This window comes from Brevibacillus sp. 7WMA2, from assembly GCF_010748895.1.
Classification (GTDB): Bacteria; Bacillota; Bacilli; order Brevibacillales; family Brevibacillaceae; genus Brevibacillus_B; species Brevibacillus_B halotolerans.
Map to the genome: position 1 here is coordinate 3,817,501 of NZ_CP048799.1, position 57,671 is coordinate 3,875,171.

General features: G+C 42.2%; 56 protein-coding genes, 1 rRNA gene, 1 other RNA gene and 2 other annotated features (2 of these 60 only partly in view). Of the genes, 53 read left to right on the forward strand and 5 right to left on the reverse strand.

The window, feature by feature from the left end; translation table 11 throughout:
• Positions 1 to 2,079 (forward strand): 23S ribosomal RNA (locus tag GOP56_RS16035) (it extends 851 nt beyond the left edge of the window).
• Between the two features lie 97 nt (positions 2,080 to 2,176).
• Here GOP56_RS16035 and GOP56_RS16040 read toward each other — a convergent pair.
• A complete protein-coding gene (locus GOP56_RS16040; protein WP_254068432.1) occupies positions 2,177 to 3,280 on the reverse strand; it encodes a YaaC family protein in 1,104 nt (367 codons plus the stop codon).
• A 107-nt stretch (positions 3,281 to 3,387) separates the two neighbouring features.
• Here GOP56_RS16040 and guaB point away from each other — a divergent pair, with 107 nt between their 5' ends.
• The 12 genes from guaB (at position 3,388) to tadA (ending at position 16,082) form a co-directional block, all read left to right on the forward strand.
• Entirely contained in the window at positions 3,388 to 4,848 is a 1,461-nt protein-coding gene (gene guaB, locus GOP56_RS16045) for an IMP dehydrogenase (RefSeq protein WP_003333958.1), read from the forward strand.
• 375 nt (positions 4,849 to 5,223) lie between these two features.
• Positions 5,224 to 6,519, forward strand: a complete 1,296-nt coding sequence (locus tag GOP56_RS16050; RefSeq protein ID WP_003333957.1) for a D-alanyl-D-alanine carboxypeptidase family protein — start codon at positions 5,224 to 5,226, stop codon at positions 6,517 to 6,519.
• Positions 6,520 to 6,675: 156 nt separating this feature from the next.
• Positions 6,676 to 7,560: a pyridoxal 5'-phosphate synthase lyase subunit PdxS gene (gene pdxS / locus GOP56_RS16055; RefSeq protein WP_003333956.1), complete on the forward strand. Its 885-nt coding sequence runs from the start codon at positions 6,676 to 6,678 to the stop codon at positions 7,558 to 7,560.
• A 1-nt stretch (position 7,561) separates the two neighbouring features.
• Complete coding sequence (pdxT, locus tag GOP56_RS16060) at positions 7,562 to 8,164, forward strand: pyridoxal 5'-phosphate synthase glutaminase subunit PdxT (RefSeq protein WP_163246054.1); 603 nt, start codon at positions 7,562 to 7,564, stop codon at positions 8,162 to 8,164.
• A gap of 109 nt (positions 8,165 to 8,273) precedes the next feature.
• Positions 8,274 to 8,514: a binding site (T-box leader), on the forward strand.
• 49 nt (positions 8,515 to 8,563) lie between these two features.
• Entirely contained in the window at positions 8,564 to 9,847 is a 1,284-nt protein-coding gene (gene serS / locus GOP56_RS16065; protein ID WP_096887856.1) for a serine--tRNA ligase, read from the forward strand.
• Positions 9,848 to 10,298: 451 nt separating this feature from the next.
• Positions 10,299 to 11,912, forward strand: coding sequence for a malate synthase A (aceB, locus tag GOP56_RS16070; protein WP_163246055.1), 1,614 nt, complete (start codon positions 10,299 to 10,301; stop codon positions 11,910 to 11,912).
• 23 nt (positions 11,913 to 11,935) lie between these two features.
• Positions 11,936 to 13,219, forward strand: coding sequence for an isocitrate lyase (gene aceA, locus GOP56_RS16075; RefSeq protein WP_163246056.1), 1,284 nt, complete (start codon positions 11,936 to 11,938; stop codon positions 13,217 to 13,219).
• Between the two features lie 318 nt (positions 13,220 to 13,537).
• Complete coding sequence (locus tag GOP56_RS16080; protein WP_003333949.1) at positions 13,538 to 13,894, forward strand: STAS domain-containing protein; 357 nt, start codon at positions 13,538 to 13,540, stop codon at positions 13,892 to 13,894.
• Entirely contained in the window at positions 13,891 to 14,391 is a 501-nt protein-coding gene (gene rsbW, locus GOP56_RS16085; protein WP_163246057.1) for an anti-sigma B factor RsbW, read from the forward strand. The genes GOP56_RS16080 and rsbW overlap by 4 nt, the downstream gene beginning before the upstream one ends.
• Positions 14,342 to 15,133, forward strand: a complete 792-nt coding sequence (locus tag GOP56_RS16090; protein WP_174250679.1) for a sigma-70 family RNA polymerase sigma factor — start codon at positions 14,342 to 14,344, stop codon at positions 15,131 to 15,133. Before rsbW ends, GOP56_RS16090 begins: the two co-directional genes overlap by 50 nt.
• Before the next feature lie 106 nt (positions 15,134 to 15,239).
• Positions 15,240 to 15,506, forward strand: coding sequence for a hypothetical protein (locus GOP56_RS16095; RefSeq protein ID WP_163246058.1), 267 nt, complete (start codon positions 15,240 to 15,242; stop codon positions 15,504 to 15,506).
• Between the two features lie 75 nt (positions 15,507 to 15,581).
• On the forward strand, positions 15,582 to 16,082 hold the full coding sequence (gene tadA / locus GOP56_RS16100; protein ID WP_031309807.1) for a tRNA adenosine(34) deaminase TadA: 501 nt from the start codon (positions 15,582 to 15,584) through the stop codon (positions 16,080 to 16,082).
• 14 nt (positions 16,083 to 16,096) lie between these two features.
• Here tadA and GOP56_RS16105 read toward each other — a convergent pair whose 3' ends face one another.
• Positions 16,097 to 16,825 carry a pseudouridine synthase gene (locus GOP56_RS16105; protein ID WP_101667140.1) on the reverse strand — a complete coding sequence of 243 codons (729 nt, stop codon included), beginning with the start codon at positions 16,823 to 16,825 and terminating at the stop codon, positions 16,097 to 16,099.
• 191 nt (positions 16,826 to 17,016) lie between these two features.
• On the opposite strand from GOP56_RS16105, the gene ffs reads away from it, so the two are divergent.
• From ffs to GOP56_RS16145, 8 genes are all read left to right on the forward strand, one after another.
• Positions 17,017 to 17,282: signal recognition particle sRNA large type (ffs, locus tag GOP56_RS16110), an RNA gene on the forward strand.
• A 199-nt stretch (positions 17,283 to 17,481) separates the two neighbouring features.
• Positions 17,482 to 18,915, forward strand: a complete 1,434-nt coding sequence (locus GOP56_RS16115) for a PAS domain-containing sensor histidine kinase (protein WP_022586620.1) — start codon at positions 17,482 to 17,484, stop codon at positions 18,913 to 18,915.
• 171 nt (positions 18,916 to 19,086) lie between these two features.
• On the forward strand, positions 19,087 to 20,868 hold the full coding sequence (gene dnaX, locus GOP56_RS16120) for a DNA polymerase III subunit gamma/tau (RefSeq protein ID WP_163246059.1): 1,782 nt from the start codon (positions 19,087 to 19,089) through the stop codon (positions 20,866 to 20,868).
• 35 nt (positions 20,869 to 20,903) lie between these two features.
• Positions 20,904 to 21,215 (forward strand): YbaB/EbfC family nucleoid-associated protein, encoded by a 312-nt coding sequence (locus GOP56_RS16125; protein ID WP_003333941.1) that lies wholly within the window; start codon positions 20,904 to 20,906, stop codon positions 21,213 to 21,215.
• A 37-nt stretch (positions 21,216 to 21,252) separates the two neighbouring features.
• Entirely contained in the window at positions 21,253 to 21,849 is a 597-nt protein-coding gene (gene recR / locus GOP56_RS16130) for a recombination mediator RecR (RefSeq protein ID WP_003333940.1), read from the forward strand.
• A gap of 231 nt (positions 21,850 to 22,080) precedes the next feature.
• Entirely contained in the window at positions 22,081 to 23,046 is a 966-nt protein-coding gene (locus GOP56_RS16135) for a CPBP family intramembrane glutamic endopeptidase (protein ID WP_163246060.1), read from the forward strand.
• A gap of 30 nt (positions 23,047 to 23,076) precedes the next feature.
• The gene (locus GOP56_RS16140) at positions 23,077 to 23,313 is read left to right on the forward strand and encodes a DUF2508 family protein (protein WP_163246061.1); all 237 of its coding nucleotides are present in this window, start codon (positions 23,077 to 23,079) and stop codon (positions 23,311 to 23,313) included.
• A gap of 17 nt (positions 23,314 to 23,330) precedes the next feature.
• The gene (locus GOP56_RS16145; RefSeq protein WP_003333937.1) at positions 23,331 to 23,600 is read left to right on the forward strand and encodes a pro-sigmaK processing inhibitor BofA family protein; all 270 of its coding nucleotides are present in this window, start codon (positions 23,331 to 23,333) and stop codon (positions 23,598 to 23,600) included.
• Positions 23,601 to 23,603: 3 nt separating this feature from the next.
• On the opposite strand, the gene GOP56_RS16150 is transcribed toward GOP56_RS16145, so the two are convergent.
• On the reverse strand, positions 23,604 to 24,128 hold the full coding sequence (locus tag GOP56_RS16150; RefSeq protein WP_003333936.1) for a hypothetical protein: 525 nt from the start codon (positions 24,126 to 24,128) through the stop codon (positions 23,604 to 23,606).
• 134 nt (positions 24,129 to 24,262) lie between these two features.
• On the opposite strand from GOP56_RS16150, the gene GOP56_RS16155 reads away from it, so the two are divergent.
• From GOP56_RS16155 to rsmI, 13 genes are all read left to right on the forward strand, one after another.
• A complete protein-coding gene (locus GOP56_RS16155) occupies positions 24,263 to 25,774 on the forward strand; it encodes an alkaline phosphatase family protein (protein ID WP_163246062.1) in 1,512 nt (503 codons plus the stop codon).
• 27 nt (positions 25,775 to 25,801) lie between these two features.
• Positions 25,802 to 26,905, forward strand: coding sequence for a hypothetical protein (locus GOP56_RS16160; RefSeq protein ID WP_163246063.1), 1,104 nt, complete (start codon positions 25,802 to 25,804; stop codon positions 26,903 to 26,905).
• A 36-nt stretch (positions 26,906 to 26,941) separates the two neighbouring features.
• A complete protein-coding gene (locus GOP56_RS16165; RefSeq protein ID WP_003343399.1) occupies positions 26,942 to 27,124 on the forward strand; it encodes a sigma factor G inhibitor Gin in 183 nt (60 codons plus the stop codon).
• Positions 27,125 to 27,232: 108 nt separating this feature from the next.
• A complete protein-coding gene (locus GOP56_RS16170) occupies positions 27,233 to 28,717 on the forward strand; it encodes an aminotransferase class I/II-fold pyridoxal phosphate-dependent enzyme (protein ID WP_163246064.1) in 1,485 nt (494 codons plus the stop codon).
• A 25-nt stretch (positions 28,718 to 28,742) separates the two neighbouring features.
• The gene (gene tmk, locus GOP56_RS16175; RefSeq protein ID WP_174250680.1) at positions 28,743 to 29,366 is read left to right on the forward strand and encodes a dTMP kinase; all 624 of its coding nucleotides are present in this window, start codon (positions 28,743 to 28,745) and stop codon (positions 29,364 to 29,366) included.
• Positions 29,367 to 29,774: 408 nt separating this feature from the next.
• Entirely contained in the window at positions 29,775 to 30,104 is a 330-nt protein-coding gene (locus GOP56_RS16180) for a cyclic-di-AMP receptor (RefSeq protein WP_003333929.1), read from the forward strand.
• Positions 30,105 to 30,137: 33 nt separating this feature from the next.
• Positions 30,138 to 30,581 carry a YaaR family protein gene (locus GOP56_RS16185; RefSeq protein WP_003343407.1) on the forward strand — a complete coding sequence of 148 codons (444 nt, stop codon included), beginning with the start codon at positions 30,138 to 30,140 and terminating at the stop codon, positions 30,579 to 30,581.
• A gap of 10 nt (positions 30,582 to 30,591) precedes the next feature.
• Positions 30,592 to 31,575: a DNA polymerase III subunit delta' gene (gene holB, locus GOP56_RS16190; protein ID WP_003333927.1), complete on the forward strand. Its 984-nt coding sequence runs from the start codon at positions 30,592 to 30,594 to the stop codon at positions 31,573 to 31,575.
• A 3-nt stretch (positions 31,576 to 31,578) separates the two neighbouring features.
• Positions 31,579 to 32,394: a PSP1 domain-containing protein gene (locus GOP56_RS16195; protein WP_003333926.1), complete on the forward strand. Its 816-nt coding sequence runs from the start codon at positions 31,579 to 31,581 to the stop codon at positions 32,392 to 32,394.
• A gap of 26 nt (positions 32,395 to 32,420) precedes the next feature.
• A complete protein-coding gene (yabA, locus tag GOP56_RS16200; protein WP_041751879.1) occupies positions 32,421 to 32,807 on the forward strand; it encodes a DNA replication initiation control protein YabA in 387 nt (128 codons plus the stop codon).
• Between the two features lie 104 nt (positions 32,808 to 32,911).
• Positions 32,912 to 33,679 (forward strand): tRNA1(Val) (adenine(37)-N6)-methyltransferase, encoded by a 768-nt coding sequence (locus GOP56_RS16205; protein ID WP_163246065.1) that lies wholly within the window; start codon positions 32,912 to 32,914, stop codon positions 33,677 to 33,679.
• Positions 33,633 to 33,953, forward strand: a complete 321-nt coding sequence (locus tag GOP56_RS16210) for a GIY-YIG nuclease family protein (RefSeq protein ID WP_003343412.1) — start codon at positions 33,633 to 33,635, stop codon at positions 33,951 to 33,953. Before GOP56_RS16205 ends, GOP56_RS16210 begins: the two co-directional genes overlap by 47 nt.
• A gap of 20 nt (positions 33,954 to 33,973) precedes the next feature.
• Entirely contained in the window at positions 33,974 to 34,852 is an 879-nt protein-coding gene (gene rsmI / locus GOP56_RS16215) for a 16S rRNA (cytidine(1402)-2'-O)-methyltransferase (protein WP_163246066.1), read from the forward strand.
• A gap of 68 nt (positions 34,853 to 34,920) precedes the next feature.
• Here rsmI and GOP56_RS16220 read toward each other — a convergent pair whose 3' ends face one another.
• On the reverse strand, positions 34,921 to 35,187 hold the full coding sequence (locus GOP56_RS16220; protein ID WP_003333920.1) for an AbrB/MazE/SpoVT family DNA-binding domain-containing protein: 267 nt from the start codon (positions 35,185 to 35,187) through the stop codon (positions 34,921 to 34,923).
• A 441-nt stretch (positions 35,188 to 35,628) separates the two neighbouring features.
• Positions 35,629 to 35,881, forward strand: a binding site (T-box leader).
• Between the two features lie 53 nt (positions 35,882 to 35,934).
• On the opposite strand from GOP56_RS16220, the gene metG reads away from it, so the two are divergent.
• From metG to spoVG, 10 genes are all read left to right on the forward strand, one after another.
• A complete protein-coding gene (metG, locus tag GOP56_RS16225) occupies positions 35,935 to 37,968 on the forward strand; it encodes a methionine--tRNA ligase (RefSeq protein ID WP_254068434.1) in 2,034 nt (677 codons plus the stop codon).
• Between the two features lie 147 nt (positions 37,969 to 38,115).
• Complete coding sequence (locus GOP56_RS16230; RefSeq protein ID WP_003333918.1) at positions 38,116 to 38,895, forward strand: TatD family hydrolase; 780 nt, start codon at positions 38,116 to 38,118, stop codon at positions 38,893 to 38,895.
• Positions 38,896 to 39,610: 715 nt separating this feature from the next.
• Positions 39,611 to 40,654 carry a resuscitation-promoting factor gene (locus GOP56_RS16235; RefSeq protein WP_163246068.1) on the forward strand — a complete coding sequence of 348 codons (1,044 nt, stop codon included), beginning with the start codon at positions 39,611 to 39,613 and terminating at the stop codon, positions 40,652 to 40,654.
• 181 nt (positions 40,655 to 40,835) lie between these two features.
• Entirely contained in the window at positions 40,836 to 41,393 is a 558-nt protein-coding gene (gene rnmV, locus GOP56_RS16240) for a ribonuclease M5 (RefSeq protein WP_003333915.1), read from the forward strand.
• Positions 41,394 to 41,396: 3 nt separating this feature from the next.
• Entirely contained in the window at positions 41,397 to 42,284 is an 888-nt protein-coding gene (rsmA, locus tag GOP56_RS16245; protein ID WP_163246069.1) for a 16S rRNA (adenine(1518)-N(6)/adenine(1519)-N(6))-dimethyltransferase RsmA, read from the forward strand.
• 192 nt (positions 42,285 to 42,476) lie between these two features.
• Complete coding sequence (gene veg, locus GOP56_RS16250) at positions 42,477 to 42,749, forward strand: biofilm formation stimulator Veg (protein WP_003333913.1); 273 nt, start codon at positions 42,477 to 42,479, stop codon at positions 42,747 to 42,749.
• Between the two features lie 78 nt (positions 42,750 to 42,827).
• Entirely contained in the window at positions 42,828 to 43,010 is a 183-nt protein-coding gene (locus GOP56_RS16255; protein ID WP_022586603.1) for a small, acid-soluble spore protein, alpha/beta type, read from the forward strand.
• 137 nt (positions 43,011 to 43,147) lie between these two features.
• A complete protein-coding gene (gene ispE, locus GOP56_RS16260) occupies positions 43,148 to 44,026 on the forward strand; it encodes a 4-(cytidine 5'-diphospho)-2-C-methyl-D-erythritol kinase (protein WP_003333911.1) in 879 nt (292 codons plus the stop codon).
• 62 nt (positions 44,027 to 44,088) lie between these two features.
• Positions 44,089 to 44,919, forward strand: a complete 831-nt coding sequence (gene purR / locus GOP56_RS16265; protein WP_003333910.1) for a pur operon repressor — start codon at positions 44,089 to 44,091, stop codon at positions 44,917 to 44,919.
• 177 nt (positions 44,920 to 45,096) lie between these two features.
• A complete protein-coding gene (spoVG, locus tag GOP56_RS16270; protein WP_003343428.1) occupies positions 45,097 to 45,384 on the forward strand; it encodes a septation regulator SpoVG in 288 nt (95 codons plus the stop codon).
• Positions 45,385 to 45,529: 145 nt separating this feature from the next.
• Here spoVG and GOP56_RS16275 read toward each other — a convergent pair whose 3' ends face one another.
• Positions 45,530 to 46,546, reverse strand: a complete 1,017-nt coding sequence (locus tag GOP56_RS16275; protein WP_163246070.1) for a CobW family GTP-binding protein — start codon at positions 46,544 to 46,546, stop codon at positions 45,530 to 45,532.
• Positions 46,547 to 46,704: 158 nt separating this feature from the next.
• Here GOP56_RS16275 and glmU point away from each other — a divergent pair, with 158 nt between their 5' ends.
• The 9 genes from glmU to GOP56_RS16320 form a co-directional block, all read left to right on the forward strand.
• Complete coding sequence (gene glmU, locus GOP56_RS16280) at positions 46,705 to 48,084, forward strand: bifunctional UDP-N-acetylglucosamine diphosphorylase/glucosamine-1-phosphate N-acetyltransferase GlmU (RefSeq protein ID WP_163246071.1); 1,380 nt, start codon at positions 46,705 to 46,707, stop codon at positions 48,082 to 48,084.
• 24 nt (positions 48,085 to 48,108) lie between these two features.
• On the forward strand, positions 48,109 to 49,059 hold the full coding sequence (locus tag GOP56_RS16285) for a ribose-phosphate diphosphokinase (protein ID WP_003343435.1): 951 nt from the start codon (positions 48,109 to 48,111) through the stop codon (positions 49,057 to 49,059).
• Positions 49,060 to 49,143: 84 nt separating this feature from the next.
• Entirely contained in the window at positions 49,144 to 49,767 is a 624-nt protein-coding gene (locus GOP56_RS16290) for a 50S ribosomal protein L25 (RefSeq protein ID WP_003343437.1), read from the forward strand.
• A gap of 148 nt (positions 49,768 to 49,915) precedes the next feature.
• Positions 49,916 to 50,488, forward strand: coding sequence for an aminoacyl-tRNA hydrolase (gene pth, locus GOP56_RS16295; RefSeq protein ID WP_163246072.1), 573 nt, complete (start codon positions 49,916 to 49,918; stop codon positions 50,486 to 50,488).
• 78 nt (positions 50,489 to 50,566) lie between these two features.
• On the forward strand, positions 50,567 to 50,797 hold the full coding sequence (locus GOP56_RS16300; protein WP_022586599.1) for an anti-sigma-F factor Fin family protein: 231 nt from the start codon (positions 50,567 to 50,569) through the stop codon (positions 50,795 to 50,797).
• Between the two features lie 210 nt (positions 50,798 to 51,007).
• Positions 51,008 to 54,574 (forward strand): transcription-repair coupling factor, encoded by a 3,567-nt coding sequence (gene mfd / locus GOP56_RS16305; protein WP_096887872.1) that lies wholly within the window; start codon positions 51,008 to 51,010, stop codon positions 54,572 to 54,574.
• A 43-nt stretch (positions 54,575 to 54,617) separates the two neighbouring features.
• A complete protein-coding gene (locus GOP56_RS16310; RefSeq protein WP_163246073.1) occupies positions 54,618 to 55,712 on the forward strand; it encodes a peptidylprolyl isomerase in 1,095 nt (364 codons plus the stop codon).
• A 349-nt stretch (positions 55,713 to 56,061) separates the two neighbouring features.
• Positions 56,062 to 56,601 (forward strand): stage V sporulation protein T, encoded by a 540-nt coding sequence (spoVT, locus tag GOP56_RS16315; RefSeq protein ID WP_003333899.1) that lies wholly within the window; start codon positions 56,062 to 56,064, stop codon positions 56,599 to 56,601.
• A gap of 192 nt (positions 56,602 to 56,793) precedes the next feature.
• On the forward strand, positions 56,794 to 57,671 hold the 5' portion of the coding sequence (locus GOP56_RS16320; protein ID WP_163246074.1) for a putative polysaccharide biosynthesis protein. Its footprint extends 772 nt past the window's final position; 878 of the gene's 1,650 nt are visible here — the first part of the coding sequence; the start codon lies at positions 56,794 to 56,796; the stop codon falls past the right edge of the window.

Below are 57,671 nucleotides of genomic sequence, written 5' to 3' on the forward strand. Positions count from 1 at the left end.
CTGGTTCTCCCCGAAATAGCTTTAGGGCTAGCCTCGGAATCAAGAGTCTTGGAGGTAGAGCACTGATTGGACTAGGGGCCCTCATCGGGTTACCGAATTCAGTCAAACTCCGAATGCCAAGTACTTATGTCCGGGAGTCAGACGGTGAGTGCTAAGATCCATCGTCAAAAGGGAAACAGCCCAGACCATCAGCTAAGGCCCCCAAGTGTATGTTAAGTGGGAAACGATGTGGAGTTGCCCAGACAACCAGGATGTTGGCTTAGAAGCAGCCACCATTTAAAGAGTGCGTAATAGCTCACTGGTCGAGTGACTCTGCGCGGAAAATGTAACGGGGCTAAACATACCGCCGAAGCTATGGCAGTCCTTATGGACTGGGTAGGGGAGCGTTCCAAGCAGCAGTGAAGCCGTATCGTGAGGAGCGGTGGAGCGCTTGGAAGTGAGAATGCCGGTGTAAGTAGCGAAAAGACAAGTGAGAATCTTGTCCACCGAAAGCCTAAGGTTTCCTGGGGAAGGCTCGTCCTCCCAGGGTTAGTCGGGACCTAAGCTGAGGCCGAAAGGCGTAGGCGATGGACAACTGGTTGATATTCCAGTACCACCTCTGTTCCGCTTGAGCAATGGCGTGACGCAGGAGGATAGGGTGAGCGGCCTATTGGATGGCCGTCTAAGCAGTAAGTGTGGTGTGTAGGCAAATCCGCACACCAATAAGCACAAGCTGTGATGGCGAGGGAAATATAAGTACCGAAGTCCCTGATTTCACACTGCCAAGAAAAGCGTCTAGCGAGGAACAAGGTGCCCGTACCGCAAACCGACACAGGTAGGCGAGGAGAGAATCCTAAGGTGCGCGGGATAACTCTTGCTAAGGAACTCGGCAAAATGGCCCCGTAACTTCGGGAGAAGGGGCGCCTCGGTAGGGTTTATAGCCCGAGGAGGCCGCAGTGAAAAGGCCCAAGCGACTGTTTAGCAAAAACACAGGTCTCTGCGAAGCCGCAAGGCGAAGTATAGGGGCTGACGCCTGCCCGGTGCTGGAAGGTTAAGGGGATGAGTTAGCGCAAGCGAAGCTTTGAACCGAAGCCCCAGTAAACGGCGGCCGTAACTATAACGGTCCTAAGGTAGCGAAATTCCTTGTCGGGTAAGTTCCGACCCGCACGAAAGGCGTAACGACTTGGGCGCTGTCTCGGCAAGAGACCCGGTGAAATCATAATACCTGTGAAGATGCAGGTTACCCGCGACAAGACGGAAAGACCCCATGGAGCTTTACTGTAGCCTGGTATTGAAACTTTGTGCATCATGTACAGAATAGGTGGGAAGCTGTGAAGCGAGGGCGCCAGCCTTCGTGGAGCTGTCGTTGGGATACCACCCTTGATGTACGGAGTTTCTAACTTGCCGCCCTTATCGGGTGGAAGGACCATGCCAGGTGGGCAGTTTGACTGGGGCGGTCGCCTCCTAAAGAGTAACGGAGGCGCCCAAAGGTTCCCTCAGAATGGTCGGAAATCATTCGTAGAGTGTAAAGGCACAAGGGAGCTTGACTGCGAGACCTACAAGTCGAGCAGGGACGAAAGTCGGGCTTAGTGATCCGGTGGTTCCGCATGGAAGGGCCATCGCTCAACGGATAAAAGCTACCCTGGGGATAACAGGCTTATCTCCCCCAAGAGTCCACATCGACGGGGAGGTTTGGCACCTCGATGTCGGCTCATCGCATCCTGGGGCTGAAGTAGGTCCCAAGGGTTGGGCTGTTCGCCCATTAAAGCGGTACGCGAGCTGGGTTCAGAACGTCGTGAGACAGTTCGGTCCCTATCTGTCGCGGGCGTAGGAAGTTTGAGGAGAGCTGTCCTTAGTACGAGAGGACCGGGATGGACGCACCTCTGGTGCACCAGTTGTCACGCCAGTGGCACAGCTGGGTAGCTATGTGCGGACGGGATAAGCGCTGAAAGCATCTAAGCGTGAAGCCCCCTTCAAGATGAGACTTCCCATAGCGCAAGCTAGTAAGACCCCTTATAGACGATGAGGTTGATAGGTTCGGTGTGGAAGTGCAGTAATGCATGGAGCTGACGAATACTAATCGGTCGAGGACTTATCCACATTGCCTTTATGCTGACTTCATTATCTAGTTTTCAGGGAATAAAGATAGAAGCTAGCTACCATTCATGGTAACTAGCTTTTTTGGTGTGTGAACAGATTATTTAAGGAGTTGTAATTGCTGTTCTACCATATAGGGGAAAATCCCCATATGATGCTTGCAGAACCTATCTATTAATAATTTTTCTGCATACTGATGTGACAACACTAGATCTCCCCATAATTCGCTTTCATAACGACAAAGCATGCTTAGACCATAGAGCAGTAAATAATGATTTGCAAATTGGGGAACAGGATGATTCTCGATATCATTCCAAAGATAAATATTTCTATTCTGATCTATTGAAAAGAGGGGATGCTCAAACAGAGACACTCGGTCATCACACTCAAAAAGTCGTCCCTGATTCGAAACAGATGAAGTTGAAGGAAGAGTGAACCTAGCTTTATCGGTGTTTTGTCTAAGGGTACAGAATAAAGGAAAGCTTCCGGAGGTTCCTTGATTATTAGTAGCAGGAAATAGACGATTTAAATAATGCTGTAAGGTTTCGTCTGAATAAGAAAGTGCCCCTTGGCTAGCATGAGGCAGAGCAAACACAAAGGGTCGCTCTGTCATGATTGACACAGCTACCCAAGGACTTGGTTTTTGAAAATGGTCCATTTCCTCACGAAGCTCAGGTATTGATAAGAAAAGATCACTTACTCGATAACGATCCGATATGGGATGGATCGAAAGGAGTCGACATAGATGTGGAAAGAAGCCTTCCTTTTGGGGTTTCATTTCATCATCTAATAAATGGTAGGGATTTTTCTTAACTTTTCGTGCTGTAACACCATGCTGTAGCATGCGACTGTTTTGGGGATAATCTGGATCTTTGGCAAGGATTAGACCCTTGAGTAGATGAACGCATCCGTAAAATAATAAGAGAGGCTTAATTAATAAAGAGCTTTTCGCAGCCATTTCATAATAATGTCTAGCCTGCATCCAGGTATATAAAAAACGAGTACTGTTTTGAAAGGCATGCTTTTCAGGATTTTGTAAGCCCATTCTATGATAAGAGGCTGTAAGAAAGGATCGTGAAGTAGGCTCTGTTTCCATAATAGAAAGCTGTTGCCAGACATCTTGAAGAGACATGGAAAAAACTACCCCTTTATTTTCCGAATATTCACTTTTATAAATGATATTCTTATGGAATCTAAGAAACATTTATATTTTCTCCTATAAAAGCGAACAATATAAGCATTCCTTGACATTAAATTGAGCCGTTTGCTACACTGATGAAAAGATTTTCGGCTGAAAGGGGTCCTTGAACCGTGTGGGAAAATAAGTTTGCTAAGGAAGGCTTAACTTTTGATGACGTATTATTGGTACCAGCTAAATCAGAAGTGCTTCCAAAAGACGTTAATGTATCCACAGTATTAAGCAAAAAGGTGAAACTCAACATACCATTAATCAGCGCCGGTATGGATACAGTAACCGAATCTGCACTTGCTATTGCAATGGCTCGTCAAGGCGGTCTAGGTATCATTCATAAAAATATGACCATTGAACAGCAAGCAAGTGAGGTAGATCGCGTAAAGCGCTCTGAAAGTGGTGTTATAACAAACCCATTTTCGTTAACTGAAAACCACACTGTTGCAGATGCAGATGCCCTCATGGGTAAATATCGTATTTCCGGTGTACCAATCGTTAACGATCAAAACCAATTGATTGGTATTTTAACAAATCGTGATCTACGTTTTGTACATGACTTCTCCATCATGGTGAAAGATGTAATGACTAAAGAAAATCTAGTTACAGCACCTGTAGGCACTACATTGCCAGAAGCTGAACAAATTTTACAGAAGCATAAAATCGAAAAGCTACCTTTGGTAGATGAAAATAATGTCTTAAAAGGGCTTATTACGATTAAGGATATCGAAAAGCTTATTCAATATCCGAATGCAGCGAAGGATGAGCAAGGACGATTGCTTTGCGGGGCAGCAGTAGGGGTATCCAATGATACATTTGAGCGTACAGAAGCTTTAGTACAAGCAGGAATTGATGTACTAGTTATTGATACAGCTCACGGCCATTCTAAAGGGGTTCTAGAGACCGTTAAGAAGGTCCGCAGTCTTTACCCTGATTTAACGATTATTGCTGGTAACGTCGCTACTGGACAAGCTACGAAGGACCTAATTGAAGCAGGAGCTTCTGTTATTAAAGTGGGAATTGGTCCTGGTTCCATTTGTACGACTCGTGTTGTTGCCGGTATTGGGGTTCCACAAATCACAGCGATTTATGAATGTGCGACCGCAGCACGTCAATATAATATTCCAGTTATCGCTGATGGTGGTATTAAATACTCTGGTGACCTAGCAAAAGCTATAGGTGCTGGTGCATCTGTTATCATGATTGGTAGTTTGTTTGCAGGTACAGATGAATCTCCAGGTGAATTTGAAATTTATCAAGGACGCCGTTTTAAAGTTTATCGCGGAATGGGCTCCATTGGCGCTATGAAAGCGGGAAGTAAAGATCGTTACTTCCAGGAGAATGCTCAGAAGCTTGTTCCTGAAGGTATTGAAGGACGCGTAGCTTATAAAGGGCCTTTGGCTGATGTTGTGTATCAGCTTGTTGGTGGTCTAAGAGCTGGTATGGGCTATTGTGGAGCGGCAACCATTGCTGATCTACGTGACAAGTCTACTTTCGTTCGTATTACTGGTGCAGGCTTGCGCGAAAGCCATCCGCATGATGTTCAAATTACAAAAGAATCTCCGAACTACTCTATTTCATAAGGATAGGGCAACGATCGCTTTACCAAGCTAACAAGCAAGGTAAGACAAAAGGGCTTTCCATTTGGGAGTCCTTTTGTTTTTTATATAATCCAAAGACTAGAATATAAGTCGTAGAGTAGATCATTACCATATAGGATTGCAGAATTCGAAACGATGTCCTAAATAAAAAAAGAAAATCTGAATCCAAATATCCTTTTAGAACGTCAGGTTAAAAGAAGGGTTTTCCTGATGGATACGATTACCAGTTCTTTTTCTCATGGAGATGCGTCTGGTCCTCTTCAAACAACGGCTTTTAGTATGATAGACTAAAGACTGTGTTCAACAGGAAAAAAGAAAAAAAGGATATTTTTAAAAGTAGGGGGAGTGATTGTAGACATGATGCACAAATGGACAGCAAGAGTAAGCAAACTTTTATTGGCTGGTGCAATTGGTATGCTATCCATTGTGGGAGGAGCAATGCAGGCTTCTGCTGCTGAGACGGCTGCCAATCTTGATCTAGTGGCGAGTTCAGCAATTTTAGTCGAGGCATCAACGGGAAAGGTTTTGTACAGTAAAAACCCAGATCAGCCATTACCACCAGCTAGTATGACTAAAATGATGACAGAGTATCTGGTATTAGAGGCTATTAAAAAAGGTAAAATTAAACAAGATGAACTTGTACCTGTTAGTGACTATGCTTTCTTTATTGCCAAAAAGAAGGATTCCTCAGGCGTGTACTTAAATGCTGGGGAAAGTCACAAGGTAAGTGAACTATATAAAGCTATGGCGATTGCCTCAGCTAACGATGCTACAGCCCTGTTAGCAGAAAAGATTGGCGGAACTGAAGCCAACTTTGTAGACATGATGAATAAAAAAGCCCAAGAGATTGGGATGAAAAATACGTTTTTTGTTACATCCACTGGATTGCCTGCTAATGAATTAGGACCTTATAAACCAGCGGATACGAGCAAGGATAATGTGATGTCTGCACGTGATGCAGCTATCTTGGCGGATCGTTTAGTGAGTGATTATCCTGAGGCATTAGAAATTTCTAAAATCCCGCGCTGGGTGTTCCGTGAAGGTCAAAAAGAAGAAATCAAGCTAGCAAACAATAACTGGATGCTTCCAGGCTTGCCGAATGAAACGCTTGGAGTAGATGGTCTTAAAACTGGTTATACGGATGCAGCACAATTTTGCTTTACGGGAACGGCTTATCGTGATGGAATGCGCCTGATCACAGTTGTCATGGGAGCTAAAACAAAAACAAGCCGTTTTGAAGAAACCAAAAAGTTATTAAATTATGGCTATAGCACCTACAAAGCTACGGAAAAACTGGGAAAAGGCGTTCCTGTTCCAGGATTTGAAAATGCGCCACTTAAAAAGGGTGTATCTCTAGAGGTTCCGGCTATTACCGCTAAATCAGTTAATGTTGTGGGTAAAATCGGAGAAGAAGCGAAAGTAACGCCGCGTGTAGAATATAAACCTTTGACCGCGCCTATTAAAAAAGGTGACGTGATTGGAACAGTCTACCTTGATACAGAAGGAAAAAGCGATTATTTGATGCCAAGCAATCAAAAGGGCGGGGTAGATTTAATAGCTGCTGAGGATGTAGAAGAAGGTAGCTGGATTCGCCTATTCTTTAGAAGTATCTTCGAATTTATCGCTAATCTGTTTAAAAGTATTGTTGGCTAATCAAGCAGGGGTAGTGCTACGGAGGGCAGAACTTTAAAAGAAGGCAAATATTCTGTCAAGATATGTTGTCTACTTTTTCTGATTGGTTTACAATAAAAACAATGTTGCAAATCTAATCCTTTTGTAGGGATGTTCACTTATAGGGGAGGCTCACTGATGGTACAGGTAGGTACAGATCGTGTTAAACGTGGAATGGCAGAAATGCAAAAAGGCGGCGTAATTATGGACGTTGTTAACGCCGAGCAAGCTAAAATTGCGGAAGCTGCGGGTGCAGTAGCCGTTATGGCACTGGAACGCGTTCCATCTGATATTCGTGCGGCCGGTGGCGTAGCGCGCATGGCTGATCTAGGAATTGTAGAGGAAGTATTAAAAGCGGTTACGATTCCTGTAATGGCAAAAGCACGTATTGGTCATTTTGTAGAAGCACGTGTCCTTGAATCTATGGGAGTAGATTATCTTGATGAAAGCGAAGTACTTACTCCTGCTGATGACTTGTACCATATTAATAAAAAAGATTTCACAGTGCCATTTGTTTGTGGAGCGCGTGATTTGGGTGAAGCTCTTCGTCGTATCGGAGAAGGTGCATCGATGATTCGTACAAAAGGGGAGCCAGGAACAGGAAACATTGTTGAGGCTGTTCGCCATATGCGTACGATGCAATCACAAATCCGTAAAGTGCAAAGCATGTCTTATGATGAATTAATGGCTGAAGCGAAAAATCTTGGAGCTCCGTATGAATTGTTAGAGCAAATTCACAAAACAGGAAAGCTTCCTGTTGTAAACTTCGCGGCTGGTGGTGTTGCTACACCTTCTGATGCTGCTTTGATGATGCAACTAGGCGCAGATGGCGTATTTGTAGGTTCCGGTATCTTTAAGTCCGAGAATCCTGAAAAATTCGCACGTGCTATTGTAGAAGCGACTACACACTATACAGATTACGAATTGATTGCACGCGTTTCGAAAGACCTTGGTTCTGCGATGACCGGAATCGAAATTTCCAAGTTGCCGCAGGCTGAGCGCATGCAGGAGCGCGGCTGGTAATATGAGTAAGACAAGAATCGGTGTTCTCGCTCTACAAGGTGCGGTTGCAGAGCATATGCGCATGCTTGAGTTGGCAGGTGCAGAAGCAATCGCAATTAAAAAGGTGGACGAGCTATCTGAGATAGATGGCTTGATCATTCCCGGTGGCGAGAGTACAACAATTAGTAAGCTCATGCATAAATACGGCTTTATGGATGCGATTCGTCTGTTTGCGAATGAGAAGAAGCCTGTCTTTGGAACATGCGCAGGCGCTATCTTAATTGCAAATGAAATTGAACATGCACCAGAAGCCCATCTAGGTTTAATGGATATGAAGGTAGCGAGAAATGCTTTTGGGCGGCAAAAGGAAAGCTTTGAAATCAAGATGCCAATTGCTGGCGTAGCTTCCGACTTTCCAGCGGTCTTTATCCGTGCGCCTCTTATCCTGAAAATCGGCAATAAGGGTGAAGTGTTGGCGAAGCATGAAGACAATATCGTAGCGGCTCGCCAAGGGCAATTTTTGGCGGCATCCTTTCATCCAGAACTAACAGATGATTATCGATTGCATAAATATTTTTTAGACATGGTGAATGAATATCAAACAACAGGGAAAGCATCCGTATAGGGTGCTTTCTTCTTTTCAAAATAAAACAGAGCGTGTAAAATGGACATAGAGCATTGTTTGCAATTGCTTACATCATGTAGTACATTTAATAACAAGAAAAACACCCATAAAAAACATGTTGATAAGAAATAGTACTCTGTTTTAATTGGTTAAGAGAGTCGATGGTTGGTGCGAATCGACCCAATGGGCAGAAGAATCCATCTTTGAGTGGTAAAGGACATAACTTTGCCCGGTCTCGCGTACCGTTATTTACGTGGAATGAAGAGGATAAGACCAGCTTGCTTAACTACGGCAGAGCAATATGGCTTATCAATGAGGGTGGCAACGCGGAGTTAACATTCGTCCCTGGTAAGTGGGATGGGTGTTTTTTATTTTGTCTAAAATTTGGAGGGGTTTTACATGTTAGACGTAAAAATACTGCGTCAGGATCTTGAAGAAGTAAGACGTCGATTGGCGCACCGTAATGAGGATATCTCCGCACTGGATCAGTTTGCTGAAGTGGATGAAAAACGTAGACAGCTTATTCAAGAAGGGGATACCCTAAAAAATAAACGTAATACAGTATCAGAACAGGTAGCTGTATTAAAGCGTAATAAAGAGAATGCAGATCATTTGATTTCTGAGATGAAGCAAGTGAATGAACGCATTAAGGCATTGGATGAAGAGCTGCGCGAATTAGATGAACAGCTCACTGTCATTCTATTAAGCCTTCCTAATTTGCCGCATGAAAGCACGCCAATAGGTACAACTGAAGATGACAATGTAGTGCATCGTGTGTGGGGAGAGGCTTCGACCTTCAGCTTTGAACCAAAGCCGCATTGGGAGGTAGCCGATGCGTTAGGTATTCTTGATTTTGAAACAGCCTCTAAAGTAACGGGAAGCCGTTTTGTTTTCTATAAAGGCATGGGCGCTCGCTTAGAACGTGCCCTAATCAACTTCATGATGGATCTTCATGCAGACAAGCATGGATACGAAGAAGTATTGCCGCCGTATATGGTTAATCGCGCTAGCATGACAGGGACAGGGCAACTGCCTAAGTTTGAAGAGGATGCTTTTAAGATTGATGGGGTAGATTATTTCTTGATCCCAACCTCTGAGGTACCTGTTACAAATATGCATCGTGATGAGATTCTTGATGTGGCTCAACTTCCGATTAAGTATAATGCATTTAGTGCATGCTTCCGTTCTGAGGCAGGGTCAGCTGGACGTGATACACGTGGATTGATTCGCCAGCATCAGTTTAATAAGGTTGAACTTGTGAAGTTCGTGAAACCTGAGGATTCATATGAAGAGCTAGAAAAGCTGGTAAACAATGCGGAAACCGTGTTACAAATGCTTGGCCTGCCATATCGTGTCATGAGCATGTGTACAGGTGATCTTGGATTTACAGCTGCGAAAAAATACGATTTGGAAGTATGGCTTCCAAGCTATAGCACGTACCGTGAGATTTCTTCTTGCTCTAATTTTGAAGATTTCCAAGCTCGCCGTGCCAATATTCGCTTCCGTCGCGATGCAAAAAGCAAGCCTGAATTCGTGCATACAATGAATGGCTCTGGCTTGGCATTAGGTCGTACAGTAGCAGCTATACTGGAAAACTACCAACAGGAAGATGGTTCTGTTGTAATTCCAGAAGCATTGCGTCCTTACATGGGTGGAATCGATCGGATTATAGCTAAGAAATAACTGTATAAGTACAGTTTGAGTGGTAGCAATATACTTCATAGGTAAAAGCATAACTGGTAGTCGTCTATTTAAAAGGCGGCTACCAGTTTTTTTGTGATTTTGAGTGTCAAAAAAGCTATTGGATTAAGGGTTTTTTATGATAAAAAACAATTTATTGGAAAATTCATGTAAAAAAGATTGCCAATTCGGAATTAACTGTTATATATTAATTTATATAAACTTTGATTGTTATAATACAGATTTACACAGGATAAGGAGGATGCAAGATGGACTGCTACAAATGTAATGGAAATGGCGAAAACGATTGCCCACATTGCAAGGGGAAAGGTCATTCACACGAGGGAGGTTACTGTGTCTCATGCCAGGGACATGGTTTCATCAGTTGTTGTACATGTAGTGGATCAGGATTAGTTGAATAATTGAGGCAGTTATACGGAGGGGAGTGTTGAAAATGGAAAGAATTTTAACTGAAATTCAACCGTATCCAACTGACGTTCAAATTACCGGAGAGATGAATGAACGTTATCTAGAAATATTGACACCAGATGCAGTAGCTTTTCTAGCTGAGCTGTCAAGATTATTTGAAGCGAGACGACAGGAACTTTTGGTAAAAAGAGAAAAACGACAACAGGAATTTGACCAAGGGAAAATGCCTCACTTTTTAGAGGAAACCAAAGACATTCGGGAAGCGGATTGGACGATTGCTCCTATTCCCGCTGATTTACAGGATCGTCGGGTTGAAATTACTGGTCCTACCTCAGATCGGAAAATGGTCATCAATGCTTGCAATTCAGGTGCTAAAGCTTTTATGGCCGATTTTGAGGATGCCAATTCCCCTTCTTGGCGAAATACGATAGAAGGTCAAATCAACATGAGGGATGCCATTAACCGCACAATTTCTTTTACTAGTAACGAAGGAAAAGTATATCAATTAAAGGAGCAAATCACTACGTTGTTAGTGAGACCGCGCGGCTGGCATTTACAGGAGAAGCATATTTATGTAGATGGTCAACCTATGTCAGCTGGTCTTGTGGATTTTGGGCTCTATTTTTATCACAATGCTAAAAAGCTTTTGGAAATAGGGTCCGGCCCGTATTTTTATCTTCCGAAAATAGAAAGCCACGAAGAAGCAAGGCTATGGAACGATGTTTTTATATTTGCTCAGCAAAGACTAGGGATTGAACAAGGAACGATTAAAGCGACAGTGCTTATAGAAACAATTCTTGCAAGCTTTGAAATGGATGAAATTTTGTATGAACTGCGGGATCACAGTGCTGGACTTAACTGTGGACGATGGGATTATATTTTTAGTTTTATCAAAAAATTCTGCAAAAACAGCGATATTATCTTCCCTGACCGCGCTCAAGTAACCATGTCTGTTCCTTTTATGAAAGCTTATTGCGATCTAACTATTCAGACGTGTCATAAACGTAATGCTCATGCGATGGGAGGAATGGCAGCACAAATTCCTGTTCGCAATGATGTGTTAGCGAATGAAGCAGCTTTTGAGAAGGTAAGGCTCGACAAAGAAAGGGAGGCACTGGCCGGTCACGATGGCACATGGGTTGCGCATCCTGGTCTGGTTCCAGTTGCTATGAGTGTATTTGATCAAATCATGCCTTCAGCTAACCAATTGCATCAAAAGAGAACCGATGTACAGGTATGTGCGGCAGACCTACTTGCTGTTCCAGAGGGGACGATTACAGAGCAGGGGTTACGGACAAATATTAGCGTCGCGATTCAATATATAGAGGCATGGCTGAGGGGAATGGGGGCAGTACCAATTAATAACCTCATGGAAGATGCGGCTACGGCGGAAATATCTCGTGCTCAAGTCTGGCAGTGGATTCGGCATCCAAATGGAAAATTAATAGATGGCCCTAAAATTGCATGGGAATTGGTAGAGGAATTGATCCAAGAGGAAATCGCTGTCTTAAAGCAGAAAATTGGCCCCGAACGTTTTGAGGCGGGAGAGTTTTCCCGAGCGATTACTTTGTTTAAAGAGGTTGTTCAGGCAGAAGAATTTATGCCTTTCATTACGATACCAGCGTATGAGTACATCTAAAAAAGGAAGAGGAGTGGAGAAAAATGACTAAAATGAAGCAGATAAAGGATTTGGAGCAGTCTTGGGAGTCTAAACGTTGGGAAGGGATTACAAGACCATATTCGGCTGAGGAAGTAGTTCGCTTACGCGGTTCCATTCAAGTCGAGCATACCTTGGCAAAGCTAGGGGCAGATCGACTTTGGAATCTGCTGCATACAGAGGATTATGTTCATGCTTTGGGAGCTTTAACGGGGAATCAAGCAATCCAGCAAGTGAAGGCGGGGTTAAAAGCTATTTATTTAAGCGGGTGGCAAGTCGCTGCTGATGCCAACCTTTCTGGCCACATGTACCCCGATCAAAGCTTATATCCAGCTAACAGTGTCCCACAAGTGGTAAAAAGAATTAATCAAGCGTTCCAGCGGGCCGATCAAATTTCTCATTCAGAAGGAAAGGAAGATGTCAATTGGTTCGCACCAATCATAGCGGATGCGGAAGCAGGGTTTGGTGGACCACTTAATGTATTTGAATTAATGAAAGCCATGATTGAAGCCGGCGCAGCAGGTGTTCATTTTGAGGATCAATTAGCCTCTGAGAAAAAATGTGGTCATATGGGGGGAAAGGTCTTAATTCCTACTCAGGCAGCCGTTAGAAATTTAATAGCTGCACGATTTGCTGCGGATGTGATGGGTGTGCCAACCATCGTGATAGCTCGTACCGATGCCAATGGGGCCTACCTGTTAACCAGCGATGTTGATCCACGCGATCAGGAATTTTTGACCGGGGATCGTACAGCAGAAGGATTCTATCAAATACGTGGAGGACTAGATGCAGCGATTGCCAGAGGGCTGGCATATGCGCCTTATGCAGATCTTATTTGGTGCGAGACATCTGAACCTAATTTAGAAGAAGCTAGACGTTTTGCCGAAGCGATTCGTGAGAAATATCCCAATAAGTTATTAGCCTATAATTGTTCTCCATCCTTCAATTGGGAAAAGAAACTAGATGAGGAGACCATCGCTTCCTTCCAGCAGGAAATCGGAGAGATGGGGTATAAGTTCCAATTTGTTACTCTAGCTGGGTTCCATGCGCTTAACCACAGCATGTTTGAGCTAGCTAACGGCTATCGGGATCGAGGTATGGCAGCATACTCAGAGTTACAGCAAGCAGAGTTTGCTAGTGAGCAGAAGGGATATACCGCAACAAGACATCAACGTGAGGTGGGCACAGGCTATTTCGATGAAGTCGCTCAAGTCATCTCAGGCGGTACTTCTTCCACGACAGCTCTGCATGGCTCAACAGAAGAAGAGCAATTTTCAGGCAGTAGATAGGAGAGGGAGTTTAGCGATAAGCTAGCATAAAGATGATACAACCAGACGATATGAATACAAAAAAGAGCAGGTTCCTTTTTAAAAGTTACCCTGCTCTTTTTCATGCAGGTAGCAAAACGATGCGGTTATGTTTTATGAAAAGTATATCAGTAATGTCGATTGCCTTTTTATGCGCATGGGGGAATCTCATTAGGTGGGATTCTCTCAATCTTTCCTATCGTCAAAGAGATGTATGAAATGCTTTTCGATTGATTCAATAGCAGATAAATGTGGTTACATGATAACAGATTAGTTATTAATGCAGAGGTGATAAAGAGAATGAACCCAACGAATATTTTTGAAGTGACGCAGCAGGAAACCGAGTCAGGGACAATTGTATTCTTACAGGGCCAGCTTGATTTATCGATGGCTCCTTATTTTCGAACGGTTGTAGAGCCCCTCGTTATACAAAAGGACAAAACATTAACCTTAAATCTACGAGATTTACGATATATCGATAGCACAGGGATAGGAATTATTATTTCCTTTCTCAAAATGCGAAATGAAATGGGAACAACTTTGAATGTAGAGGAAGTTTCTCCTAAGACCCAGCGTCTATTCGATATGATTGGAATTACGAAGTTTTTAATGCCACAAAAGGAATCACGTATGGATAAGACAGGAGGAACGGCATGATTGCTCAAAATAAATTAGTCCGTATGATCATACCTGCTCATGCTGACTTTATCGATGTAGTTCGGCTTTCTTTATATGGATTAGCAACCAGAATGGGCTTTTCTTTCGAAGAAATTGAGGATATGAAAGTAGCTGTATCAGAGGCTTGCAATAATGTTATTGTTCATGCCTATGCAGGAATGGAAGAAGGATTTATTGACGTGGCATTCGAGACCGCTCCTGATAGCCTGCGCATTGTTATTAAAGACTATGGAGAGAGCTTTGATTATCAAACGGTGTCTGAAAAGGCGGACTCTTTACATGATAAAGAAATAGCGGATATTAAGGCTGGCGGATTAGGAATTTACATGATGCAGGCACTGATGGATGAGGTAGAGGTATCAAACGATCATGGTACAGAGGTGGTACTTACTAAATGGCTTGGCGGAAGTCTAGGAGGGAATACGCATGCAGCAGAATCCAATGTTAGCGTCATCTCCCGGGATAGTAGAGAGTGATCTGGAAAAGATACGAAGGTATCAGGATACAGGCTGCCAAGAGCTGGCTACAGATTTATTAATGCATTATGATTCTATGATTAAAATGGCGGCTAAAAAGATCTCTCGTAACTGTCGGGATTTTTATGAGGATTTATATCAGATTGGGCAGATATCATTACTCCGCTCATTAGAGCAATTTGATGCTAGTTTAGGATTTGCTTTTGAGCCTTATGCGATGAAAAGTTTAATTGGGCATATGAAAAATTATTTAAGAGATAAATCTTGGTATGTTCAGGTGCCACGTCGCATTAAGGAAAAAGGCGCACGTATTCAACAGGTTATTGATGAGTTAACCATTACATTGGAGCGATCTCCAGACGTTGGAGAGATTGCTGATAAAATGGAAATGTCTGTAGAGGAAGCAATTGAGGTATTAGCTGGTCGTGAGTATTACCAACTAACTTCTCTTGATGCTCCTCTAAGTACAGACGAGGGCGGGTCGACAATTGGAGATTTAGTCAGTTCCCCAGTGGATGATTTTGGAGCGCTCGAAAATCAGTTAGATTTAAGAGAGGCATTAGAGCAATTAAAAGAAGAGGAACAAAAAGTCATATATGCTGCATACATAGATGGTCTATCACAGCGAACGATTGCTAATGAATTGGGGATTTCACAGATGAGTGTATGCCGTATCCAAAAAAGAGCGGTTAAAAAGCTGCGCGATCTATTATCGACGGGTCATATTGCTTCAAAAAAATAGAGAAGACACGTTATGTAATATAAGCTAACCGGTTTCAAATAAAAGAACACTTGGTTATATTCATGCTACAAATGAAAATAAATAAAACGGGAATGGAGGAGTTCTGATGAGATGTAGAGCCGGGGTATGGAGCCGGATACCGCTTCGAAGCTGGTTGCAAATTCCTGTAGACGTTATCTCCAAACAGAAGCAAGCTAGAATGAATTGGTTAGCAATGAGGCCACTTCGAGCTCAAATCAATCAAAGAAGCTTGCTAGATATAGGGTGGGTGAGTCAAGGTACTCGCCCACCTTTTTGTTTGTCAATGAGTATGATCTTACAAGGATTACTAACAAATAAGCAGGGGATTGTAGATGGTGATCGATCAGAGTGAAGAGTTTGAAGTTCAATAACTCGCGAGCTATACTGAAGAATAATAGAAAATGGGTACGGAAAGTAGTGATGATAGATGGAACCACAACACGAGAGATTTATGAGAGAAGCGATGAATGAAGCAAAAAAGGCAGCAGCGTTAGGAGAGGTTCCGATCGGTGCGGTTATCGTACGAAAGGGAGAGATTGTCGGCAGAGGATACAATCTGCGTGAAACGCAAAAAGACCCGACTTTACATGCCGAAATGATTGCGATCCGGGAAGCGAGTCAAAAACTAGGAGGATGGCGTTTAATCGGCTGTGACCTGTATGTGACTCTAGAGCCATGTCCGATGTGTGCAGGCGCAATTGTGCAAAGTCGGATTGAACAGGTTTATTACGGGGCAACTGATCCAAAAGCCGGCTGTGCAGGAACCTTGATGAATTTATGCACTGAACCAAGATTTAACCATCAGGTGCCTGTATGGGCAGGGATATTACAAGAAGAATGTCAGATGATGCTTAAGGATTTTTTCCGACAACTGCGAAAAAAGAAGAAGGAAGATGCAAAGAACATCTCCCTCACACAAACTGATTAAATTCTGCTCTTCGCTTACTCGGCTTCTTGTCCTTTTCGCAAGGAGTTCAATTCTTCTTCGGTTAGTTCACGGAATTCACCTAGCTCAAGTGATTCATCGAGTAGGAGAGGACCCATACGAACACGTTTCAAATAAACCACTTTAAGGTCGAAAGCGGCAAACATACGCTTTACCTGATGATATTTTCCTTCCATGATGGTCACGTGAATCTCTGAAATATCCCCTGAATGAAGAATTTCGAGAGTAGCTGGCATGGTTTCATAACCGTCATCCAACGTTACACCTTGCTTGAAAGCAGCGATATGCTCCTCTGTAACACGTCCCTGAATCTGGGCAAAATACTCTTTGTCTACTTTCTTCTTCGGAGAAAGCAGGCTATGGGAGAGTTGTCCATCGTTGGTTAGAAGGAGAAGTCCTTCTGTGTCGATATCGAGACGACCTACAGGGTGTACTTTATGTCTCCATTCATCTGGCAACAAATCGACAACTGTTTCATGTAGAGCATCCTCAGTTGCTGAAATGACACCGGCTGGTTTATTAAGCATGACGAATACCCAACGTTTGAATTGAAGAGGTACACCATCAATTTCTATATGCTGTTGCTCTGGAATGACGTGCATGCCAGGATCGGTAGCCACGACACCATCAACGGTAACGATGCGCTGTTTAATCAGTTGTTTTACTTCCTTACGAGTTCCTTTTCCTGTGTTAGCTAATATCTTATCTAGACGTTCACGTTTCATTCATTCAGCCTCACTTTGTTCTTCCTTTCTCCCTATATTGGCTGATCTGATAACGAAAATCAAGGAGACGCTCTAGAAATATACTTGCTTGCTTTTTCCTGTGCTGGATTTGTTTATCGCTTGCTTATCCCAATTCTATTATGGTATGCTATGTAAGCAAAAGGTTTTCAGTACTTTGTTTATAAAGTTTGCCGTGCTAGATGGGGAGGTTGCGGTGCCCTGTAACCTGCAATCCGCAATAGCAGGATTGAATTCCTATCAGCGGTCATTTTATGTGAGGTCTGCCTTATACCGTTGGTGTTGAGGATTGGGTCCTATGCAACGTGAACCTATGAACCTGGTCAGGTCCGGAAGGAAGCAGCCATAAGTAGGACCTTGCGTGTGCCGTAGGGTAGCCTGGTCTGAGTCAATTGTATAAGTAACGCTCGGATGGAATGTATCAATGATAGGTGCACGGCATCTATACATATAACTAGAACGTCACTTTTAATAAGTGGCGTTTTTTGTTGTTACCTGGCGAAGAGTAGCGATATATTTTGGAGGAAAACTATTCCATACAAGCAGGGGCTTACCATTTTGTTGCCGAATCTCTATTTGAAGTCTACGAAAAGTCATAAACGCTTATTGTAAGTAATGGGGAAGGGGAGAGGCAACAGTTGGAGAAAATCATAACGTCACAGAAGTGCCATGCTTTCTCAAGACTAAAGCAATACTCACAGCATATCAAACACGCCTTGCTCATAGTTGATGGACAGGGTCTCATTTTGGAAGTGAGTGAAGCATTAATGCAGGCAACAGGGTTTAGTTACGAACAGATCATCGCTGCACCATTTCAAAAAGTAGTACCGTATATGAATTCTGTTAGACATCTTTATGATAGTTTATTAGAAAAAGAAAAACAGTCATTAAAGCCAACAGAAATGATTTATCAGGATGTTCAGGGGAAAAAATCAAAAACACCTGTTATGATTACGATTTCTTATAAAAATGGGGAGCCGATCTATTTTCTTCATTTCTTCCAGCTAACCAAGGATTTATCCATATCCCTATCTCAACGCATGGCTAACCAGCTCACCTCTGAAATTAACCTGGGTGTCGTCGTTCTAGATGTTCAGGCTCGATTGGTCGATATAAGTCAAGTAGCCTGTAAAATATTAGGTGTAGATCGAGTGCTTGTATTAAACCAGCATATTGATCAGGTTTTTGCAGGGATTCCTGAGGAGCAGCGACTAGTACAGCGAGAGCTTTTAGAAGGAGTAAAATTCCAAAATAAAGCGATGTCCTGGACAAATCAAAAGCAACGTTACGAGCTTTTAGTAGACTCTAATACCTTGCATAATGAAGTAGGTCAAATTGTTGGAGCTTATGTTATCTTCAAAGATGTGACCAATATGCGTTCATTAGAACAAAAGATTGAACGGAGTGACAGGCTGGCGATGATCGGTCAGATAGCGGCAGGGACTGCCCATGAAATAAGAAATCCGTTAACCTCAATCAAAGGGTTTTTACAAATGTTTCAGCAATCATTCAAGGAAAATGGGATGGATAAAGAAAAGACCTTTACTGATATTATGTTGACGGAGCTGCACCGGATTAATTCATTAGTAAGTGAATTTCTGCTTCTGAGTAAACCTCGCGATGTTCAATATCAAATGATCAGTTTACATACTGTCTTTGAAGAAATCATGCCCATCGTTGAAAATGAAGCACTGTTGCATGGAATTGAGGTTCGTTATACAGGGACAGAGGCCTTACCAATGGTTGTCGGTGATGCTGAATTATTAAAGCAGGTTTTCTTAAATATCTGTAAAAATGGAATGGAAGCAATGGGGAATGAAGGAACTCTGACGGTATCATACCATTATGAAGAGGATTGCAATAAGATTAGTCTAAATATTCAAGATACAGGTCCTGGGATACCTGGATATTTAATCGATAAGATTTTCGATCCTTTTTTCACAACAAAGGATGAAGGAACTGGGCTAGGATTATCTGTTTGCCAAAAAATCATTCATGATATTGGAGGACAAATTCGTGTCTCCTCTAAAGGATTTGGAACAACCTTTCACATTTTATTATCATATATCTAAAAAAACATAGCGTTCGGGGCATCTTCAGGTATGAGAGATGGGGCCGGGCGCTATATTATTTGAGCGGAAATATGGTTTGGTGTAACCAACTTTGGAAAAAGGCTATTGCTTATAGTATAATAAATAAGATGCAAAAGGTTTGACAAAACAGGTGAGAAGGAGTGAGCAAGGATGGCTTATACAGCGCTATATCGGGTATATAGACCGCAAACCTTTGGTGATGTGATTGGACAAACTCATGTCACAACAACCTTGCAAAATGCTCTTCGCGAGGGGCGACTTTCGCATGCTTACCTGTTTAATGGACCAAGGGGTACAGGGAAGACCAGTGCCGCTAAGATTATGGCAAAAGCAGTAAACTGTCAAAATCCACAGGATGGTGAACCTTGTAACCAATGTCCAGCATGTATAGCAATTACAGAAGGCTCAGTGACCGACGTCTTGGAGATTGACGCTGCATCCAATCGTGGTGTCGAAGAAATCCGAGATATACGTGATAAGGTCAAATTTGCACCAAGCGAAGTAAAATATAAAGTGTACATCATTGATGAGGTACACATGCTGACAACAGAGGCGTTTAACGCACTGTTAAAAACATTAGAAGAACCGCCCGGGCACGTGCTATTTATATTAGCGACGACCGAGCCGCATAAGCTGCCAGCAACCATTATTTCACGTTGCCAGCGCTTTGATTTCCATCGCATTTCGCTAGCTGAAATGACTCAGCGTTTACAGCATATATGTGATGCTCAACAAATTGAAGCTGAGGAACAAGCACTCAAGCTAGTTGCGAAAATGGCTGAGGGTGGAATGCGTGATGCACTTAGTTTGCTAGATCAGGCTATTAGTTATAGCGGGAATCAAGTAAGCGCATCTGACGTGCTAAAGATTACAGGGGCTGTGTCCCAAGCTTATTTTTCCACACTTGGTCGTATGATTTCTGAACAAAATGTAACGGGGGTAATGGAAGAGCTGGAGAAAATTATGTCTCAGGGAAAAGACCCTGAACAGTTCTTACAAGACCTGCTGTTTTATTTTAGGGATATGTTGTTATATAAAACAGCCCCTAATCTGGAAGAAATCATGGAGCGTACACTAATTGATGAAAAATTCCCAGAGGTAGCCAACCGCTTTGCTCTGCCTGTTTTATATGAAGTAATAGAACAGCTTAATCAGGCCTTGACCCAACTGAAATGGTCAACGTTCGCACGAGTTTTGGTAGAGATGACATTGGTTCGCTTATGCCACCTATCTGCCTCTTCCTCCACAGCCGGTTCTATATCTGTAGGGCAAGAAGCAATGGAGGCTGGTAATGGAGCAGGTGCGCGCGCTGTACCAAACACTGCTTCTGGAGGGACTCAGGCGGTGTCTAGTCCGGATGTGGCTCCTCTTTTCGAGCGTGTAAAAATGCTAGAAGAGAAACTAACCCAAATTCTACAGGGAAATCTTGTAGCAGGAGGAAAAGCGGCTTCAGAAGAAGGAAAACAACGAGAGGTTCGACGAGCTATGCCGGCTACAGGCGGTTCGAAGACTTCTATGACGAAGGTACGTGAAGCTGTTCGCCAAGTGGATGAGGGACTTTCCCAAAAAATCCGTGGTGCGTGGGGCCAAATTTTATCCGAAGTGAAAAAGGTCCACTATAAATATCATGCATGGGTTGTAAGCGGTCAGCCAACCGTTGCTAGCTCTGATGCCGTAATCGTTACTTTTAAAGGATCGATTCATTGTGAAAAAACAATGGAGCCAGAGCTAAGAGGTATTGTCGAGCGTGCGTTTCTTACTGTAACAGGTAAACCACTTCAGCTTCTATCCATAACAGAAGACGAGTGGGAAAATGTCCGGGGAGAACAAACGCATTCCAATTCCTCAGGGTCAGATGAGCCCCCAGAAGACCCATTTATAGCTGAAGCGATTCGGGTCGCTGGAGAACGATTGACACACATTAAGGAATAAAGCACGAACACATACATTTAAAGGAGGAATTACGAATGAAAAACATGCAGCAAATGATGAAACAAGTTAAAAAAATGCAGGATGAGATGCAAAAAGCACAAGAACAATTGAAGGAAAGAGTAGTAGAAGGTAAAGCTGGCGGTGGCGCTGTAGTTGTAAAAGCGAATGGACATAAGCAGGTTATTGATGTAACAATCAATCCAGAAGTAGTTGACCCAGAAGACGTGGAAATGTTGCAGGATCTAGTTCTTGCTGCAATTAACGATGCTATGAAAAATGTTGATGAAGTAGTTGGAAAAGAAATGGGACGCTTTACTGGCGGCATGAACATTCCTGGATTGTTCTAATTTGCCAGCATAAGCTCCCGTAAAGGAGTAGGTCATTGTGTTTTATCCAGAGCCCGTCTCGAAATTAATAGAAGGATTTATGAAATTGCCGGGCATTGGACCAAAAACAGCAAGTCGGTTAGCTTTTCATGTGTTAAGCATGAAGGAAGATGACGTACTTGATTTAGCAAAAGCATTGGTTAACGCCAAACGGCAACTGCACTATTGCTCGGTTTGTAATAATATCACCGATTCGGATCCCTGTCAGATTTGCCGCGATAAAAGCCGTGATGGCTCTATCATCTGTGTCGTTCAAGAACCAAAAGACTTGGTTGCCATGGAACGAACCAGAGAATTTGTGGGGTATTATCACGTTCTGCATGGTGCCATTTCACCTATGGATGGGATTGGTCCTGAAGATATTCATATTCCCGATCTGCTCAAACGCTTAGGTGATGAACAAGTACAAGAGCTTATTTTAGCTACAAACCCTAATATTGAAGGGGAAGCTACAGCTATGTATATTTCTCGTTTAGTAAAACCCTTTGGCATTCGTGTCACCCGTATTGCTCATGGTCTACCTGTCGGTGGGGATTTAGAGTATGCCGATGAAGTAACATTGACTAAAGCCTTAGAAGGTCGCCGGGAATTATAATAATAGGGATAAGAGGTGCATGAGAAATCATGCGCCTTTTTGTTATATGAGGTAATAAAAGATATTTTATGCTTCAATGGGGTTATAGCTTGGACAGACCCACATTTATTAATAGAGAAAGTAAGTTCCTAGTACGGAAACCTACATTTGGTCAGAAAGTATTTTTTATAGGGAAAGAAAGTGCTTTTTTACTAGGACGAGGCATAACCTAAAGAGTAGGAGAGTGAATGAATGCAACCTTACATGCCATTGCTGCCAACGGTAAGAAGGCGCTCTGTAAAATGGGCTTGGATATTAACCTTTCAATATGTTCTGTATATAGGCGTTCAACTATCAGCAACGTCAATCTTGCGAAAGGCAGACGGTACCTGGGAAATCCATATGCTAGGCAATATGGAAACAATACAAGTTTTATTGTTATGGGGGAATATATTCCTTACACTGCTTACGAGTGTTTTGTTTTTTATTGCTTTGATTCGAGATCGGCGCGTCTCTACTTGGACTGGTCATACAGAGGTAAACGGTACGGATTTTATACATGCAGTCGCATTTATGCAAATCTTTTATAATGCCTCCATTTTCTTGTATGGGACGGGGCTTTTGAGCTATCCGCTTTTTACAACAGGAAGTATAGGAGGATTATTTGAATCTGCTTCCTTGCAAATTTTCTTGTGTATGTTTTGTTTCATTTGGTTTCGAGGTCGGTTAGAATCAATAGGCTTTCAAAGTCCAACTGATGTCGGGAAAATGTTTTTCTTTATCATCGGCTGTTATTTGGGGATTACATTCCTGCTGAGCTATGTGGTGGCCCCTTTGGCTGACTTTTTTCACATATCGTTAAGCTCTGCACGTGAGGAAGGAATCAGCCGTGAAATAAGGGATGCCAAGCAAAACAGCTTGCTAACGATTCTTTTATCCTTTTTTATGACAGGCTTATTTGTCCCGATCGCAGAGGAAATGATGTTTCGCGGGGTTCTTCAGACTTATCTTGTGAAAAAGTGGGGAGCTTTCTGGGGAATCCTGATCGCGAGCTTTTGGTTTGCTATTATTCATATTGATATAGCCTTATTTCTACCTTTATTTATAATTGGGTTGTCCCTTGGAATTGTCCGTCATCGCTTTCACTCACTGTGGGCCTCGATTATTTTGCATTCAATCAACAATGTAGTTAGTGTCATTCTTTCTTATCAATCATAAACCTGATGAATAGAGGGAAGGGGAACTTGTATGAAATGGTTGAAGAGGAACACGGGTTTGAAAGAGCCGCAGGTGCAGCCTTATCATTTACAGGAAGCGATTGCTAGTGCCCTACAGTATTGGCAAAATGCTCAGCGGCATGTGGATGTCTCGGAAGGATTTCAACAGATTGACCACTTTATTTACAAATACCGTCTGGCTGAAAAGCGATACATGTATCTGCTCAAACAAATACGCCGTCGAAATGAGAAACAAAGAGAAGCGTAGAGGGAGAGGATGGCGAAATGAACACGGAGATTATGATAGCTGGAATGATCATTGGGTTCCTTGTTTTGGTGGCGCTTAGCAGATCAGTTTCCCGTCCATTACGTTGGACGGGAACGATTGCTCTAAATGTCATTATTGGTGCGATCCTTTTGTATTTCTCTAATTTCTTTGGTGAGATGGCGGGATTCTATGTACCGATTAATCCCGTAACGGCTATTATAGCAGGCTTTCTACGGATTCCGGGCTTACTTGCACTGATCGTTATTCGGCTCTTTCTGCTAGGCTAAGCATTAACTCTTTCCATCAGTCATTAGAAATGCAAGGCTTGCTTTTTCGTATTTCACATAGGCTTCCTGTGGGTGTCGGAAGGAAACAAGCAACGGAATCAAACGCGGTAGTAAACTAAATATGGTGATGATTACCAAAAAGTGACCAGAAGGAAAAGAAGACCATGGAAAAATAGCTAAACATGTGAAGAATACACCTAGGCAAGTCACTGTCTCCAGTCTTCTGTACCTTGAGAGTGATACCATAAGCGAATGGGTAGTGCCCCACCATGGAGACAGCCAAGACAATTTGGATAGTTGAAATGGCTGAGCTAGAATAGAGGTATACACCCAAACGGCAGTCATATGTAATAGTGGGATAAAAATAAGATAACAAAGGAAAAGAATGAAAGAATTCCAAGTTAGAGCTTGCCAGAGGCCCAAAATAAAAGCGGCCGTAATGATCCCGATTAGTTGCAACAGATAACCACCCATTCCCCAACGAAAACGATATAGTAAGCGGTAGCTGTAAATGGTCTGTTCTTTCATCAACAGGCCTCCTTTTTGTTCGTTCTATAGTATTATCGGTAGGTTATATAGATAATTGTATCCTTCAATTGACAGGTAAATATAGGGTTATTATCATAGGAATTAATTGGTAGTGGGAAGGAGAGGGGAATGCCATGAGTACAGCTTTCAACCGTGAAAAGATTGCCATGGGCTGCTGGAGTATTTTCCGACAGGGAAACATATTTACTCTCCTATTCGTGGTGGTTGGTTTTTTATTGTTTCACTTTTCAGAATGGTTAGATATAGTGTTTTGGGAAAGCTTTTTTATATCTCTACTATTATGCTTCCCTATTTTCCTCTTATTGTTTTTCTATGATTATCCCTTGCATATTCGCTGGTTTTTACTAGGACCCCTCTGTTTTGCAGGCATACTGTGGTATAAATGCCTGTTACTTAGTATGGCTGTATATACGATCTGTTTCTATCTCCTTGCGGTTACCGTGTTATGGGGCATTTATCATTTCTCTGGAGCTGGGCATATCAGCTTCTCCTTCCAATTGATGCACTTTATTAAAAGGCTTACTAGGGCTAGTGATTCAAGCAGTGCTAATATATTTGAGCAATTGCCCAAGGCCTTGATTTTACTGATAGCGATGCAGGAAGCCTCTGTGTCATGGCAGGAATGGACAGTGAGTGAGAGTATTTTATCTCACTTTGTATTTGCATTTGTATTATTTTTTTATAGCTATGCCATCCATCAACTGTTTTTTACATGGAAGCCTGATGAGAATATAGATAATGCGAAAAAGATTACTACACAGTATGTTTTTCCCGCTGAACGAGTTTACTTGGTGGTGTTGAATGGCTGCAATAAGGAACAGTTGGTCGAAGCTCACACCCCTTTTCTTGATTGGTTACAACGAACAGGAACTAGCTGGGAAAAGGCAGAGAGTGTATATCCCGCAGATACAAGGTCCTGTTTTTGCTCTCTTTTGACAGGAACCTATCCGTCTGAACATCAGATAAATAGCCATCTTGGTAATCGAAAAACAATACAGCGCGAGACAATCCTTGATGTCCTGCACCAAGCAGGGAAGGCAGGGATGATATTGGCTGAAGAGGAGATAAGCTGTCTATTTGATAAGGAAGCTCGCCAGGCATATGTACGGGAAAATCAACAGACTGATAACTGCCGAATAGAGCAAGCTATTCAAATTGCAGAGCAAGACAATCCAGACTTTTTGCTTGTACAAATGACAGATATTTATCGAACAGGAATGACATGTGGAGTCTATTGCGACGAATATCTTGCAAAAATAAATCAGGCTGATCAAATGATCGCGCAGTTCTATCACCAATTAGACAAGCTCGGCAAGCTCAATCAAGCCGTATTTATGGTTTGTTCTGATCATGGAGAAGCGACAGGCATGGGAGGGCGTGTACATTTGAGTCATAAAGAACGCTACATTTCACTTCTCATGCAAGGAACGTCTATCCATCGAGGAAAGGTTGTGACTACACGGCCTGCCATCGTGTCAGTAGCTGCCACAATTGCTTATCTTTTAGCAGTTCCGTATCCAAAGCAAGCAAAGGGGTCTGTTTTGTTAGAAGGGATGATCACGTGTCAAAACGAGGAACATCAATTCCCCATTTCTGGGAAAGATAAATTTGAGCAGATTATATGATAGGCAAGCGGAAGGAGCAGATCATAGGTGAGCCAGGCAACGCTTGTGTACTTGCACTCGGTAGCCCCCCTATCGTTACCGCGGGAATGCCTTGATGCATTTGCCACATGTGAGATCGACATCATTTCTGCAAAGGAATGGGAGCAGACAAAAGTGGAAATATCCGGCTGGCTTTTTACTGAAGGTCTGTCTCCTGTAGAGTGGCAAAGGTTTATACGTGATATAACAAAGTATGTTGGGAATAATCGGTTAAACAATCGGCGCTATCTTGTGCTTCTAGCAGGAGATCATGTTTCTGATACGGCAGCGTATGAGTTTATAAAACGGCTACAGCCCTTACAGGATTCTGTTGAAATCATACGCTTACTCTGCTGGACGGAGCAAAAAAAGGCTATAATTGGAAGCGAGGCTTGCGAATGCTTTTCCGAAGATGCTTTTGCAGTACGAAATTGGCATGACCGTTTCCGAAGAGGGCTTGCCGTGCATGGGTACATTTCGTTTTTATGCAGATATGAAGAAGCAGTTGAAATGGCTTGGGCACGTCAAATATTTTTGAATCAGAAAACGAGATTTTATCATAGGCTAGCCACTCGATGTGACGAGCTGGGGGCTAGAGCATATATTGTAGGGCAAGGTCTGGGCATGGACAGACGAATTGGACAAGGCTGGCTGTTTCCCAATGTTTATGACGAGGGGATTCTACAGCTAGAACAAGAATGGCTTGAGCGAGAGTGGCATGATCTGTTGCAGCAAGTAAGCATCAAGCGAGTCGCTATTTGGGGATTTTCCCCTAGCCTTCCTCTTGATATGCTTGCACAACGTGTCGACTTGGAAGTCTCATGTTACGTACGAGCGTATCAGCAAAAAACGAACAATCTACCTCGGGACTGGCGCTATTGCCATACTCCGCTGGAAGCAGTAAAACTGGCTGATGTTCTACTCATTGTAAGACATGATCAGGATATTCTCAGTATACGTTTAGACAACTTATACGAAAGTATGGCTAAGCCGTATATTTTAGACGTAGTGGATTGCTTTCCGTCAAATGAGGCAAAGCTTGAGAAAATATACTATCGAACACTTGGTCAAAAGCCGAACGTTTGGAATGGAACGGATTATAATGGGATATAATGGTTGATAAGCTTAGCGAAAAGGTAGGTGTCCCATATGGAAGACCACTCTCATCGCTGCATTATCTGCAACAGGGAACAAGCCGTTGGTATATCCATTTGTAACCAATTTATTTGTTATACATGTGAGCAAGAAATGGTCAAGACCGACGTACGTGATGAACGTTATCCCTTTTATATTAAACAGATGCGGCAAATCTGGTTTAAAAAGAATGCATAATAACATGTAAAAGAGGCATGTCAATGGGCGATGCCTCTTTTCTTATGGGCTTTTAGACTTTTGAACATGGTACAATAGGGGGTACCGAAACAAAAGGACGTGAGAAAGATGATGCAAAATCAGGAAGATTTTTGGGAGAGACAGCGCAAAGCTCCGTTGTTTGATGCACTACAAAGGCATGTACGACAAAACCCCCATCCTTTTCATGTACCTGGGCATAAGATGGGGAGAAGCTTCGATAAGGAAGCAAGGTCTTTTTTTGAAAAATACCTGTCAATTGATTTAACAGAGATTACAGGCTTGGATGACTTGCATCAGCCGGAAGATATTATTGCTCAAGCTCAACAGTTGGCCGCAGAGGCATACGGAGCGGAAGAAACCAAATTTTTAGTCGGTGGAACAACAGTAGGGAATTTGGCTGCGATCATGTCGATTTGCCGACCTGGAGATAAAATTATTGTTCAGCGTAATTGTCATAAATCCGTTTACCATGGGTTGATGCTTGCGAAAGCGGAGCCGATCTTTGTCGTTCCTGCTGTAGATGCAGAGACTGGTATTGCCGCAGGTGTACGGCGTGAGGATGTAGAGCGGCTTTTAATGGAGCACCCTGATTGCAAGGCTGTCTTTCTTACCAACCCGACCTATTATGGGATGGGTATTGATTTAGAAAAGATGGCTACAGTTGTTCATCGTTATCACATTCCATTAATCATTGACGAGGCGCATGGCGCGCACTATGGTTTCCATCCAGACCTGCCTGCCTCAGCTATGCAGAGTGGGGCTGATATTTCCATTCAGTCTACACATAAGATGGGAACTGCTTTTACAATGGGGTCAATGCTGCATGTTCAAGGAGAGCTTATTGATCGCAGCCGATTGTATCGTTATTTGGCGATGCTACAGTCCTCTAGCCCTTCATATCCGTTAATGGCGTCTCTTGATTTAGCCCGTCGACATATGGTGCTAGAGGGGCAACAAGAGCTACAGAAGGCGATTGGGCTTATCGAAAAAACGAAAGAACGCCTTAGCCAATTCGATTGGTTTTCAGTAGCCGGCTGGAAGAAGCAGACAGGGTATCAAACACTAGATCCGCTGCGAATTGTAATCAATTTACATTCCGCTCAGCTATCAGGCTTTGAATTGCAAACAAAGCTAGAAGAAGCTTATATTTATACAGAGCTAGCTGGATTGCATCATCTTTTGCTACTAGGGTCTACAGGTACGACAGAGCTGGATTGTAAAAGGTTACTTACGGTTATGGAGGAGCTGTCAAAGCAAGTGAGAGGAGAAGGACTGCGTGCTTTTGAAACAGGGTTAGTCTCCTCCTGCTTTTTACGTAAAGTAGCTATGAGTATGCATATAGCGGTAGAAGAGGAAGCAGAGCCTATATTATTAGAAGAAGCACAGGGACGTATCTGCGCTGAGATGGTGATTCCATATCCGCCAGGTATACCTATGATTGTTCCAGGTGAAGTCCTTGACGAGCAGGTAATTGCTCTTTTGCAGGAATTACAAAGAAAAGAGGCTCGTTTTCATGGTGTGAAGGATGCCACGGTAAAAACCATTCAAGTCATAAAAGGTAAACATTGTTAAACGAGAGGGTATGGTGAACACAGGCATGTTTATTTCATTAGAAGGTGGAGACGGTGCGGGAAAATCCACTGCAATTACACTTTTAGAAAAGAGAATAACAGAACAGGGGCTGCCGGTCTTAGTCACACGTGAACCAGGTGGAGTGGATATCGCTGAACAAATTCGTGAGGTAATATTGAATCGAGTAAATACAAAAATGGATGGGCGAACAGAGGCGCTATTATATGCAGCAGCAAGGCGCCAGCATCTTGTGGAAAAGGTAATACCTGCGTTGGAACAGGGGAAAATTGTACTTTGTGATCGATTCATTGATAGTAGTCTAGCTTATCAGGGTGTAGCGCGGGGGCTACCTACCGACGAAATATTTGCTATTAATCAATTTGCTATTGAGGATCGTATGCCCGATCTTACCTTTTATCTTGATGTATCCCCAGAAGTGGGACTAGCTAGGATTGAGGCTAATTCTACTCGAGAAAAAAATCGCCTTGATTTGGAAAAAGTATCATTTCATAACCGGGTACGTGAAGGATATGAGCTATTGATTCATAAATTCCCGGAACGGATTGTTCGTATTAACGCTGACCAGCCAATTGAGCAGGTAGTCGATGAAATGCTTGCTATCGTCCAAGAAAAAATAAAAAAAGCATAGAGGGATAGCCTAAAAAAAGAGCAGACGCATGATTCGTGTTTTCCCCGTCGATACGGTGAAGGCAGCAATGATGAGATGCTCTTTTTTTTCAACAAAACTCTTTAGCAAGAAAAATATGTTTGAATGAAAAATAGGTCGTACATGCTGTATAATAGGAAAAAGCACTGAGGAAGATTTCCTTGTGCGAAAGCTAGAAAAATTACACCAAGTAGCTACTTTGACATAACAATAAGGTAAGCCCCTTAAAAAGAATGGTAATACCAAATTTTATTTGATTTTTCCGATTAAGCAATGCCCTTTTCTAAAGGAAAGTGGTACCCTTCAATCGAATTATAGCCAGAGTAATTTATATGTTACTGGTAAGAGAGCTAAGCACTACAATTGCGAAGCAGAAAGGATGAAATCACTATGAAAATGGTCATCGCTGTTGTGCAGGATAAAGACAGTGGGCGTTTGTCACAAGCCCTTGTGAAAAAAGGATTCCGTGCTACAAAATTGGCCAGTACAGGAAGCTTTCTCCGCGCTGGGAATACAACGTTTCTTGTAGGGACCGATGATGGTCGTGTAACAGAGCTTATCACCATCATTGAGCAGAACTGCCAATCCCGCAAACAGATGGTGACTCCTGTGTCGCCGCTTGGAAGTGGAGTTGATTCATTTTTGTCATATCCGCTTGAAGTACAAGTGGGGGGCGCAGCCGTTTTTGTGATGGACGTAGAGCATTTCCATTCTTTTTAGTTTCGGGTAAAGGTGAGCGGGAGTGAGGACCTAGTGAAAATTGATAATGGCATCAGACCTACATTTGAAGTAAAAGGGATAGGTCAACGCAGGGATGTATCTGTGGAAAAGATGAACTTTCGAGATATGGTTAAAGGTGAAGGGCAGAGATTGAACGAGGAAAGACTTCAACTACTGCTTACAGAAATAGATAAACACGGAGATATTTTGGCTCGCTCCCGCAATGTACGAGATTACTATTCGTATCGTAATCTTATCAAGCGATTTATGGAGGAAGCTGTTCGGTTTGGGATTGCTCTCGATGAGCGTAAAGGAACCAATCGCCGAGGAAGAGGCCGCATTCATAAAATTATCAAAGAGATCGATGCCGAATTATTAGCATTGGCAGACGATCTATTGAGCGAGCAGGCTCCTCTGATAGATATGCTTGCTCGAATTGGTGAAATCAGAGGCATGCTAATCAATTTATATTTTTAGGTGACAATAAATGAGCTGGAGTAATGTAGCAAAAAAACAAGAGCGTGTGGCAGAAGTCTTAGCTAATAGTATGAAGTACGATCGTTTGGCTCATGCATACCTATTTACGGGACCAAAAGGAGTAGGCAAAATGGAAGTGGCTCAGCATGTGACTAAATCCATTTTTTGCTTAGATCAGCCCGGTGACGCTTGTGGGACATGCCTGAACTGCCAACGTATTCAATCAGGGAACCATCCTGATGTGTATCAAATCTCTCCAGATGGTGCATCTGTCAAAATAGAGCAAATTAGGGCCTTACAAAAAGAAATGAAGATGCGTGCTGTTGAATCGAAGAATAAGGTTTATATTCTAGAGCATGTAGATAAAATGACAACCCAAGCGGCAAATAGCTTGCTGAAATTTTTAGAAGAACCACCAGCGGGTGTGCTTGCTTTGTTGCTATCTGAAAACAGTCATGCCATTTTACCCACAATTTTATCCAGATGTCAGACAATAGTATTCAACCCTCTACCGGTTGAAATGATTGTGCAATCGCTTGTAAACGAAGGAATTACACGGGGCATTGCCCAGGTTGCTTCCCAAATTACAACAAATCTGGACGATGCACGGCTATTAAGCCAATCAGAATGGTTTGCACAGCTTAAAGCTATGGTGATACAATTGGGAAGGGATTTGAAACAACGTGATTCCCAAGCGCTGTTTACAATTCAAGATCAATTTCAACGTAACGATAGATTAAAAGAAGAACTTCCTCTCTTTCTGGATTTGCTCATCCTTTGGCTGCGAGATATCCTCTATATTCAAGTAGGGCGTAGGGCCAACATCATCAACATAGACCAACAGGATGCATTAGAAGAGCAGGCCTTGCAGTGGGCTCAAACCGAGATATTGCGAGGAATTGATGTAGCCATGGAGACAAGAAATCGGATAGAGCGTAATGCTAACCCACAGTTAGCGTTAGAGCGACTTGTTCTTCATATCCAGGAGGGATAAATTTTGTACGAGGTGGTCGGAATCCGCTTTAAAAAAGCGGGTAAGATATATTATTTTGATCCTGACGAAATGCAGATAGAAAAAGACAGTCACGTGATTGTTGAAACAGCACGTGGTGTTGAGTATGGCAAGGTTGTGATCGGGCAAAAGACAGTGGAAGATTCTGATGTAGTTCTTCCTTTAAAGAAGGTAATTCGAATTGCCGATGAATCGGATGCTAGTCAAGTCGATGAGAATCGCGCTGCTGCAAAAAATGCTTTTCAGGTGTGCCAAACCAAGATTAGAGAACATCAACTGGAAATGAAGCTGGTAGATGTTGAATATACATTCGACCGGAATAAAATTATTTTTTATTTTACAGCGGACGGCCGCGTTGATTTTCGTGAATTAGTAAAGGATTTAGCAGCGGTGTTTCGTACGCGCATTGAATTACGGCAGATTGGTGTTCGGGATGAAGCTAAGATGCTTGGCGGTATAGGGCCTTGTGGTCGTATGCTATGCTGTTCCACCTTTTTAGGTGATTTTGAACCGGTATCCATTAAAATGGCGAAAGATCAAAATCTCTCGCTTAATCCGGCTAAAATCTCCGGTTTATGTGGACGCCTCATGTGCTGTTTGAAGTATGAAAATGATAATTACGAAACAACGAAGGAAGAAATACCTGAACTAAGCTCATGGGTGAAAACACCAATGGGGGATGGCAGAGTTGTAAGCTTGAATATTTTAGGCAGAGTGGCTCAGGTTGATCTCCTAGAAGTAGGAAGAGTCATGGAGTTTACCTTTGATGAAATTGTAACAAGTCGACCAGAGATCGGATAGAGGACGGGTAGCGAGAGGTGATGAAGTTGGAGAAACAGGAAATCTTCGCTAAAATCGCGAGCATGGAAGAGAGAGTGGGCGAACTCTATCAGGAGATTGGCAGCCTAAAAGACGTGATCGTCAAACTTTTGGAAGAGAATGCTCAGCTTCTCATTGAAAATGAACACTTGCGTAACCGATTCCAGAAAAGAGCCGATCAGTCTACTTCCAAAAAGCAAAGTGCTGGCCAACAAAAAAGGGCAGCAGCCAGTCAAAAGATAGTAGGCAATCAAAAAATAGTGGGCGAAGGATATGATAATCTTGCGCGACTATATGCGGAAGGATTTCATATTTGCAACGTACACTATGGTAGTATAAGAAAAGAAGGCGATTGCCTGTTCTGCTTATCTTTTTTAAGCGGTGGACACAAGTGATACGAAAAAACAAAAGCGACCTGATGTCTTTTACACAGACGGGTCGCTTTTTACTGATAAAATGATAGGATAACTACCTTCTGATTGGTAAGAGAGGATACAATATGACAGAAAAACAGCAAGTCCCCTTGTATGATACAGAACGGATTGACGATTTGTTAACCTACGAATTAAAAATCATTCAAAGCCATGAAGTGTTTTGTTTTTCAATGGATGCAGTATTACTTGCTCGTTTTGCACAGGTGCCTAAGAGGGGAAAAGTATTAGATTTTTGCACAGGTAATGGAGTCATTCCTTTATTAATGAGCACAAGAACGCCATTTGCTGAATTTGAAGGTATTGAACTACAAGAACGATTGTTTCATATGGCAGAACGTAACGTGATCATGAATGGATTGCAAGAACGTATTACTATTCATCATGACGACGTACGCAAGGCAGTGGAGAGATTTGGAGATAATAAATATGATCTCATCACTTGTAATCCACCTTATATGCCTTCGATCACAGGGGAAGTAAGTAAAAATGACCATCGTGCTATAGCTCGCCACGAGATTCATCTTACGTTAGATGATGTACTGCGGGTTGGAAGCAGACTGCTGAAGCAAGGCGGGAAGCTAGCATTAGTGCATCGTGCAACTCGTCTGATAGATATTGTTACAGGCATGAGGATGTATGGTATCGAGCCTAAGCGTATGCGGTTCGTGCATTCCCGCCAAGATAGTGAACCTAATATGGTACTTGTGGAAGGGATACGCGGAGGGAAACCAGAGCTTCGGATACAACCACCACTGATTGTGTATAAGCAAGGGGAAGAGTACTGCGATGAACTATATGAAATCTATTACGGAAAGCGAGATTCCCTCACATAAAAGTCACTATGTCTATATGTTACAATGTGCAGACGGGTCGTTGTATACGGGATACACAACAGAGATACAGCGTAGACTTAAGCAGCATAGGATTGGGAAAGGTGCCAAATATACAAGAGGGCGTTGTCCGATTGAGCTGGTGTATTGGGAAGAAGGCGCTGATCGTTCATGGGGACTTAAAAGGGAAGAACAAATTAAACGTCTTCAACGTTCAGCCAAGGAAAGCTTGATTTTATTCGGCAATGCATCGGTTCAATCTACTTTGATGAAATAACCATTTAGGAGTTACGATAGATGAATATACAAAAGAGTTTTGCTCAAATGACAAGCACAGGTATCCTATACCTAGTGGCAACACCTATCGGAAATTTGGATGATATTACAGTCCGTTCCTTGAAGACATTGCGTGAGGTGGACGTGATTGCTTGTGAGGATACACGCCAAACCAGAAAGCTCCTTACTCATTTTCAGATAGAGAAACGTACACTTAGCTATCATGAACACAATAAAGCATCTAGTGGACCGGAATTAATTAACTGGTTGTTGGATGGAAAAAACATTGCTCTAGTCAGTGATGCAGGCTTGCCCGCCATTTCTGATCCAGGAGCCGACCTGGTACGAGAAGCAATTGATGCTGGCTGTACGGTCGTTCCCATCCCTGGTGCTAACGCGGCATTAACAGGTTTGATTGCCTCTGGATTACCGACAGAAAAATTTGTGTTCTGCGGTTTTTTACCGCGTGATAAAAAGCAACGTAAGGTAGAGCTGGATCGTTTAGCCCATTATCCAGAAACGTTATTATTTTATGAAGCACCTCATCGCATTACGAAAACACTAGCGGCTATGCAAGAGGTATTAGGCGATCGTGAGACGGTGCTGGCGAGAGAGCTGACCAAAAGATACGAGGAATTCGCCAGAGGCACGATGTCTGAGCTGATAGGCTGGCTAGAGCAAACAGAGATTAGAGGAGAGTTTTGCATAATTGTTTCTGGCTATAATGGCCAGCCTATAACGGAAGAAGATACAGAGGCTTGGTGGAGCCACTTTGGTCTAAAAGAACATGTAGAACATTATATCGAACAGGGAATGTCTGTTAAGGAAGCGTGTAAAAGAACGGCTGAGGATCGAAAGCTGACACGTAGAGAAGTATATAATGAATACCACCAAGACTAATTGAGAAGAATGACAGCAAATATTAAAAAAGGCTACTGCTCATTATCAAGAGCAATAGCCTTTTATTATTATTTCTGTTGGGAACTCTCGTCAAGCAAAGATGCCATCTCTTGAATACAAGCTTTGCTGATCATTTTTCCTTTGTAATATACCAAGTCTTCAGCGTTTCCTGTGAAGATACAAGCTGGTTCATATTTTTTAAGGATGATGCGTTCTCCGTCAACAAAGATTTCTAGAGCATCTTTTTCTGCAATTCCAAGTGTACGACGAAGTTCAATTGGAATAACAACACGTCCTAATTCATCTACTTTTCTTACAATACCAGTTGATTTCATACCCTTCAAGCTCCTCTCAAACTCTTAAAAAAAGTGGGTGGATCCTGTATCGATGAATACCGAATATTTATCTATTAATCGTCAATATTCGACAATTTATTATAGCTTATGATACCAGTGATTACCAAAGGTGTCAATGGCATTTTTACAATTATTACAATTTATACGAATAAAACGTGATAATCACGAAATATCAGTAATAATTATATGAAATTAGGGGCTAAAAACCCCTTTATATATGAATCTGTCAGAAATCTTTTTTCATAAAAGATGGAAAATGTCATACGACAAATTAACCTAATAATGGATATTTATATAGAAAAATGTCGAATTATATGTCGAGATTCGACATTTTTTTGGCGAAAAAGAAACCTAACGTAAATCCCTTGACATTACGTTTATGAACAGATAATTTAGTATACAATAGAAGTATCATTTTAATAGTAAACGTTGACGGGAAGAGTACACTTTCAAAAGCTTATGTAGAGAGCTGGGGTAGGTGAAAGCCAGTTAAGTGAAGGAAGTGGAAGATGGTCCTTGAGTTTCGTTCATGAACGGTCATTGTAATGATGGCGGATAAGGAGCGACGTATTCCTGCGTTATAGGAGAGTAGCTGTTGACTACTTACCGAGTCCGTTTCTGTGAAGGAACGGAGCATTTGGGTGGTACCGCGAGTACAAGACTCGTCCCAATTAGGGGAGGAGTCTTTTTTTTATGTGTAAAAACATATTTAGGAGGGTGTATGACATGACAAAAAAGCCAACATTTTATATTACAACGCCTATTTACTATCCAAGTAATAAGCTACATATCGGGAATGCTTATACAACCATTGCTGCAGATGCGATGGCCCGTTACAAAAGATTGCGCGGCTACGATGTATACTATCTGACGGGTACAGACGAGCACGGTCAAAAATTACAGGAACGAGCTGCCGCAGAAGGCCTAGCTCCTTTGCAGTTTATTGATCCTGTAGTTGATTGGATTAAGGACCTATGGCAGAAACTAGACATTTCTTTTGATGATTTTATCCGTACGACAGAGGAACGACATAAAATGATCGTTCAAAAGATTTTTAAACGCTTAGTCGATCAAGGTGACATTTATCTTGGTGAATATGAAGGCTACTACTGTGTGCCAGATGAAGCATTTTGGACTGAAACTCAGGCAAAAACCGATAAAGGCTACTTCTGCCCAGATTGCGGACGCCCTGTTGAGAAGGTAAAGGAAAAGAACTATTTCTTCCGTATGTCCAAATATCAAGAAAAACTTCTTGCTCATATTGAGGCAAATCCTGATTTTATCCAGCCTGAATCTCGCTGCAATGAGATGGTAAACAACTTTTTAAAGCCTGGTTTACAGGATTTGAGTGTGTCTCGTAGCACATTTGATTGGGGCGTAAAGGTGCCAACAGATCCAGAACATGTGATTTATGTATGGATTGATGCGCTTGCAAACTATATTACAGCGCTTGGTTACTTATCCGATAACGATGAAAAGTATCAGCGCTACTGGCCTGCTAATGTTCATTTAGTAGGAAAGGATATTCTCCGTTTCCATACGATTTATTGGCCAATCATCCTGATGGCGTTGGATCTTCCATTGCCGAAACAAATTTTCGGTCATGGCTGGTTATTAATGCCGGATGGCAAGATGTCCAAATCAAAAGGAAATGTTATCGATCCTAAATTCTTAATTGAGCGCTATAGCTCTGATGGTGTTCGTTACTTCCTGCTCCGCGAGATCGCCTTTGGTCAGGATGGAGTGTTTACACCAGAAAGCTTTATCCAACGCTTAAATTACGACCTGGCAAACGATCTAGGTAACCTGGTCAGTCGTACGATTGCCATGATTGAAAAATATTTCGATGGCATTATTCCAAGTCCAAGTCAATCAGGGGAATTTGATGATCAATTAATTAAGCAGGCGCTTGAAACGAAAAAGCTTGTAGAAGAGCATTTAGACGAAATGCGCTTTAGTAATGCACTAAGCCACCTGTGGGATCTAGTTAGCCGCACGAATAAATACATTGATGAAACACAGCCGTGGGCTTTGGCTAAATCAGAAGAAAATAAAGAGCGTCTAGCTACTGTTATGTATAATTTAGCGGAAAGTATTCGCATTACTTCTATTATGTTGCAACCATTTATGACCAAGACTCCAGCCAAAATTTGGGCGCAGCTAGGTATTGCAGAACAAGCGGCTATATTGACTTGGGAGCAAGCTGGTGAATGGGGAAGATTGCCGGTTGGAATCAAGGTAAATCGCGGCGGAGAATTGTTATTCCCACGCCTTGACGTTGAACAGGAGCTAGCTTTTATTGATGCAAGCACAGCAGAAGCTCGTAAGCAAGCAGAAGAGAATAAAAAGAAACAGGATGCATTGAAAGGGGAAGGCAAAGTGAACGAAGAGAAAAAAGAAGCAGTTGAAGCAAAAGAAAAGACTTCCGAATCAAAAGATTTGATCGGCATTGATGATTTTGCAAAAGTTGAATTACGTGTAGCAGAGGTAAAAGAATGCGCTGCGCATCCAAATGCAGATAAGCTACTAGTTTTACAAGTTGATTTGGGTGATGAACAACGCCAAATCGTCTCAGGTATTGCGAAATATTACAAGCCAGAGGAATTGGTTGGTAAAAAGGTTATCGTAGTAACAAACCTGAAGCCTGTAAAATTACGTGGAGAAATGTCTCAGGGTATGATTTTAGCAGCTTCTCATGGTGACCAATTGACTGTTTCTACGGTTGATGCCAGCATGCCAAATGGTTCTGTTGTAAAATAACACTAGCACAAGCTAATAAATAAGAGGAATTGTTGTTTAAAAGCAGTGCGGAAGCCTTGTGTGGCGTTCGCACTGCTTGCCTTTTTTGATTATGATCTTAACGGCAGATGATCTCAACACAGGTTATGAAATAAAGGAGGGAAATCTATGCTGTTTGATACACATGCACATTTGAATGCGGAACAATTTGATGAGGATCGCGATGAGGTAATTGCTCGTGCGAAGGAGAATGGAGTAAGTACGATCGTAAACGTTGGTTTTAACCGCGAGACAATCCCTACAACAATGGAGCTGGCTGAGAAGTACGATTTTATTTACGCGGTTGTTGGCTGGCATCCACAAGATGCTATTACTATGAAGGAACAAGACCTGGAATGGTTAGAAGAATTGAGTAAACATCCTAAGGTTGTTGGGCTGGGAGAAATGGGGCTGGACTATTATTGGGATACGTCACCACGTGATGTACAAGCAGAGGTATTCCGTAAACAGATTCGTCTGGCTCGAAAATTACAAATGCCGATTATTATTCATGATCGTGATGCACATCAGGATATTATCGAGATTCTGCGAGAAGAAAAAGCAGGGGAAGTAGGCGGTATTATGCATTGCTTCTCTGGTAGCTATGAGTTGGCTAAAATGGCCCTGGATATGAATTTTTATATCTCGTTTGGCGGTCCTCTCACTTTTAAAAATGCGAAACGTCCAAAAGAAGTGGCAGCAAAGATCCCGCTTGAGCGTATCTTGATTGAAACAGACTGTCCATATTTAACACCTCATCCATTTAGAGGTAAGCGAAATGAATCAGCGTATGTCAAATTTGTTGCCGAAGAGATGGCTCAAATCCATGGACTGCCTTATGAGGAATTGGCAAAGATTACAGCTAATAATGCGCGCCGTTTGTTTAACATTAGAGAAACTGTATTATAATGAAGGAACGCGTAAGCCTGATCGATTTCATCTGGAAATTGATCAGGTTTTTTTATGGGAAGTTGTCGTTTGGACATTAAAAAGTAGCTTTCTAGTAAGTACTTTATATAGAATGTTTGGAAAAAGCTTTCAAGAAAATTCTTTTATTTTTGTAAAAAAAAGCGATAAAAATTCACTAGATTAGTGGAAGTGAATTTTTAATATATTTAAAACTAATGATAGGAATTTTATCTGTGTATTTTCCATTATTGGTAAACAAAATGTAGTGAAATCAAATATAAGCAGATACATAAAGTGCATATTTTATTAAAATTTTAAAAAATATCACTATATATAAACTTTTAATGGGTTTTTATTTTTTTGTTACAAGATTGTCACATGATCTCTGGGCGATGAGTAAAAATTATATATGCGTTCTATCAATCTGCATATTGACATAACATGTTTTCGTAGGTTCCCTTTCTTTCGTTTTTTAAAGCGAAATTAGTGTCCTGTCGAACGAAAAAGAGGAATCGACAGAATTGCTCGACAGAAAACTGCTTTCATTCTCCGTGGCTTATTTGGTAAGGTAAAAGACATGTTGAGAAACACAGAAATAGCTGGATTTTCCGTAAAAAAATCAGCCGCACAATCTGGAGAGGAAAAGGGGGAGAATTTGACAAAAGAAAAAAAGTGATATAATATCCTTCTCAGGCTTAAAAAAGGAGTGTGGGGAATGGAATTAGGTAAAATCTGGGTGCCGCACAATCGATTGCTCCTCTCGATTTTAGGAGCTGCAACCTTTGTGTTGTTATCAGTGGGTATCTACTTCTTTAACCTATCTACCCAGCCAAAGCAAGTAACGCTAGTCATTGATGGGATATCCCAGGACATCACGACTACGGCAAAAACGGTTGAACAATTATTACAAGAAAAACAAGTTCAAATTACTGATAAAGATAGTATTAAACCAGGCTTGGACACATCTGTTGAAAAAGCCATGACCGTTGATTTGCAAACGAGCTGGGCAATACCTGTCCAAATTGCCGGACAGAAGACAGTGGTTCATACAATAAAACGTACAGTAGCCGGTGCATTGGCGGATGCAGGTGTCAAAGTAAGCAAGAAGGATAAAATAAATCCGTCTGTAGATTCAAAGCTGACGAAAGATACGGAAATTTCTGTCATTAGGGTAGAAGAAAAAGCAGTTCAGGTTAATAAAGATATCGCTTTTCGAGAAATACGCCAAAAAGACACTTCCCTCAACAAAGGCGAAGTGCGTGAACTAAAAAAAGGTCAAGCTGGGAAAGCTATTTTGCACTATAGTGTGGTCTTTGAGAATGGTAAAGAGGTATCCCGCAAATTGGTCAAAACCGACGTGGTAACAGAAAAACAAGACCGCGTTTTGGCAGTGGGTACGAAGAAACAAGAAGTTATGGCGGCTTCCCTATCTTCGCGTGGTGGAAAAGATATTCGCGCAAAACGCGTCTTGAATAATGTAACTCTTACAGCCTATGCTCCGAACGCTGGCGGCGGATACGGAAGAACAGCAATGGGTGTAAAAGCTACAGTCGGAAAAACAGTGGCAGTTGATCCCAAATTGGTTCCATTAGGCTGGTGGGTCTACATTGAGGGCATCGGTTATCGTCGTGCGGAGGATACCGGTGGGGCCATCAAAGGGCACAAGATGGATGTATATTTGGGCAGCGAATCTGAGGCAATGAGATTCGGTCGTAAAAAAGGATACAAGGTACATGTAATCGGCCCGAAGTTGCCGTAACATTTACTTTAGAAAAAGGCAGGAGTTTCTCCTGTCTTTTGTTTTGGGCATAAATGTGGTAAGCTGTTTGAATCTCTATACTTCTTATACGCAAGTAAGCTTGCTTTCGTTTCCTATTTTAGGACAAATAAAAAAAGTTTTTTTGCAAGCAAGTACACAAGAACGAAGGATGGATTAACGGATGAAGATCAAAGAGGTTATCGTGGTGGAAGGACGAGACGATACGGCCGCAATTAAGCGGGCAGTCGATGCTGATACCATCGAGACAGGTGGTTCCGCAATCAACGAGGTAACCCTTCGAAAAATAAAGATGGCACAACAGAAACGCGGTGTGATTGTGTTTACCGACCCAGATTATCCGGGTGAGCGCATTAGAAAAATTGTCAGCCAATCTGTGCCCGGATGCAAGCATGCTTTTATTAAAAAAGAGGATGCTAGAAAAAAGGGAAGTAATCTTGGTGTGGAGCATGCAACACCGGAAGCCATTAGACAGGCTCTGGCTGATGTAAAGACCGAGTTCCTAGAGGGGCAAGGGGAAATTACCTTGGAGCACCTCGTGCAAGCTGGAATGGTAGCTGGAATGGATACCAAGCACCGTCGCACCCGATTAGGAGAGATATTGGGTATCGGTTACTCTAACGCTAAACAATTAGGTAAAAGGTTAAACATGTTTCAAATCAGTAAGGCGGAGTTTGATGCTGCTGTGGACCAGATTGATTCAGAACAAGGGGGAAGCTAATAGATGACGGCTGGATATAAAGATATCGCAACTCCAACCAGAACGCGGGAGATCATTGAGAAGTACGGCTTTTCCCTCAAAAAAAGCCTGGGACAAAACTTTTTAACCGATATTAACATTTTGCATAACATCATAGATGCTGCAGAGCTTTCTAAGGATAAAGCTGTTATTGAGATAGGGCCGGGCATTGGAGCGTTGACTGAGCAGCTTTGTCGGGCAGCAGGCAAAGTAATGGCGATTGAGATCGACCAACGTCTCCTGCCAATTTTAGAAGATACACTTTCTCCTTACGACAATATCACAGTGGTACATGGAGATGTATTGAAGCTGGACGTAGCTGCTCTTATAGCAGAACACCTATCTGGGTGTAGCGGAGTCAGTGTAGTAGCTAACCTGCCTTATTACGTAACGACACCAATTCTCATGGGGTTGTTAGAATCTGGTATCGAGCTTGATCATATTGTTGTCATGATCCAAAAGGAAGTGGCAGAGCGCATTGCTGCTAAACCTGGTACGAAGGATTATGGCTCGCTGAGTGTAGCAGCTCAATTCTATGCGGAGACGAGCATAGAGATGATTGTGCCAGCCAGCGTATTTATTCCAAGGCCTAATGTTGATTCAGCGGTCATTAAGCTGTCTATTCGCAAACAACCAATCGTAGAGGTAGCAGATGAAAAGCTCTTCTTCCGTGTTGTAAAGGCTTCCTTTGCTCAAAGACGCAAAACTTTACTGAATAACTTAGTTACTAACTACTTCGGTAAAGAAAAGAAGGAGCAGGCCCTGCAAGCGCTAGAAGAAGCCAACATTTTGCCGAGCAGACGTGGAGAGACGCTTTCTATTCAGGAATTTGCGACATTAGCCAATACCATTCACCGCCTACAGATAAAATAAGTGTATGCCCTATCCCTCACGAAAAGGATAGGGCATTTTTATGTAAGGGGAGATATTTTTCGATGAGAATTGACATAAATGTCCTAAAAAATTCATTGACAAAAAGCTCCTTTGGTTGATATAATTTTTCGTTTGTTTGACAAACTAAGTATAGGCTGTTATACTTGTACATAAGCGAGGTGGATAATTGGAATGGCTAGGAACGCGTTAGTTGATATTAAACGCAGTTTGGACGGACACATTGGAGAACGTATCATGCTCAAGGCCAATGGCGGTCGTCGTAAGACCGTCGAAAGGACTGGCATCCTAGAAGAGACATACCCCTCAGTATTTGTAGTTAAGCTTGATGACGACCAGTTATTTGAACGAGTTTCTTACAGCTATGCTGATATTTTGACGGAAACCGTAGAACTAATGGTATGTCGAGACGATACACATATAAAGATTACCTTTATTCAACAGTAGAGCCTATGTTCTACTGTTTTGTTTTACCCTTTACTGATCATACTAACCTTGTCAGTAAGTAAGGGAGGCTGAAGCACGATGAGTCGAAGAAGAGGCATCATGTCCGAGGAGTTCAAATATGAATTGGCCAAGGAACTGGGCTTTTACGACACCGTCAAAAGCGAAGGCTGGGGTGGTATCACAACCCGCGATGCTGGTAACATGGTGAAACGAGCAATTCAGATTGCCGAGGAAGCATTAGCTAGACAATCGATAAAATAACTTACTGACAACCAAAAGCCGCGGGGAATCCCCCGGCTTTTTTGTTTCTTATTGACTTTCCCTCTCGCAAGTGGCAAGCTTATTTCTGCCTGTGATAAAATCAGAAGAAGAGATTAGGATAAGCTGAGGTGAACACGGTGCGAGTTTCAATCAAAGCTCCCGCAAAAATAAATCTTACACTGGACGTACTCTCCAAGCGACCAGATGGTTATCATGAAGTTGAAATGGTTATGACTACGGTTGACTTGGCTGATCGCGTTGACCTGACATTGTTGGAGTCAAGAGATATCCTAATCGATTGTTCCGCAAGCTTTGTTCCAAATGATATGCGAAATCATGCATACAAGGCTGCCAAGCTATTGCAAGAGCGTTATTCGGTCAATAAAGGAGTTCATATCTATATAGATAAACAAATTCCTGTTGCCGCAGGTTTAGCAGGAGGAAGCAGTGATGCAGCTGCAACGCTAAGAGGCTTGAATCGTTTGTGGAATTTGAGGCTAAGTCTGGATGAATTGGCTTTGATTGGGGAGGAGATCGGTTCTGATGTGCCCTTCTGTGTGTACGGAGGTACAGCCCTGGCTAAAGGCCGAGGAGAAAAACTCAGACACATGATCAGTCCCACCCCCTGCTGGGTGATATTGGCCAAACCACCGATCGGAGTTTCCACAGCAGATGTATATGGAAATTTGCGGGTCGATCAAATTAAGAAGCATCCAAAGACAGAAGAGATGCTACAAGCTATAAGCGAGCAGGATTTTTCTTTAATGGCAAGATCTTTGGGGAATGTCTTGGAAGAGGTTACACTTAATCGTTATCCTCAAGTCCGCCAAATTAAAGAGCTTATGCTAGAATCAGGGGCAGATGGTGTACTGATGTCAGGAAGTGGTCCCACTGTATTTGCTTTGGTACAAAAAGAAGCTAAAGTGCATCGGATCTATAATGCATTACGTGGTTTTGTCAAAGATGTGTATGCAGTCCGAATGTTAGGCGAATCAGAGATGGAAATACTTGATTAAACACGTACATTGATGTTACATTATGGTAATAATATACGGCTTTTTGTTTGGAGGAAGAATTGATGAGAAAATTGCGCAGAAGCGCGAGGTTAGTGGATATGACGCAGCATTTGTTAGCTCATCCACACACATTGATTCCCCTGACATATTTCTCAGAAGAATATGGTTCTGCCAAGTCCTCTATCAGTGAAGACTTGTCCATTATCAAAGAAGCATTTGAGTCTCAGGGAATCGGTGACCTACGCACAGTAGCAGGTGCGGCTGGAGGAGTTAAATACATCCCGCGAACCACTCATGAACATGCCGCAGCGTTTATGGAAACATTGATTATGGAATTGGCTAAACCTGAGCGTTTGCTGCCAGGCGGATATTTGTATATGTCTGATATTCTTGGCGATCCCAAAACCTTAAATCATATTGGGAAGCTACTTGCCTCAGCTTTTCGCCAAAGCGATGTAGACGTGGTAATGACGGTAGAGGCGAAGGGTATTCCACTTGCTTATGCGACCGCAAGTTTTTTGAATGTCCCTGTGGTGGTGGTAAGAAGAAACAATATGGTAACAGAAGGCTCAGTAGTAAGTATCAATTACGTATCTGGCTCCAGTAAACGTATTCAGACGATGTCGCTTGCCAGACGAGCACTCCCAGAGGAGTCTCGTGTCCTCATAGTGGATGATTTCATGAAAGCAGGTGGAACCATTCAGGGTATGATGGACTTATTGCAGGAGTTTAAAGCTACGGTTGTGGGCTGTGGTGTGTTTGTAGAAACAGCAGATGATGCAGATCGTTTAATTGAAGATTATATTTCACTTGCAAAGCTTCAAGAAGTAGATGTCAAAGAAAAACAAATAATGATTGAATTAGGTAGTTATTTTTCTAATAAAGAAGAATAATAACACTAGATAAATGGGTCCTGATAGCGTAGCTATGCATGGGGCCCTTTTCTATATCAAAATAAAGAAAAGGCAGATAAAAATATTTTTTACAATTTTTCGGAAAACAAAGCAGGAATATTTAACCATCACGTTGAAAATATAGGCTATCCGACATAGATAAAGGGAGTGAACATGATGGAAGTAACTGATGTAAGACTTCGCCGTGTTAATACGGACGGCAGAATGAAAGCGATTGCCTCAATTACCATTGACCACGAGTTTGTGGTTCATGATATCCGCGTAATTGATGGGAACAACGGAATGTTTGTGGCTATGCCTAGCAAACGCACTCCTGATGGTGAATTCCGAGATATTGCCCACCCAATTTCTTCAACAACTCGCGAAAAAATTCAGGCAGCAGTTCTATCTGAATATGAGCGTGTCGGAGTTGAAGAAGAAGCGCAAATTGAAGCGGGAGCATGATGAAGAAGAACTGGCATTCGCCCTGTATTCGGTGAATGCCTAGGCATTTTACAAACGTCATAATTCTGAAATTAATGAAAAATGAAATAAAAGGGCGCCTGTTTTTTAGGTGCTTTTTTATTTTTTTTCGGCATAAATGGTTGATTTATGAAGTGCGGTAGCATTTTTCGAGAGCTTCTATAATATTGTCTTTATCAAATCCTTCTCCAATGAAAACGGCTACCATTTTTGGTCCGAAATTGCTAAAGGGAAATAAATGTACCTGTGTTTGAGTTTGCTGGAAAGAAATCAGATCGTCTTGTCCAATAAATTGCACGTATCCTTTTGCCCGGTAGATGGTTTTGGGAAGATCATACAAAAAATCTTCAAAGGCTTCAGCGTCAACGGGTCCCTTGAAATGATATGAAAAAGTATCAATCGAGTGAAAAAGGGAAGGCTGGTTTGTTTTAAGTCCTAGTGTTTGCTTTAATTTATCTAATGGAGAAAATCGGCCGATCGTTTTTTGCACAGGGATAGAGGGTGTGTTTGACATCTCTTTGCTTTGAGCCAGTCGTTTTACCTGTAGCAGCTTCTCTAGATCCATCTCTGTCCGTATCGTTACATGCATAGGAGCATGAGAGTTTGTTTCCTGAAGCTTTGCTTTTACTTTTGTTAAGATGTCTTCATCCACTAAATCAACTTTGTTTATGATTAAAAGATCTGCATATTTTACCTGATTGCGAATGGTCTTAATCAACGCCCCGCCAGCTTGAAAGAAAGAAGTCAGCTCTAAATACCTCGAAGCATCTATGACGTTAATAATTCCTTTTAGATTCATTCTGTCGTAAAGCTCGGGATGCGTCATGGCATCGACTACTTCAATGGGGTCAGCTACACCTGTTGTTTCAATGATGAGATGCTCCGGTTTTATATTTTGCATGATTTCCTTTACATTTTCTGTCAGCTCTCCACGAATGGAGCAACAAATGCAACCATTGAGCATTTTTTTTACGGGAAAACCAAATCCCTCGACTTGCTCCCCATCTACATCCTCTTCTCCCATTTCGTTCATCATAACAACGACATTACTGCTTTGATCACGCAGATAAGCCAGGAGCTGTTGGAGCAGAGTCGTTTTTCCACTTCCTAGATAACCTGTCAATATATATACATCTGTACTCATTTCATCCTCCTTGTTTTTTGAATAAAATAGAGTATGTTATTTAAATAGTAGTTGTTTTATTAAGTGTTATCAAACAGGAAAAGTTTCATCATGTCTTGAAATGAACACCTATTTTAAGATATAGTCATGATGGAACTTCAGTATGTTGGAGGGTTAACATGTCTATTATACATGCGGTAATTCTTGCTGCTGGTCAGGGAACACGTATGAAATCCAAATTATATAAAGTACTGCATCCTGTATGCGGCAAGCCAATGGTTCAGCATGTTGTGGATACTTTGGCTTCCATGCAAGTAAACGATGTAGTTGTAGTAGTAGGACACGGAGCTGATAAAGTTCGTGAAACGCTACAAGACCGTGTTCAATACGCCATGCAAGCAGAACAATTGGGAACAGCCCATGCAGCTTTGCAAGCCAAAGATTTCTTACTAGATCAAGAGGGAACGACTCTGCTTTTATATGGGGACGTGCCATTGCTCTCAAAGGAAACGCTTACCAAGCTATTGGCTTATCATGAAGAGCAGAACGCCGCTGCTACCGTTTTAACCGCTTTAATGGCCGATCCAACCGGATATGGTCGCATTGTTCGAAATGAACGAAATGAAGTGTTACGCATCGTTGAGCACAAGGATGCAACAGACGAGGAACGTAATATTGCAGAAATTAACACAGGTATTTATTGCTTTGATAATCGGAAACTTTGGGAAACATTATCCCAAGTGAAGAATGATAATGCTCAGAATGAATACTATATCACCGATTGTGTGGGTATTCTACGAGAAGCGGGCGAGAAAGTATTGGCTTATGCTGCCGAAGACCCAGATGAAACAATGGGGGTTAACGATCGCGTTCAGCTTTCTGAGGCAGAAGCTTATATGCGTAAACGCATTGCTGTTGAACACATGAAGAACGGTGTTACTATCATTGATCCAGCTTCTACCTATATTGAAGCAGATGTAGTGATTGGCGCCGACACAATAATTGAACCGAATTCCTATTTGCGAGGAAAAACGGTTATTGGCACAGACTGCAAAATTGGCCCACAAACTGAATTAACCAATATGCAAGTGGCGGATGGCGTAAGCATTTCTTATTCCGTACTAGTGGACAGCCAAGTGGATGAACAGGCTACAGTTGGTCCGTTTGCTTATGTACGACCACAAACACATATTGGCTCAAATGTAAAAATTGGAGATTTTGTGGAGCTGAAAAATGCTAAAATTGGTGCAGGAAGTAAAGTTCCTCATCTCAGCTACCTAGGAGATGCTGAGATTGGTCAGGGTGTTAATGTTGGATGCGGAACAATCTCCGTGAATTATGATGGAGCGAAAAAGCATAAGACGATAGTAGGCGATCGATCCTTCATCGGATGCAACTCTAACTTAGTTGCTCCTGTGACGGTAGGTCATGATGCTTACGTTGCTGCTGGCTCGACCATTAATCAAGATGTACCAGATGGAGCGTTTGCCATTGCGCGCGAACGCCAAACCAATAAACTGGACTACGCGGTAAAACTACCACGTAAACAAAGCGAATAAGAATAACGGGAGGCTTTTAACAAGATGGCTAATTATCGTGACCCGAAGCTGAAGGTTTTCACTTGCAGTGCCAATCCTAAATTGGCTCAGGAGATTGCTGAACATATCGGCTTAAACGTGGGCAACATGGAGACAGCAAGATTCAGTGACGGTGAGTGCCAAATCAAGCTAAATGAGAGTGTGCGTGGATCAGACGTATTCATTATCCAACCTACTTGCGCACCAGTTAACGAACACCTAATGGAGTTACTGGTTGTGGTCGACGCTCTAAAACGTGCTTCTGCCAAAAGCATTAATGTTGTGATTCCGTATTATGGATATGCAAGACAAGATCGCAAAGCGCGTTCTCGTGATCCTATCACAGCGAAATTAGTTGCAAATCTTATCGAAACAGCAGGGGCACAGCGTGTGATTACAATGGACTTACACGCGACACAAATCCAAGGCTTCTTTGATATCCCTGTAGATCATCTGTTGGGAGTTCCAATCTTGGCTAAATATTTCCAAGAGAAAAACCTCTCAGACGTTGTTGTTGTATCACCAGACCACGGAGGAGTTACACGTGCTCGTAAGCTGGCTGAACGATTAGAAGCACCAATTGCCATCATTGATAAACGCCGTCCTGAACCAAACGTAGCTGAGGTTATGAATATTGTTGGTAACATTGAAGGTAAAACAGCTATCATCATTGACGATATCATTGACACAGCCGGAACGATTACTTTAGCTGCTAATGCATTGGTAGATGCAGGGGCTCGTGAAGTGTACGCTTGTTGCACACATCCTGTTCTCTCTGGTCCTGCCATTGAGCGTATCCAAAACTCCAAGATTAAGGAATTGATTGTTACAAATACGATTCCTTTAGATTCGGATAAATTAATTGATAAGGTGAAGGTATTATCTGTGGCTCCATTAATTGGAGAAGCGATTATCCGTGTTCACGAAGAATTGTCAATTAGTAAATTGTTCGATTAAAATTACAGTATAGTTGATAATCATTACCTCCTCTGGACAAGCTAGAACTGTTTTAGATCTACTTGGTCAGAGGAGGTTTTTATATTGGTAGCAATTAAAGCAGAGGTACGTACAGCTCAAGATAAAACAACAGCTAAAGCGATTCGTCGTGAGGGTTGGGTTCCTGCGGTGTTATACGGAACGGATGTAGGAAATAAGGAAGTCAAGATACTTGCGCTTGAGCTGGATCAAGCCTTACGTACGCAAACCACCAACGTTCCTTTTACGCTACAGGTAGATGGAAATGTATATGACGTGATGGTGTATGAGCTTCAGAGACATCCAGTTCAAGGTAGGATTTTGCACGCTGACTTTAAACAGATAGACATGAAGGAAAAAATTCATACGTCTGTGCCTATTACGATGACGGGAGATCCTGAATTGGGAGCAGCTACATTGGTTCGTCACAGTGTAGAAATCTCCTGCTTACCTACTGATATCCCGGCAACACTCACTGTAGATACAGATGGGCTACATATAGGAGATGTTGTACTTGTTAAAGATTTGCAAATACCTCCAAACGTAGACGTGCATCTTGACGAGCTGGAAGTAGTCATTAGCGTACTTCCGCCAAAAGCAAAATCGGATGAATCTATTGAAGCTCAGCAAAGCGCTATGGAAGTTGCAGAACAAGCAAAAGCTCCTGTAGCCGAAGCGGAAAAAGTATAACCAGTGACCTCCCAATTCCTTTGGGAGGCTCTTTTATGTATGGACATGCCGTTTTTTGACGGAAGAAGTCGACTTCCCTTGCTTTTTAAAAGGCTTACATTCATGTACAATGGAATTAAGTAGGTTATTTTGCTTGGAGGTAATTTCATTGAAAGTCATCATTGGGTTAGGGAACCCTGGTAAACAATATGAGGATACCAGACATAATGTAGGGTTTCTTGCAATAGATACATTAAGTAAAGAATTACAAATTCCGTTAAGCACGATGAAATTTCGTGGAATTATAGGAGAGGGAAATGTACAAGGCGAGAAGGTTTTATTAGTAAAACCACAAACCTACATGAACCTATCTGGAGAAACGGTAGGGCAAATCGTTTCTTTTTATAAACTGACAGCAAAGGATATCGTTGTCATCTATGATGATCTTGACTTACCGGTAGGCAAGCTGAGACTGCGGGAAAAGGGCAGTGCAGGAGGCCATAACGGGATTAAATCCATCATTGCTCATTTAGGCACACAAGATTTTAGCCGCATCAAAATTGGTATTGATCGTCCAGAACCGAGCAAAAGTGTGAGTGACTATGTACTGCACTCATTTTCAAAAAGCGAGTGGCCGCATATCCAAGATGCAATTCAATCAGCAGCAAAAGCCAGTGAAGATTGGATCAAAGGTGATAGCTTCCTGACAGTTATGAATCGTTATAATCCAACACGTGGCTAGTAGTACAGTATCGAATAGCTATAATATGCCCATACTAAGTGGAAGAAAGTACTATATTTTCACTTAGGGGGTAATCATATGAGTTACCGCTATGTATGTCGGTGTTGTGGCATGAAGGTGGGGGAAATTCAGCAATCGAATGTCTCCGAATGGCAGCTAGGCTTTCAATTCTTGACCCAACAGGAGCGCCAACATATAATATCCAAGGATGAGATAGGAAATACAGTTGTTCGCGTTGTTTGTGACTATTGTAAAGAGGCCCTTGATCAAAATCCTGATTTGTCGGTTGTAGGTAATCCGTTGCAATAGCAAGCCATTTTTACCTTTCAAAATGACACGGCATGAAAAGTAAGGTAGCCTAGTTTTTTAGAAGCTAAGGCTACCTGTGGATTTTCATCGATTGAATAAATAAATAACTTTTTCGTACAAACTGCGATGTGGGAAGGTTGATCTGCGCCGCAGTTTTAGTGCTGTAACCTATGTAGTAATAGGAGAGTAAGGTTGGAGAGGAGATTAGGGATGCAAGTCATCATTAATCGTATAAAAGAAGATTCCAATTTCGGAACCATTCTTGCTGGTTTGTCACAGGGCTTACATGAACAGTTGATGGCCGGACTATCTGGTTCCGCTCGTCATATTTTCATGGCTGCCGTTTATCAAGAGAGTAAACGCCCCCTGTGTATCGTGACGCATAATATGTTTCAAGCGCAAAAAGTGTATGAGGATGTAGCAGAGCTGCTTTCCCCAGAGGAAGTCATGCTTTATCCGGGTAATGAGCTGATTGGGTCAGAAATGGCCATTGCGAGTCCAGAGACATTAGCACAACGTATTCAAGTATTTAACCGTTTAGCGAATGGCTTCACGGGTATTTTGGTTGTTCCTTTTGCAGGTATTCGCCGCTTGACCGTACCTCACAATGTATGGAAAGAGGCCCAAATGACCGTAAGTCGTGGAGGAACTTTAGATTTACAAGACTTTTTAGAGAGAATGGTTGAATTAGGCTACGAACGAGTCGAGATGGTTGAACGTAAAGGCGAATTAAGTATTCGTGGCGGAATCGTTGACTTATTTCCTGTTGATTCGGACTGGCCGATTCGAATTGAGCTCTTTGATGATGAAATTGATTCCATTCGAACATTTGATATGGGTACACAGCGTTCTCAAGAACATTTAGAACAATATGTGATTGGCCCGGTAAAAGAGACAATTGTTTTTTCGTCGAAGCTAGTAGAGAGCGCTGCTTATTTAGAGAAAAAACTAGGTGAAACATTAGGTAACACCAAGGATGAGGTTGTAAAAGAAAGATTGATGGAGCAGATAGGGCGAGATATTGAATTAATGCGCCAGGGTAGCCGACCAGCTAATCTATACAGCTATTTATCCGTTCTGTATCCTGAGATGGAAACCATCCTAGACTACCTGCCTTCTGATACGTTAATGATTATTGATGAACCGTCCCGCGTCATTGATACTGCGGTACAATTGCAAAAGGACGAATCAGAATGGATTACTAGTCGTATCGAACAAGGCGATTTTATGTCTAATCTTATTCTGTCACAGTCGTATGATGAGCTCATTCATGGGCAGAAGAGACAGATAATTTATTTATCGCTATTTTTACGTCAAACCCCAAAAACGCATCCACAAAATATCGTCAACATGAACTGTCGTGCGATGCAAAATTTTCATGGGCAAATGAACGTATTAAAAAGCGAACTGCAACGATGGATAAAGGGTCAACATCAAATTATCTTCGCTGCTGCTGATGCGGAGCGCGCCAAGCGTTTGGAGCGAGTTTTAGATGATTATGAGATGGAAGCTGATTTGCTGCTAGAAGAGGTAAGAACAATTCCTCCAGGCCGACCTACTATTATTATTGGAAATATTCAAAGCGGTTTTGAAATGCCATTAAGCAAAATGGTTGTTGTTACAGAAGGAGAAGTCTTCACAGCAAAGCAGCGCAAAGCTCGCAAAGTAAATCAAAACATGAGCAATGCTGAGCGCATCAAGAACTACATGGAATTAAAGCCTGGTGACTTTGTTGTACACATTAATCATGGGATTGGTAAATATCTAGGAATTGAAACAAAGGAAATCCTAGGTATTCATAAGGATTATTTACATGTACAATACGCAGGCGGAGATAGCTTGTTTGTCCCTATTGATCAAATCGATCATGTACAAAAATATGTTGGCAGCGAAGAAGCTCAGCCTAAAATTTATAATTTAGGCGGAAATGAGTGGAAGCGTGTAAAGAGCAAGGTAGAAACATCGGTAAAAGATATCGCCGAGGATCTAATCAAGCTGTATGCACAACGAGAGCAAGCTGTAGGCTATAGCTTTAACAAGGACAGCTTGGAGCAAAGAGAATTTGAGGCGATGTTCCCGTATCAGGAGACCGTGGATCAATTGCGTGCCATCACAGAAGTGAAAGCTGACATGGAAAGCAAGCGTCCTATGGATCGTTTGGTTTGCGGGGATGTAGGATATGGAAAAACAGAAGTAGCGATACGTGCTGCTTTTAAATCGGTCATGGACGGAAAGCAGGTAGCTTTACTTGTACCAACTACGATTCTAGCTCAACAGCACTTTGAAACGTTTAAGGAGCGGTTTTCTGATTTTCCGATCAGAGTAGAGGTTTTGAGCCGTTTTCGTTCTCGAAAGGAACAAAATGCAACAATGAAGGGTCTAAAGGAAGGAACGGTAGATGTAGTGATCGGTACGCACCGATTGCTGTCTAAGGATATTGTATTCCGTGATCTAGGGCTACTGATTGTCGATGAGGAGCAACGCTTTGGTGTAAGCCATAAAGAAAAACTGAAGCAATTAAAAACCAATGTAGATGTACTAACGCTTACAGCTACTCCTATTCCGCGTACGCTTCATATGTCTATGCTAGGAGTTCGTGATTTATCTGTTATTGAGACACCGCCGGAAAATCGCTTTCCTGTACAAACTTATGTATTAGACTATAGCCCGGCTCTGGTTCGAGAAGCGATTGAGCGAGAATTGGCCCGTGAAGGACAGGTGTTCTTCCTGTACAATCAGGTACAAGGTATAGAACAAATGGCGGAGCATATTTCGGCCTTAGTTCCTGATGCTAGGGTAGCGGTTGCTCATGGACAAATGAATGAAAGTGAGCTAGAACGAATTATTCTCGATTTCTTAGACGGCAATTATGATGTGTTGGTAAGTACCACAATCATTGAGACTGGTGTCGATATTCCAAACGTAAATACGCTAATTATCTATAATGCCGACCGGATGGGCTTGTCACAGCTTTATCAGCTACGTGGGCGCGTAGGCCGTTCTAATCGTATTGCCTATGCGTACTTCACATACCAACGCGACAAGGTACTGACAGAGGTAGCGGAGAAACGGTTACAGGCTATTAAGGAATTCACAGAGCTTGGGTCCGGCTTTAAAATTGCGATGCGAGATTTATCGATTCGTGGTGCAGGTAATTTATTGGGAGCAGAGCAACACGGCTTCATTAATACTGTCGGATTTGATTTGTATACACAAATGCTGAAGGAAGCGATTGATGATTTACGTGGTGAGGTAAGGACAGAAGAGATTGCTCCTGTTCCACCAGTTGAAATTAATCTTCAAATTGATGCGTATTTACCTTCAGATTATATTACTGATAGTCGTCAGAAGATCGAGATGTACAAAAAATTTGTAGCAACCTCTACGATCGAGGAGCTGGATGATCTTGCTGATGAGCTGATCGACCGTTTTGGTAATATCCCATCTCCAGTAGATAATTTACTGATGATTTCACGTTTACGTATTCAAGCGATGGAGCATCATATTGTTGAGATTAGTCAGAAAGATCCTGATGTTATTAAAATCATTTTGGCAGAGCATCAAACCTCCAATATTGATGGTGGGGCTTTATTTGGCTTGTCTAGCAAATATGATCGCCGGATTGGGCTTTCAACGACCCAAGGTGGACAACAGATCATCGTAACTGTTAAAGTTAAGGGGTTAAAGATTGAGAATGGGGTCAAGATGGTAGTAGACTTAATTAATGATTTCCATCTGATTGAAAAGAGTAAGAGCCCTGACCCCTCGTTACACTAAATCCACTAGGTGCTAAAGGTGCCGAGAAGGGAGCTTTTGTTTCATGAAAAAGACAACATTTACGAAGGGTAAACGTATGTTGGCCCTACTTTCCACTACGGCATTAACGCTAGCGATTTTGAGTGGCTGCGGAGCGACTAATAAAGCCGAAACAGCACAACCAGCTAAACCAGGAGCAGAACAGCCGGCTGATAAGGAAGATCCGCTTGCGCAATTCCCGCCGGTTAAATTGCCTTTTACGGTTGATCCAAATGCTGCTATTTTTGAATATCAGGGCGGGAAGCTAACAGGCCAGGAGTTTGAAGATTTCCTACGTGCACTTGGCTTCATGAATCCTCCACAAGCCTATGCTATTGGAGTTTCTACACAAGAGATGGTTGATAACTACGCACGTCAATACCTAGCTACGAAGCTAAAAGCGGAAAAGGCTGACGAAGCGATTAAGAAAGCAGCAGCTACAGAAGCGGATAAATCTTTTGAATCACTAAAAGGTCAGTATATCCAAGTTCTCGGTAGCGAGGATAAATTTAACCAATTGATGAAGAATCATAACATCACAAAAGAAGCGATTGTGAAACAACTAGCAAACATTAACGCTTCTGTGAAGGTTATGGAAGGTGAAGTAAAAGATGCTGATTTGAAGAAGGCCTATGATACAGCAGATAAATCTGCGTATACAACAGCTTCTGTGCGTCATATTTTGGTTAAGTTCGAGAACCGTAAACCAGAGGAAGCAGACAAATTGGCAAAAGGCTATCTTGCCCGCTTGAAAAAAGGGGAGGACTTTGCCACTCTTGCCAAACAAGTGTCTGAGGACGAAGGCAGCAAAGCAAACGGTGGATTATATGCAAATGCTGACGTGAACAATTGGGTGCCAGAATTTAAGAAAGCTGCTCTCACCCAAAAAATTGGAGTCCTCAGTGAACCGGCAGTTAAGACTGAATATGGCTATCACATTGTGAAAGTAGAAGACCGTAAAGTAAAAACCTTTGATGAAGTAAAAGCTCAGTTGAAGCAGCAGGTGTTGGAGAAGAATTTCGAGCAATACACTACCAAAGATCTGGACGCGATTATTACGAAAAAATCTCTTCCAGAGGTAAAAGCGCCAGCTCCAGCGGCTACTCCTGAAACAAAATAGCATAAATAAAAGTAGCTCCTTTTGTAACCAAGCGGACTGTGTTTACAGTTTGTGGTTGATTACAAGAGGAGCTTTTTTATTGGGAAAATGTCAGTGCAGGACAGACCCATCAAAAGGTTATCTTGGAATAAAAAAAGCTGGTTTAATTTTGTTTTGATCGCATATTCTTCTTGCCAAGGCAAATACTATTATCACTCGCTACCGCCCGGGGGAGAGTACAAAGCAAGGTTAATTGGTAACAAATACAAATACAAGATATTAGTAAAAAGCGAGAAGATAGGAAATCATAGGAGTAAATCCTCAAAAAACTACAAAATCAATCTTCTCAAGAAAGCGAGGCAACAAGATTATGAAGGCAACTGGAATTGTTCGTCGTATAGACGACCTCGGACGGGTTGTAATCCCGAAGGAAATCCGTCGCACACTTCGTATTCGTGAGGGGGATCCACTTGAGATTTTTGTCGATCGTGATGGGGAAGTAATCCTTAAAAAATATTCTCCAATTGGAGAATTAGCTGATTTTGCTAAGGAATATGCTGACTCTTTATACGAAAGCTTAAATCATATTGTCATTATTTCCGATCGAGATACGGTTATTGCAGTAGCTGGCGCTTCCAAGAAGGAATACCTAGAAAAACCAATTGGCAATCTAGTAGAAAAATCATTGGAAGAACGCAAGAGTAAGGTGGAAAAAAATTCCGGCCAATATGAATTATGTCGTGATATGCCGGAGCAGTACTCATCTTATGTAGTAGCTCCTATCGTAGCAGGTGGAGACCCAATTGGCGCAGTGATCCTTGTCAGCAAAGCAGAAGCCAAAATGGGCGATTTAGAGCTGAAAATGGCAGAAACAGCCGCTGGATTCCTAGCTAAACAAATGGAACAATAATAGTGATTAAATAACGCAAGTGAAAAACAAGCCTTATACAAGGGGCTTGTTTTTTTTCACTTTCCCTACTACATGCAAGTAAACCACGAATGACCCACGTCTCATTCCCCTTGATTACTCACTTCCTCTGTGTGGTATAATGGACAAAGTTTCTGAACGTAGACTTTTTGTAAGAGGAGAAATAGATACTGTATGGCAGGAGAGAGAAGTGCGAATCATTTTGTCAAAGGTGCTGCTATTCTAGGTATTGCCGGCTTGCTCTCCAAGGTTCTCGGAGCGATCTATCGCATACCTTATCAAAATATCACAGGTGATGTTGGGTTATATGTGTACATGCAGGTATACCCGTTGTACACAGCCTTATTGATTTTGGCAACAGCAGGTTTTCCAATTGCCATTTCTAAAATCGTCTCAGAACGATTAGCAGTCGAGGACCATCTAGGTGCACGTAAGGCTTTCCGTGTAGCCAGCGTTTCACTAGGAATACTAGGAGTATTCTTTTTTCTCCTTTTGTATCTAGGGGCTCCTGCATTAGCTCGATTTATGGGCGATGAACAGCTTACCTTGCCGCTACGAGCCGTAGCATGGTCTTTACCATTAGTTCCGTTGGTATCCATATTGCGTGGTTATTTTCAAGGACAGCAAGACATGGTGCCTACGGGTGTATCACAGGTAGTCGAACAGATTATTCGTGTAATCGTTATTTTAGTCTCAGCTTACTGGATGATGAGTGCCTATCAGGATGCTTACCTTGCCGGTACAGGAGCAGTATTTGCTGCCTTTCCAGGGGCATTAGCAGCCTTTTTGGTTTTGTACTATTATTATCGGAAATCCAGACGATATTATCGACGCAGAGGGTATCGTAAAAAATTGCGTGCTCAACAGCTTACCGATACAGTAACGAACAAGCAAGTGCTGATCAGCATTTTACATTACGCAATTCCGATTTGTATCGGTGCTCTGGTGTTGCCGATGATTCCATTAATTGATTCGGTGACAGTTTCTAATTTGCTGCAATGGAACGGATATGAACTTGATATAGCAAAAGAATTAAAAGGAATTTATGACCG

Coding starts and splice junctions, on each gene's coding strand:
- GOP56_RS16140 (WP_163246061.1), top strand. CDS start 23,077: ATGAAATGGTTGAAGAGGAACACGGGTTTGAAAGAGCCGCAGGTGCAG.
- purR (WP_003333910.1), top strand. CDS start 44,089: ATGAGAAAATTGCGCAGAAGCGCGAGGTTAGTGGATATGACGCAGCAT.
- GOP56_RS16300 (WP_022586599.1), top strand. CDS start 50,567: ATGAGTTACCGCTATGTATGTCGGTGTTGTGGCATGAAGGTGGGGGAA.
- GOP56_RS16210 (WP_003343412.1), top strand. CDS start 33,633: ATGAACTATATGAAATCTATTACGGAAAGCGAGATTCCCTCACATAAA.
- GOP56_RS16155 (WP_163246062.1), top strand. CDS start 24,263: ATGAGTACAGCTTTCAACCGTGAAAAGATTGCCATGGGCTGCTGGAGT.
- aceB (WP_163246055.1), top strand. CDS start 10,299: ATGGAAAGAATTTTAACTGAAATTCAACCGTATCCAACTGACGTTCAA.
- holB (WP_003333927.1), top strand. CDS start 30,592: ATGAGCTGGAGTAATGTAGCAAAAAAACAAGAGCGTGTGGCAGAAGTC.
- mfd (WP_096887872.1), top strand. CDS start 51,008: ATGCAAGTCATCATTAATCGTATAAAAGAAGATTCCAATTTCGGAACC.
- GOP56_RS16180 (WP_003333929.1), top strand. CDS start 29,775: ATGAAAATGGTCATCGCTGTTGTGCAGGATAAAGACAGTGGGCGTTTG.
- aceA (WP_163246056.1), top strand. CDS start 11,936: ATGACTAAAATGAAGCAGATAAAGGATTTGGAGCAGTCTTGGGAGTCT.
- tmk (WP_174250680.1), top strand. CDS start 28,743: ATGTTTATTTCATTAGAAGGTGGAGACGGTGCGGGAAAATCCACTGCA.
- GOP56_RS16170 (WP_163246064.1), top strand. CDS start 27,233: ATGATGCAAAATCAGGAAGATTTTTGGGAGAGACAGCGCAAAGCTCCG.
- serS (WP_096887856.1), top strand. CDS start 8,564: ATGTTAGACGTAAAAATACTGCGTCAGGATCTTGAAGAAGTAAGACGT.
- GOP56_RS16145 (WP_003333937.1), top strand. CDS start 23,331: ATGAACACGGAGATTATGATAGCTGGAATGATCATTGGGTTCCTTGTT.
- GOP56_RS16255 (WP_022586603.1), top strand. CDS start 42,828: ATGAGTCGAAGAAGAGGCATCATGTCCGAGGAGTTCAAATATGAATTG.
- rnmV (WP_003333915.1), top strand. CDS start 40,836: ATGAAGATCAAAGAGGTTATCGTGGTGGAAGGACGAGACGATACGGCC.
- GOP56_RS16235 (WP_163246068.1), top strand. CDS start 39,611: ATGGAATTAGGTAAAATCTGGGTGCCGCACAATCGATTGCTCCTCTCG.
- metG (WP_254068434.1), top strand. CDS start 35,935: ATGACAAAAAAGCCAACATTTTATATTACAACGCCTATTTACTATCCA.
- GOP56_RS16095 (WP_163246058.1), top strand. CDS start 15,240: ATGAGATGTAGAGCCGGGGTATGGAGCCGGATACCGCTTCGAAGCTGG.
- spoVG (WP_003343428.1), top strand. CDS start 45,097: ATGGAAGTAACTGATGTAAGACTTCGCCGTGTTAATACGGACGGCAGA.
- dnaX (WP_163246059.1), top strand. CDS start 19,087: ATGGCTTATACAGCGCTATATCGGGTATATAGACCGCAAACCTTTGGT.
- spoVT (WP_003333899.1), top strand. CDS start 56,062: ATGAAGGCAACTGGAATTGTTCGTCGTATAGACGACCTCGGACGGGTT.
- GOP56_RS16050 (WP_003333957.1), top strand. CDS start 5,224: ATGATGCACAAATGGACAGCAAGAGTAAGCAAACTTTTATTGGCTGGT.
- rsmA (WP_163246069.1), top strand. CDS start 41,397: ATGACGGCTGGATATAAAGATATCGCAACTCCAACCAGAACGCGGGAG.
- GOP56_RS16230 (WP_003333918.1), top strand. CDS start 38,116: ATGCTGTTTGATACACATGCACATTTGAATGCGGAACAATTTGATGAG.
- GOP56_RS16275 (WP_163246070.1), bottom strand. CDS start 46,546: ATGAGTACAGATGTATATATATTGACAGGTTATCTAGGAAGTGGAAAA.
- GOP56_RS16205 (WP_163246065.1), top strand. CDS start 32,912: ATGACAGAAAAACAGCAAGTCCCCTTGTATGATACAGAACGGATTGAC.
- tadA (WP_031309807.1), top strand. CDS start 15,582: ATGGAACCACAACACGAGAGATTTATGAGAGAAGCGATGAATGAAGCA.
- GOP56_RS16150 (WP_003333936.1), bottom strand. CDS start 24,128: ATGAAAGAACAGACCATTTACAGCTACCGCTTACTATATCGTTTTCGT.
- GOP56_RS16105 (WP_101667140.1), bottom strand. CDS start 16,825: ATGAAACGTGAACGTCTAGATAAGATATTAGCTAACACAGGAAAAGGA.
- GOP56_RS16220 (WP_003333920.1), bottom strand. CDS start 35,187: ATGAAATCAACTGGTATTGTAAGAAAAGTAGATGAATTAGGACGTGTT.
- GOP56_RS16040 (WP_254068432.1), bottom strand. CDS start 3,280: ATGTTTCTTAGATTCCATAAGAATATCATTTATAAAAGTGAATATTCG.
- GOP56_RS16090 (WP_174250679.1), top strand. CDS start 14,342: ATGCAGCAGAATCCAATGTTAGCGTCATCTCCCGGGATAGTAGAGAGT.
- GOP56_RS16310 (WP_163246073.1), top strand. CDS start 54,618: ATGAAAAAGACAACATTTACGAAGGGTAAACGTATGTTGGCCCTACTT.
- GOP56_RS16285 (WP_003343435.1), top strand. CDS start 48,109: ATGGCTAATTATCGTGACCCGAAGCTGAAGGTTTTCACTTGCAGTGCC.
- GOP56_RS16165 (WP_003343399.1), top strand. CDS start 26,942: ATGGAAGACCACTCTCATCGCTGCATTATCTGCAACAGGGAACAAGCC.
- rsmI (WP_163246066.1), top strand. CDS start 33,974: ATGAATATACAAAAGAGTTTTGCTCAAATGACAAGCACAGGTATCCTA.
- GOP56_RS16125 (WP_003333941.1), top strand. CDS start 20,904: ATGAAAAACATGCAGCAAATGATGAAACAAGTTAAAAAAATGCAGGAT.
- glmU (WP_163246071.1), top strand. CDS start 46,705: ATGTCTATTATACATGCGGTAATTCTTGCTGCTGGTCAGGGAACACGT.
- GOP56_RS16080 (WP_003333949.1), top strand. CDS start 13,538: ATGAACCCAACGAATATTTTTGAAGTGACGCAGCAGGAAACCGAGTCA.
- veg (WP_003333913.1), top strand. CDS start 42,477: ATGGCTAGGAACGCGTTAGTTGATATTAAACGCAGTTTGGACGGACAC.
- rsbW (WP_163246057.1), top strand. CDS start 13,891: ATGATTGCTCAAAATAAATTAGTCCGTATGATCATACCTGCTCATGCT.
- pdxT (WP_163246054.1), top strand. CDS start 7,562: ATGAGTAAGACAAGAATCGGTGTTCTCGCTCTACAAGGTGCGGTTGCA.
- GOP56_RS16135 (WP_163246060.1), top strand. CDS start 22,081: ATGCAACCTTACATGCCATTGCTGCCAACGGTAAGAAGGCGCTCTGTA.
- pdxS (WP_003333956.1), top strand. CDS start 6,676: ATGGTACAGGTAGGTACAGATCGTGTTAAACGTGGAATGGCAGAAATG.